This is a genomic window from Pseudomonas sp. Eth.TT006 (assembly GCF_054456575.1).
Genome location: NZ_JBTJEN010000009.1, coordinates 1 through 57,671, shown reverse-complemented (window position 1 = coordinate 57,671; position 57,671 = coordinate 1). Strand labels below are relative to the sequence as shown.

General features: G+C 59.6%; 44 protein-coding genes and 1 pseudogene. 31 read left to right on the top strand and 14 right to left on the bottom strand.

Annotated features, from left to right (window positions below; all coding sequences use genetic code 11):
• Nucleotides 1-953: 953 nt before the first annotated feature.
• Together ACXR0M_RS15905 and ACXR0M_RS15900 are read left to right on the top strand one after the other, a co-directional pair.
• On the top strand, nt 954-1,583 hold the full coding sequence (locus ACXR0M_RS15905; RefSeq protein WP_458832756.1) for a DUF3885 domain-containing protein: 630 nt from the start codon (nt 954-956) through the stop codon (nt 1,581-1,583).
• Between the two features lie 1,424 nt (nt 1,584-3,007).
• Entirely contained in the window at nt 3,008-3,625 is a 618-nt protein-coding gene (locus tag ACXR0M_RS15900; RefSeq protein WP_458832755.1) for a dTMP kinase, read from the top strand.
• Between the two features lie 52 nt (nt 3,626-3,677).
• Here ACXR0M_RS15900 and ACXR0M_RS15895 read toward each other — a convergent pair whose 3' ends face one another.
• A complete protein-coding gene (locus ACXR0M_RS15895; RefSeq protein ID WP_458832754.1) occupies nt 3,678-4,160 on the bottom strand; it encodes an N-acetyltransferase family protein in 483 nt (160 codons plus the stop codon).
• Between the two features lie 340 nt (nt 4,161-4,500).
• Here ACXR0M_RS15895 and ACXR0M_RS15890 point away from each other — a divergent pair, with 340 nt between their 5' ends.
• Nucleotides 4,501-5,622, top strand: a complete 1,122-nt coding sequence (locus ACXR0M_RS15890; RefSeq protein ID WP_458832753.1) for an SMP-30/gluconolactonase/LRE family protein — start codon at nt 4,501-4,503, stop codon at nt 5,620-5,622.
• 77 nt (nt 5,623-5,699) lie between these two features.
• On the opposite strand, the pseudogene ACXR0M_RS15885 reads toward ACXR0M_RS15890, so the two are convergent.
• From ACXR0M_RS15885 to ACXR0M_RS15875, 3 genes and pseudogenes are all read right to left on the bottom strand, one after another.
• A pseudogene (locus ACXR0M_RS15885) lies at nt 5,700-5,897 on the bottom strand (hypothetical protein); the annotation flags it as partial.
• 84 nt (nt 5,898-5,981) lie between these two features.
• A complete protein-coding gene (locus ACXR0M_RS15880) occupies nt 5,982-6,422 on the bottom strand; it encodes a hypothetical protein (protein WP_458832752.1) in 441 nt (146 codons plus the stop codon).
• 103 nt (nt 6,423-6,525) lie between these two features.
• On the bottom strand, nt 6,526-7,956 hold the full coding sequence (locus ACXR0M_RS15875; protein ID WP_458832751.1) for an aldehyde dehydrogenase family protein: 1,431 nt from the start codon (nt 7,954-7,956) through the stop codon (nt 6,526-6,528).
• A 121-nt stretch (nt 7,957-8,077) separates the two neighbouring features.
• Between ACXR0M_RS15875 and ACXR0M_RS15870 the strand changes: the two genes are divergently transcribed.
• Entirely contained in the window at nt 8,078-8,977 is a 900-nt protein-coding gene (locus ACXR0M_RS15870; RefSeq protein WP_458832750.1) for a LysR family transcriptional regulator, read from the top strand.
• A gap of 98 nt (nt 8,978-9,075) precedes the next feature.
• On the opposite strand, the gene ACXR0M_RS15865 is transcribed toward ACXR0M_RS15870, so the two are convergent.
• Entirely contained in the window at nt 9,076-10,242 is a 1,167-nt protein-coding gene (locus ACXR0M_RS15865) for an MFS transporter (protein WP_458832749.1), read from the bottom strand.
• A 94-nt stretch (nt 10,243-10,336) separates the two neighbouring features.
• Between ACXR0M_RS15865 and ACXR0M_RS15860 the strand changes: the two genes are divergently transcribed.
• A complete protein-coding gene (locus ACXR0M_RS15860; protein ID WP_458832748.1) occupies nt 10,337-11,230 on the top strand; it encodes a LysR family transcriptional regulator in 894 nt (297 codons plus the stop codon).
• Between the two features lie 50 nt (nt 11,231-11,280).
• Here the strand turns inward: ACXR0M_RS15860 and ACXR0M_RS15855 are convergent, their stop codons facing one another.
• Entirely contained in the window at nt 11,281-12,216 is a 936-nt protein-coding gene (locus tag ACXR0M_RS15855; protein WP_458832747.1) for a LysR family transcriptional regulator, read from the bottom strand.
• Nucleotides 12,217-12,318: 102 nt separating this feature from the next.
• Between ACXR0M_RS15855 and ACXR0M_RS15850 the strand changes: the two genes are divergently transcribed.
• Both ACXR0M_RS15850 and ACXR0M_RS15845 read left to right on the top strand, forming a co-directional pair.
• A complete protein-coding gene (locus ACXR0M_RS15850) occupies nt 12,319-12,645 on the top strand; it encodes a nuclear transport factor 2 family protein (RefSeq protein ID WP_458832746.1) in 327 nt (108 codons plus the stop codon).
• Complete coding sequence (locus ACXR0M_RS15845) at nt 12,642-13,424, top strand: SDR family oxidoreductase (RefSeq protein ID WP_458832745.1); 783 nt, start codon at nt 12,642-12,644, stop codon at nt 13,422-13,424. Before ACXR0M_RS15850 ends, ACXR0M_RS15845 begins: the two co-directional genes overlap by 4 nt.
• 51 nt (nt 13,425-13,475) lie before the next feature.
• Here ACXR0M_RS15845 and ACXR0M_RS15840 read toward each other — a convergent pair whose 3' ends face one another.
• The 4 genes from ACXR0M_RS15840 to ACXR0M_RS15825 all read right to left on the bottom strand — a co-directional run bounded on the left by ACXR0M_RS15840 (nt 13,476) and on the right by ACXR0M_RS15825 (nt 18,605).
• Nucleotides 13,476-15,335, bottom strand: coding sequence for an ABC transporter ATP-binding protein (locus tag ACXR0M_RS15840; RefSeq protein WP_458832744.1), 1,860 nt, complete (start codon nt 15,333-15,335; stop codon nt 13,476-13,478).
• Nucleotides 15,336-15,417: 82 nt separating this feature from the next.
• The gene (locus ACXR0M_RS15835) at nt 15,418-15,786 is read right to left on the bottom strand and encodes a fe2+ zn2+ uptake regulation protein (protein ID WP_458832743.1); all 369 of its coding nucleotides are present in this window, start codon (nt 15,784-15,786) and stop codon (nt 15,418-15,420) included.
• 66 nt (nt 15,787-15,852) lie between these two features.
• Nucleotides 15,853-18,093 carry a TonB-dependent receptor gene (locus ACXR0M_RS15830; protein WP_458832742.1) on the bottom strand — a complete coding sequence of 747 codons (2,241 nt, stop codon included), beginning with the start codon at nt 18,091-18,093 and terminating at the stop codon, nt 15,853-15,855.
• A 110-nt stretch (nt 18,094-18,203) separates the two neighbouring features.
• On the bottom strand, nt 18,204-18,605 hold the full coding sequence (locus tag ACXR0M_RS15825) for a transcriptional regulator (RefSeq protein ID WP_458832741.1): 402 nt from the start codon (nt 18,603-18,605) through the stop codon (nt 18,204-18,206).
• A 713-nt stretch (nt 18,606-19,318) separates the two neighbouring features.
• Here ACXR0M_RS15825 and ACXR0M_RS15820 point away from each other — a divergent pair.
• The 15 genes from ACXR0M_RS15820 to ACXR0M_RS15750 all read left to right on the top strand — a co-directional run bounded on the left by ACXR0M_RS15820 (nt 19,319) and on the right by ACXR0M_RS15750 (nt 39,167).
• A complete protein-coding gene (locus ACXR0M_RS15820) occupies nt 19,319-20,692 on the top strand; it encodes a Y4yA family PLP-dependent enzyme (RefSeq protein ID WP_458832740.1) in 1,374 nt (457 codons plus the stop codon).
• A gap of 14 nt (nt 20,693-20,706) precedes the next feature.
• Nucleotides 20,707-21,750 carry a PLP-dependent cysteine synthase family protein gene (locus ACXR0M_RS15815; RefSeq protein WP_458832739.1) on the top strand — a complete coding sequence of 348 codons (1,044 nt, stop codon included), beginning with the start codon at nt 20,707-20,709 and terminating at the stop codon, nt 21,748-21,750.
• A 28-nt stretch (nt 21,751-21,778) separates the two neighbouring features.
• On the top strand, nt 21,779-22,939 hold the full coding sequence (locus tag ACXR0M_RS15810) for an NAD/NADP octopine/nopaline dehydrogenase family protein (RefSeq protein WP_458832738.1): 1,161 nt from the start codon (nt 21,779-21,781) through the stop codon (nt 22,937-22,939).
• A gap of 39 nt (nt 22,940-22,978) precedes the next feature.
• Nucleotides 22,979-24,829 (top strand): IucA/IucC family protein, encoded by a 1,851-nt coding sequence (locus ACXR0M_RS15805; RefSeq protein ID WP_458832737.1) that lies wholly within the window; start codon nt 22,979-22,981, stop codon nt 24,827-24,829.
• A 13-nt stretch (nt 24,830-24,842) separates the two neighbouring features.
• Nucleotides 24,843-26,087, top strand: a complete 1,245-nt coding sequence (locus tag ACXR0M_RS15800; protein WP_458832736.1) for an MFS transporter — start codon at nt 24,843-24,845, stop codon at nt 26,085-26,087.
• A gap of 14 nt (nt 26,088-26,101) precedes the next feature.
• Nucleotides 26,102-27,280 carry an aminotransferase class V-fold PLP-dependent enzyme gene (locus tag ACXR0M_RS15795; protein WP_458832735.1) on the top strand — a complete coding sequence of 393 codons (1,179 nt, stop codon included), beginning with the start codon at nt 26,102-26,104 and terminating at the stop codon, nt 27,278-27,280.
• Between the two features lie 91 nt (nt 27,281-27,371).
• On the top strand, nt 27,372-27,887 hold the full coding sequence (locus ACXR0M_RS15790) for a sigma-70 family RNA polymerase sigma factor (protein WP_458832734.1): 516 nt from the start codon (nt 27,372-27,374) through the stop codon (nt 27,885-27,887).
• Entirely contained in the window at nt 27,888-28,865 is a 978-nt protein-coding gene (locus tag ACXR0M_RS15785; protein WP_458832733.1) for a FecR domain-containing protein, read from the top strand.
• A gap of 96 nt (nt 28,866-28,961) precedes the next feature.
• Entirely contained in the window at nt 28,962-31,379 is a 2,418-nt protein-coding gene (locus tag ACXR0M_RS15780; RefSeq protein ID WP_458832732.1) for a TonB-dependent siderophore receptor, read from the top strand.
• 61 nt (nt 31,380-31,440) lie between these two features.
• Nucleotides 31,441-32,622, top strand: coding sequence for an ABC transporter substrate-binding protein (locus ACXR0M_RS15775; protein ID WP_458832731.1), 1,182 nt, complete (start codon nt 31,441-31,443; stop codon nt 32,620-32,622).
• A complete protein-coding gene (locus tag ACXR0M_RS15770) occupies nt 32,619-33,680 on the top strand; it encodes a FecCD family ABC transporter permease (protein ID WP_458832730.1) in 1,062 nt (353 codons plus the stop codon). Before ACXR0M_RS15775 ends, ACXR0M_RS15770 begins: the two co-directional genes overlap by 4 nt.
• Nucleotides 33,674-34,429: an ABC transporter ATP-binding protein gene (locus ACXR0M_RS15765; protein WP_458832729.1), complete on the top strand. Its 756-nt coding sequence runs from the start codon at nt 33,674-33,676 to the stop codon at nt 34,427-34,429. The genes ACXR0M_RS15770 and ACXR0M_RS15765 overlap by 7 nt, the downstream gene beginning before the upstream one ends.
• A gap of 145 nt (nt 34,430-34,574) precedes the next feature.
• Nucleotides 34,575-35,408, top strand: coding sequence for an oxidoreductase (locus ACXR0M_RS15760; RefSeq protein WP_458832728.1), 834 nt, complete (start codon nt 34,575-34,577; stop codon nt 35,406-35,408).
• 25 nt (nt 35,409-35,433) lie between these two features.
• The gene (locus ACXR0M_RS15755) at nt 35,434-36,372 is read left to right on the top strand and encodes an AraC family transcriptional regulator (protein ID WP_458832727.1); all 939 of its coding nucleotides are present in this window, start codon (nt 35,434-35,436) and stop codon (nt 36,370-36,372) included.
• 155 nt (nt 36,373-36,527) lie between these two features.
• Nucleotides 36,528-39,167 carry a bifunctional diguanylate cyclase/phosphodiesterase gene (locus ACXR0M_RS15750; RefSeq protein ID WP_458832726.1) on the top strand — a complete coding sequence of 880 codons (2,640 nt, stop codon included), beginning with the start codon at nt 36,528-36,530 and terminating at the stop codon, nt 39,165-39,167.
• A 12-nt stretch (nt 39,168-39,179) separates the two neighbouring features.
• Here the strand turns inward: ACXR0M_RS15750 and ACXR0M_RS15745 are convergent, their stop codons facing one another.
• The 3 genes from ACXR0M_RS15745 to ACXR0M_RS15735 all read right to left on the bottom strand — a co-directional run bounded on the left by ACXR0M_RS15745 (nt 39,180) and on the right by ACXR0M_RS15735 (nt 42,435).
• On the bottom strand, nt 39,180-40,526 hold the full coding sequence (locus ACXR0M_RS15745; protein WP_458832725.1) for a glutamine synthetase family protein: 1,347 nt from the start codon (nt 40,524-40,526) through the stop codon (nt 39,180-39,182).
• A 23-nt stretch (nt 40,527-40,549) separates the two neighbouring features.
• Nucleotides 40,550-41,107 (bottom strand): helix-turn-helix domain-containing protein, encoded by a 558-nt coding sequence (locus ACXR0M_RS15740; protein WP_458832724.1) that lies wholly within the window; start codon nt 41,105-41,107, stop codon nt 40,550-40,552.
• A gap of 143 nt (nt 41,108-41,250) precedes the next feature.
• Nucleotides 41,251-42,435: a DUF2252 family protein gene (locus ACXR0M_RS15735; protein ID WP_458832723.1), complete on the bottom strand. Its 1,185-nt coding sequence runs from the start codon at nt 42,433-42,435 to the stop codon at nt 41,251-41,253.
• Nucleotides 42,436-42,625: 190 nt separating this feature from the next.
• On the opposite strand from ACXR0M_RS15735, the gene ACXR0M_RS15730 reads away from it, so the two are divergent.
• From ACXR0M_RS15730 to ACXR0M_RS15690, 9 genes are all read left to right on the top strand, one after another.
• A complete protein-coding gene (locus ACXR0M_RS15730) occupies nt 42,626-43,651 on the top strand; it encodes a fimbrial protein (protein ID WP_458832722.1) in 1,026 nt (341 codons plus the stop codon).
• A 62-nt stretch (nt 43,652-43,713) separates the two neighbouring features.
• Nucleotides 43,714-46,536: an ATP-binding protein gene (locus ACXR0M_RS15725; protein WP_458832721.1), complete on the top strand. Its 2,823-nt coding sequence runs from the start codon at nt 43,714-43,716 to the stop codon at nt 46,534-46,536.
• Entirely contained in the window at nt 46,523-47,710 is a 1,188-nt protein-coding gene (pvrR, locus tag ACXR0M_RS15720) for a response regulator cyclic di-GMP phosphodiesterase PvrR (RefSeq protein ID WP_458832720.1), read from the top strand. Before ACXR0M_RS15725 ends, pvrR begins: the two co-directional genes overlap by 14 nt.
• A gap of 66 nt (nt 47,711-47,776) precedes the next feature.
• Nucleotides 47,777-50,995: a hybrid sensor histidine kinase/response regulator gene (locus tag ACXR0M_RS15715; RefSeq protein ID WP_458832719.1), complete on the top strand. Its 3,219-nt coding sequence runs from the start codon at nt 47,777-47,779 to the stop codon at nt 50,993-50,995.
• Between the two features lie 39 nt (nt 50,996-51,034).
• On the top strand, nt 51,035-51,682 hold the full coding sequence (locus ACXR0M_RS15710) for a response regulator (RefSeq protein ID WP_458832718.1): 648 nt from the start codon (nt 51,035-51,037) through the stop codon (nt 51,680-51,682).
• 137 nt (nt 51,683-51,819) lie between these two features.
• Nucleotides 51,820-52,410 (top strand): fimbrial protein, encoded by a 591-nt coding sequence (locus ACXR0M_RS15705; protein WP_458832973.1) that lies wholly within the window; start codon nt 51,820-51,822, stop codon nt 52,408-52,410.
• 70 nt (nt 52,411-52,480) lie between these two features.
• Nucleotides 52,481-53,221 carry a fimbrial biogenesis chaperone gene (locus ACXR0M_RS15700; protein ID WP_458832717.1) on the top strand — a complete coding sequence of 247 codons (741 nt, stop codon included), beginning with the start codon at nt 52,481-52,483 and terminating at the stop codon, nt 53,219-53,221.
• A gap of 169 nt (nt 53,222-53,390) precedes the next feature.
• Nucleotides 53,391-55,859 (top strand): fimbria/pilus outer membrane usher protein, encoded by a 2,469-nt coding sequence (locus ACXR0M_RS15695; protein ID WP_458832972.1) that lies wholly within the window; start codon nt 53,391-53,393, stop codon nt 55,857-55,859.
• Nucleotides 55,860-56,143: 284 nt separating this feature from the next.
• Nucleotides 56,144-57,436, top strand: coding sequence for an OprD family porin (locus ACXR0M_RS15690; RefSeq protein WP_458832716.1), 1,293 nt, complete (start codon nt 56,144-56,146; stop codon nt 57,434-57,436).
• A gap of 55 nt (nt 57,437-57,491) precedes the next feature.
• On the opposite strand, the gene ACXR0M_RS15685 is transcribed toward ACXR0M_RS15690, so the two are convergent.
• Nucleotides 57,492-57,671, bottom strand: a 180-nt coding sequence (locus ACXR0M_RS15685; RefSeq protein WP_458832715.1) for a hypothetical protein, incomplete at its 5' end; no start/stop codon positions are given.

The following is a 57,671-nucleotide window of genomic DNA, read 5'->3' as shown; positions in this document are numbered from 1 at the left end:
TTGCGATGAGCACATCATGTTCGTCGATGCTTCGTACGAGGAAATGCGTAGAGCGTGACCTGCCGACGCAGCGGGCGAGTCCGAGTTGCTGCCGCATAGGGGGCAGCCGGTCTGATCATGCAAAGCTTGATGCCCGAACGTATGACTTCAGGTCGCACTGTTCCATTGCTCCCCCGATTAAGCACCAGTGTCGCGTCGCGGTAATTCGCCAAGGGCTTCTCTGGCCACGAATATCTCCTTACCGGTGACAAAGACTCGGTACCGAGGATCGTGTTTACCACCGTAGGGAATTTGATCAGACCAACTAATTACCCCTAGCTCTCTGAGCTCGTGCTCCAGGGCCACGGCGTTGTCTTGGGACTTAAAGAAGCCAACACAGTGGTCATGACGCATAGCCATGATGTACTTAAAGAAGAACTCGCATGCTTGGGACTCACTGCCTGAGGCATAGATTGGCGGTGAATCCAGCCCCCTCTCCGTATAATAGACCTGCCACTGCGCGTCCCTGTAGCTTAGACAAAAAGTGTCTGACGCCCCGCCACGGGAGCCGATGGCATACATGGACGGGTTGCATCCTTCTTCTAACAGGCGCTCTGCGAGCTCGCGTGTATTCATTGCATCCAAGAGATCGTCCTCGGTGCCGGTCAATGGAGGAACAAAGGTGCAGGGTTTAATTGCACCTTCGTCGGGTAACAGCAGCGCATCACTGCGCCGCAGTCCCCTAAGTGTAAGGACGCGCAATAGAAAAGTATCCGGCCAACAGACTCACCTATCCGACTCCCGCGATAAGGGCGAGATTCTGAAGGTGTGTTCCTAGACGCTTACGCGTTGATGGCGAGTAATCCCCTTTGGTCAGGCGTCTTCTCTCGGCTTAGCTCAGATCTTACGTATACAGTAAAATCCGTCTGTACCGCCCTACTATGGAGTCGGGCTATTAGCCATGAAGGGATCAAGTGAATCTACAACTTGAAATTGATAGGATCTTTCGGGGTAAAGCATTTGCCAGGCCACTTTTCTATTCCTATCCAGGAGGCCTGCGTTTTGAACTCTCTGAAACTGGTGGAGTGATTGAGCAATTTCTAACAGCACTACGAAAATCAACAGAGATCTGCAGCGATATCTTCCTTGATGACGCGACGCTTGTTGCTTGTCTGCGCATTCATTCTGGCAGCAACCGATTTGCTCATCGGCCCCTGATTCATGCCCTTCGATCTGCTGGCGTTAACATACCCAAGGAACGCTCAGTCTGGAGTGAGGAGATAGATCCGGAGGAATGGTTTTGCGCAAGGGAGCCGGAGTATTGGATCAACATCGCATTTGAAGCGCCTGCAACTCTGCTTCAAGCACTTCTTTGGTGTGCTTTGGCTAGGGACTTTGCCGCAATTCAGCCTAAACCCAATTGCGTTTTATACCTCTTGAATTTGAAGAAGCACGTAATGGTTTTTCCCTACGACGACAGAGGCATGGATGTAGTTGGTCCCAACAAAGGTCTGCTTTCACAGCTGTATCGTCTGCATCATACATACCTGCTGGATTACGACCGGCATACGATGGACACCACATTTGCAGAGCCTGCGCGCTAGCCTTATTGCTTATATTGGAGCTGAAACCGAGCCCACAGCTCACACGGCTACCGTCTCCTTCGGGCCGGTTTGAGTCATTCCCGATGGCTGCAAGGGTCGAAAGCGGAACGAATCTGAGGTTCGCTTTTGGCCGATTGCAGACCTTCGTGACAGGCAGCAATCGGCCAATAGCTGCCTGTCGGAATCGGCTGAAATCGCCCCAAAACGGTCATCTCCGCGTTCCAGTATTATTATGGCGATCTTCGGATTGTTTATAGATAGGTTGATCTATGGCCAGAAGCGTTAGGCTTCAAAAAAAACTGCATACACGGCATCTGATGGAGACAGCTGAACAGGTGGTACTCGATGATAGCCTCGTTCTAAAGCTATGGGCGCTCAATCAAGGTGACAGATTTGAGTTGAATTCAGCTTCTCTCAATTCTGCAGCTGTTCAAAAGTACCGCTTGGAATACGTGATAACGAGAGGCCCTGTTCCTGGGCACTGGCTGTACACAAAATTTGACCCAGAGGAACTTGTGTTAATTTTTACGGCAAAAGACTTTGAATGCATTTGTCATGGCTGGACTCTGTTTGACGAGTGACAACCTCAGCTTTAGCTCTCTGAGAGGCAGTTCTAGGTCGAAAGTAACCGTTGCCCAGCGACCTTTTTGGGTCGATTACGACATTTCGTGACGGGCAGAAATCGACCATAAACGGTCAGCCTTGGCCGTCAGCTTTCGGCCAGAAGCAGACGTTGTCACTGCACCCAGCGTCAAGTAAAAGGTCATCTCCAGTTCCAGCCACTGAAACGAATTTATGACTACTGACTATGGTCAACGTGTTTGTAATCGATGCGGCGAATCAATTACTGCTTACTGTCCATCAATTGAAACGCTAGCGATCATCGGGGTTTTCCACGAGAAGGGTGATCAGCCAGTAGTAGATGAGATAGTTCGCCGAGAAAATATTGATCCGAATGTTGTCTGGGAATATTTCCGCCATCGGATGAGGCCTCTATGCGAGCAAAAAATTGCCCGCTGCTCATTCTGCGGAGGGCAGTTGAGGACTTGGCGTGCGCGTCAATGCATGCACTGCTTTAGGGAGTGGCACTGACGCACAGTGATTATCGAGCTGAATTTTCAGATTCTGAACTGCATTCTTACGACTTCTGACTGACTGCTATTGGCCGAAATCAGTCGCTCGTGTACGGCAGCTTTCGGCCATTTCCGGTCAGTCGTGACGAGGAAAATTGTGGCCGCGCATCTCGCTGCGGCTCAAGACATTTGCCCTGAGCGGGGGCCGTGAATGTCGGATTATCCAGAAACCAGGTTAGAGTGTTGATCAATGTCAGTTCACAAAACATCGCAACTCGATTCGCATAGCCGCCAAGCAATTCCAGCGAGCGAGCCAGGCAATAAAACCGTCTATCAAGCGTTATTTGAACAATGAATCGTCCGCTGTTTGTTTCTCTGGATGGGCCCAAGGGAGCCGGTAAAACCACACTGTTGGAGGCCATTACGAAAGTATTGAGGGCCGACAACAAAAAGGTGATTCGACTAAGCGAGCAAAAAAGCGATCCCTACAGGAGCGCAACCATGGCCCTCGTTAACCAGCTCGTCAGAAATCCCACCTGGGATCTAGAGTTGAGGGTTTGCGAACTCTTTGCTGATAGCCGTAGCTGGATTTCCCGGCACGTGCTGGATAAACAGCCACCAGGCTGCATCATCTTGATCGATCGCTGGTATCCGTCTGATGCCGCATTTCGCCGGATAATCCCGTTTGCGGAGATTCTCCAGCTGAACATTGAGCGAAACGTACGAGTGCCAGACCTGCATGTCGGGGTTGTCACCGCCCCGGATATTTCATGGGCAAGAGCAGTGGCACGACGGCGCGGGCTAAGCAGTACGGTGATCCATAAACTCGAAGAACATGTCGCTTGTACCCAGGCGTTCGAGCGAGCGATTGCAGATCACGGCTGGGTTTTGTGCCGTAATGAAGGCACGATCGAAGATGCAACGATGCAGGTGACTTCCGAGATCTATAGAGTCCTTGATGCCCTGTAGATGAGGTTCGCTGCACTGGCCTTGACTTGGATCGGCTTACAGACACATCCAGCTAGCTAGCCGGGCCAGCCGCCGGAGCGCTCTGACGAACATAATAATTGTCGAATTCACTGCTTTCGACGAATTGGAAGCCATGGCGGATATAAAAGCGATTCGAAGCGCTTTCTTTAAGAGCTCCAACTTTAACAGCGAGCTCAGCCGCATCCGCCACTTTGAAAATCTCAGTGAGAACCACAGAGCCTATACCTGATCCTTGCGCGTGCGGTCTCACATACAAATGGTCGAGCAAGAGTTCATTGTGGTGACGCTTGACCACCACAAAACCAACCCTCTCTCCAGATACCTCGATGTAGTGCGTGTTGCGAGCTTCAAAACCGCTGATAAACCGCTCACGCGCACGCACCGGATCAAATCGTCCAACGCGCTCCAGACTCTCGCGCATGGCCTCAATTCGAATGGCTACGAGATTGTCCAAGTCGCTTTGTTGCGCCGGGACCAAAATGACCGGGGAATTTTTATTGGGTGTGACGGGCATGTTTTGCGCTCTGTTTACCATCCTGGAAAGTCAGTATAGAAAGCCCGGTCTGGCTTGACTGACCTGACTTTCGGGAAGCGCGGTGGGTCACGATCGCAGCCCGTTAGAAATCTGCACCAGTCATTCCAATATTGCGGAAGGCGTAGAGCCGCCCAAAGCCGTCCAGGCAGGAGGTGAACGATGAAACAGGCGCGATCACTGCTGTTCGACTCGGCGGGAATCATCTGAGTGAGGTCGCACGTGGGCTTAGTAACAGAGGCCACGAACAACTTGTACGATGTCCTATCACAAGGTATTACTACGTCTCCCCCAAAAACAATAAAACCACGGAGATCGCAACATGGACTCATCCCTGTCCGCCAAGCCTGAAAGCCTAGACCGCGCGGTAGGCAACACCCGCCGCAGCTTCCTGAAAAAGTCCCTCGCCGTTTCCGCCACGCTCGCCACCGTCGGCAGCACCGCCTTCACCCGAATCGCCGAGGCAGCCGAGTCTTTGAGTCAGCGCTACCCTGATCCCATGATTCACATCCTCGACGACAGCTTCCTTGATTTGCGTATTTTTAACGCCAGTGTTGAAAAACTTGCTACCGGTATGCGCTGGGCCGAAGGGCCGGTGTGGGTCGGTGATGGCCGCTATCTGTTGGTCAGCGACATCCCCAACAATCGCATCATGCGCTGGGACGAAATCACTGACACCTTCTCCGTGTACCGCGAACACTCCAACTTTTCCAACGGCATGTGCCGGGATCGCCAAGGGCGTCTGATCGTCTGCGAAGGCTCCACCACCACCAGCGAAGGCCGGCGCATCACGCGCACCGAAGCCAATGGCACGATCACCGTGCTGGCCGACAGCTTCGACGGCAAACCCTTCAACTCGCCCAACGACATCGTCTGCAAAAGTGACGGATCGATCTGGTTCAGTGATCCGCCCTTCCAGACCAGCAACAATTACGAAGGCCACAAAATCACCCCGACCCAACCCCACGCCGTGTACCGCATCGACGGCGAGAGCAAAAAAGTCACGCGGGTCATCGACGACCTCAACGGCCCCAATGGCCTGTGCTTTTCTCCGGATGAAAAAACCCTGTACGTCGTCGAAGGACGCGCCAAGCCCAATCGCTTGATTTGGGCTATTACAGTGAAGGATGACGGCACCCTCGGTGAGCGCCGCAAGCACATCGAAGGGCTTGAATACGCTGCGATCGATGGCATCAAATGCGATGAAGCGGGCAACCTGTGGTGCGGCTGGGGCGGCAATGGCGATCCCAAGGCCGACCTGGAAAAACTCGACGGCGTGCGCGTTTTCAATCCGCAGGGCAAAGCCATCGGGCACATCTCGCTGCCAGAGCGCTGCCCTAACCTGTGCTTCGGAGGACGCGAAGGGAATCGGCTGTTCATGGCCAGCAGTCACTCGCTCTATTCGCTGTTTGTGAACACTCGCGGGACTACGTTTGCGTTGTAAAATCGAGGTTCGTTTCGCCATGGATCGGTGAGCATCGGGCTGCCGCGCATTCGAGGATGCGCGGCATTCCCATATCTGATTTTGAACAGGCGGGAGATCGCGGTCATCGCCTTATCTCCATCAGTTTCATAGAGACCGAACAGGCGCGTTTGGTCGCCCAGACGATGAAGCCGAAAATGGTTATAGAACGCTTGGCCCAAGCGCTGATTATCGAACACTCCGCGCTCCCAAAGCGTTAAAAACTCTTTATACGCAACGCGCTCAAGACATTCGATGTAGACAAGGTGGGGACGACCTCTCCCTCGACGTCAGGAAGCAACAACACAGCATGCATTCCCGCGAGCAAATTAACGGATCGCTTACTCGGGAATTCCGGTCACCGTATGCACTACGCGCATTGCACAAGGCGGTCGCGCGCCTTCCGGTTCGAGCTGTTCGCATTTCTTCAGCAACGGATAGGCATCGGCAAACTTGATAGCCGCCACCTGTTCGGCATGCTGCTGCGAAACAAAGCAGTGCTCGAACCGAAAGGCGGCATATACCTCGGGCAGCAATGCCGGATAATCGTAAACCTCGTCGACGATACTCTTTAGCATCCGGGACATCTGCCCGTTCGCCACAGGGGAAATCCTGGCGAGCAGATCATCTTTGGCAACGCCCGCTTGCCTGGCTTCGATAGCTTGCTTCGACGCGCCGATGGATGCCTGCATTCCCTGCGGAAACGGACAATCAGACGCTGCCAATACAGAGGCTGACGCCATGCAACTGAGTAACGTGAAAACAGCGGCCATCCTTGTCATGGAATTTCCTAATTAGGTGCAAGTACTGTCGCAGTAAGCTGCGGATTCTAACCGATGCCCGTTGAAGATGCGCTTGATTAGCCTGGCCCGCTCAAGTTCGCTTTCATTCCAATGGTTCGTATCCAACCACCGCCTTCGGCTCCAGATACGCATTCATCCCCCACCTGCCCATTTCACGCCCAAGGCCTGATTGCTTGAATCCACCAAACGGCGCACGGGGTTCGTGGGCCAGAGTGTTGATGAGCACGCGTCCCGCATCGATCTGACGGGCGACGTTCATACACCGTTCAGCGCTTTCCCCCAGCACCATCGCGCTCAGCCCATAGTCCGTATCGTTGGCGATGCGGATCGCATCAACTTCATCCTCGTAAGGAATGATCGTCAGCACCGGCCCGAAGATTTCCTCGCGTGCGATGCGCATCCGGTTGTTGGCATCAGTAAAGATTGTCGGCTTCACGAACCATCCAACATTCAAGCCTTGCGGGCGACCTTCGCCACCTGCCAGCAACGTCGCGCCTTCTTCCTGGCCAAGGCGGATGTAGCGCTGCACTCGCTCCCATTGTTTCTGGCTGACCATCGGCCCGATGTCGGTGGCGGTGTTGCGCGGATCGCCCGATCGGATCCGGGCGACGCCCTCCTTCGCTATCTGCTCGAACTCTGCCAGCCGGCTGCGCGGTACGAGGATGCGAGTACCGGCGATGCAGGCCTGGCCGCTGTTGAGAAATCCGGCTTGCAGCACCAGCGGCATGATGGCCGGAAAATCCGCATCGTCCAGCACCACGGTGGGCGACTTGCCGCCGAGTTCAAGGGTCACGCGTTTCATGGTCTCAGCGCCGGTTTTGACCAGGTGCTGGCCGACAGCGGACGACCCGGTGAACGATATCTTGGCAACGTCGGGATGACGGGCGATTTCCTCACCGACTATTTCGCCGCGCCCGTTGACGACATTGAATACGCCCGGTGGCAGCCCTGCTTCGTGCAATGCCCTGACCACGACCTGCGTCTGTAACGCGCTCATCTCGCTTGGTTTGATCACGGCAGTGCAGCCCGCTGCCAGCGCGGTGGCCAGCTTGTTACAGATGAACCCCGCGTTACTGTTCCAGGGGGTGATCAGACCGGCAACGCCCACGGGCGTCAGAATGACCCGGGCCATGCCGGCCTGTTCCTCGAAGTCGAACGCTTGCAGTGCCTCGATGGCGTGCGCGATCACGTCGGCCGGATACGTCGCCATCGAGCGACCGCGTGCCAGCGGCGCGCCGTACTCGATGAGGATCGCTTCCAGCAGCTCTTCCTCCCTCGCCGACACGGCCCGGTGCATGCGCTGTAGAGCCGCAATGCGCTCCTCGCGGCGGGTTCGAGACCACGCGGGAAACGCAACCTTGGCGGCGGCGATCGCACTTTGTGCATCCAGGGCATCGCCCAAACGAACCTGACCGATGACTTGCTCGGTGCTCGGGTTATGCAGGTCGAACCATTCCTGACCGTGTGGAACGACGAATTCGCCGTTGATGTAGATGTGTTCAATGCGTTGCATGGCGACTCCTCGCTCAAATGGCTCGCCTGAATCGAGCCTTTGTGCTGAAGTCTAGGAACGGTTGATTAATCCGATAAGCCAGGCCTTGGTTTATGAATCATCCCTGGATTCAGGACAATTCATGCACAGAACAGGAATGACCGAGCTGGAAGTGGTACTGGCCGTGGCGCGCCGCAGCAGTTTTCGCGGTGCGGCGCAGGAGCTGGGCATGTCCACCACCGCCGTGAGCAACGCGGTGGCCGGGCTGGAAGCGCGCTTGAAGGTGCGCCTGTTCAACCGCTCCACGCGCAGTGTCGCCCTGACCGACATCGGCCAGCGCTATGTGGAGCGCATCGCACCTGCGTTGGAACAAATCAAAAATGCAGGCGAAGAGGCCAGCGTCGGCCCCGATGCACCCAGCGGCACGTTGCGCATCAATGCCCCGCATGGCGCGGCCTACTTGTTGCTGGAGCCGTTATTGAAGCACTACGCCCAGCGCTATCCCGAAGTCCTTATCGACATCGTCAGCGAATCCGGCATGGTCGACATCATCGCCGGTGGCTTCGACGCCGGGATTCGCCTGGCAGAGTATGTGCCGCAAGACATGATTGCCGTGGCCCTGACAGGTGACATCCGCATGCTGGTGGTGGCAACCCCCGATTACTTCGCACAACACGGCGTGCCCGAGCATCCGCGAGATCTGCTCAAGCATCGGAGTATCGGCATGCGCATGGCCCATGGCGGGATCTACCAATGGGAACTGGAACGCGACGGCCAGAAGCTGCAGATGGACCTGCCGGTGCGCTTCGCCTCCAACGAAATGCTGGCCATCAAGCAGGCCGTGTTGTCAGGCCTGGGCATTGGTTTCATTTCCGAGTGGTTCATCCAGAAGGAACTGGCCAGCGGCGCGCTGCTGCCGGTGTTGATACCGTGGTGCCCGTCGTTTGGCGGCCTACGGCTTTACTACTCGGGCCATCGCTTCGTACCGGCGCGATTGCGCGCGCTGATTGAACTGGCGCAGGCGTTGCGGCCTACGGCTTAACTCCCGAGTATTTTGAGCCCAGAACGCAGGCCTGAAACGGCAGGCTTCTACAAGCTGCCGCCACGCCTCGCGGGTAACGAAGCCCCCCGCTTTCCTCGTCAAACTGCTACCGCTTCAACCCTTCTGGAACGCCAGGCAAGCGCCAACACCATCAACAGTCCCAAACCTGCCATCGCTGCTCCAGCCAGGGAAATCGCCGGATACCCCAGGCCTGCATTGATCACCGCCCCGCCCAGCGCCGCACCAATTGCGTTGCCAAAATTGAACGCGCCGATGTTCACCGCCGAGGCCAGATTGGGCGCGTCCTTCGCCGCTTCCATGACGCGCATCTGCAGTGGCGGCACCAGGGCAAAACTGGCGATCCCCCAAATCAGGATGGACACGGCGGCCGGCAGTGGCCAGCGCATCAGTACGGTGAACGCCAACAACACCACAATCAGCACGCTCAGCGAGACGATCAGGGTACGATCGATCGAGCGGTCAGCAGCCTTGCCGCCCCACATGTTGCCGAGCGTCAACCCGACGCCGAAAAGCATCAGCATGGCCGTGATGTAGGCGCTGGACGCATGGGTCTCGCTGCTGAGGATCGGTGCGATATAGGTGAAGACGGTGAACATCGCGCTCGAACCGACCACGGTCAGGGCCAGCGCAGCCAGCACCGGGCCACGTCCCAACACGCGAATTTCCGCCATGGCTCCAACGCCTTGCGGCGCCCGCACGTCAGGCAGCGCGAACCACAATGCAGCCATGGTCATCAGGCCGAGACCGGTAATCCCCCAGAACGCGGTCCGCCAACCGAACAGTTCACCAAACCACGCGGCCATCGGCACACCGCCGATGGTCGCCAGGGTCAGGCCCATGAACATTGCCGCCACCGCTCCTGCACGTTTTTCGGGGGCGACCACGCTGGCGGCGACAATGGAGCCGACGCCAAAAAATGCACCATGGTTCAGTGAGGTCACCACCCTGGCGATCATCAGGCTGTAGTAATCCGTGGCCAGGGCGGACATCAGATTACCCAGGGTGAAAATCGCCATCAGCCCGATCAGCAGATAGCGCCGGGGAATCCGGCCGGTGGTCAGGGTCATCAGCGGTGCGCCGAGCAATACGCCCAGTGCATAAGCACTGACCAGCAGACCGGCTGCGGGAATGGAAACGCCCAGGTCCGCAGCGATACCCGGCAACATGCCCATGGGGGCGAATTCTGTGACGCCGATGCCGAAGGCACCGATGGCGAGTGCGACAAGTGGTGGATTGATACGCATGGAAGGCTCCTTATCTATGCTGCAGATGCTACGATCCTGCCTTTTCCAGCGGTAGATAGCGTTTTTGGTAATCACCTTTGCGCAGGAGGCACAAGTGGATTTCAACGGCAGGTCGGGTGAAATGAGCGTGTTCACCACGGTGGCGCAGGAAGGCAGCCTGTCGGCCGCGGCACGGGCGCTGGGCCTGACGCCCTCGGCGGTCAGTCGGATCATCGCGCGCACCGAGCAACGTCTTGGCACCCGCTTGTTGTTGCGCACCACACGGGCGATCACCTTCACGGCCGAGGGCGAAGCGTTCCTGCGTGGCGCCCGGCGTATCCTCGCCGACATGGACGAAGTCGAAGAAGCCATCGCCGATCAGGGCGTACCCAAGGGCCGATTGCGCGTCAGTGCCGCCCTTGGCCATGGCCGACTGGCCATCGTTCCCCTGGTCGCAGCCTTCAGCACCCGTTACCCGAACATCGTCGTCGACCTCACCCTCGGCGACGAAGTGGTGGACATTCTCGGTGGACAGGCCGACGTCGCGATCCGCTTTGGCCATCTGCCCGACAGCCCGCTGACCGCGCGCCGGATTGGCGTCACCGGCCAGGTCGTGGTGGCCTCGCCCGAATATCTGCAGCGCCACGGCACGCCCCAGCAACCGGAAGACTTGCTGAACCACAATTGCCTGCGCTTCAACTTCCGGCGTGCCGAACCCAACTGGCCGTTCTTGCGCGATGGCAAAGAGTTTTCCCTGAAAGTCAGCGGCAACATCGAGTGCAACAGCGGTGAAGCACTAGCCCAACTCGCACGGGTCGGCGCCGGGATTGCCCGTATCGGCGAGTTCACCGTGAGCGAAGACCTGCAGCGCGGCGCCCTGGTGGCGTTATTGGAAACCTGTAATCCCGGCGATCAGGAACCGATTCATGCGGTGTTCGCAGGTGGGGTGGCGATGCCGGCGCGAGTGCGGTTGTTTGTGGACTTTCTGGTGGAACATCACCGGATGTGAGCGGAGGCGAAAGCAGATATCTGCGATGGCAAGCAAACAGCACACCCGTCTTATGCATCACCGACAGCTTGCGGCGCAACACCGAACAAAGGCCCTCGATCCAGCAGGCAATCCATAAACGCGCCCAACGCGGCGGGTCGGTGTTGTCGGTTGGGATAATAGAGAAACAGCCCTGGACGCGAAATCGACCAGTCGGCAAGAATCTGCACCAGCCGCCCTTGGGCCACAAGATCGCCCACGCCTTCTGCCTCGAAATGGTAGGCAATCCCCAGCCCCTCCAGCGCGGCAGCGATGCCGATGTCCGGGTGATTGGTGATCACCGGGCCGTCCACCGCCACTTCCAGTGGTTGCCCGCGATCCTGAAACTCCCAGCGGTAGGGCCGGCCTTCCATCTGCAGACGCCAGTTGATACACGCATGATCTTGTAACTCGGCAGGTGAATGCGGCGTGCCGCGTCGCGCGAGGTAGTCAGGAGACGCCACGGCGACCATCTTCAGGTCCGGGGTGAGACGAACGGCCACCATGTCTTTTTCAAGGCGGCCACCGACACGGATGCCGGCGTCGAAACGGCCAAGCACGATGTCGGCCAGCGCGTCGTCGACCACGATATCCAGCAGCACATCCGGGTACGCCTGGTGGAAACGTGCCAGGCGCGGGGCAATCAGGGTTCGGGCGGCGATTCCCGGGGTGTTGATGCGCAGAGTGCCGCTTATTTGTCCTGTCGCCTCACTGGCTTCGGCGACGGCAACCGCCATCTCTTGAAACAACGGGGCGATACGCCGGTAAAGGCGCTCACCACTGGCCGAGGGCGCGACGCTGCGGGTCGTGCGATTGAGCAGGCGTGCGCCCAGTCGGGCTTCGAGCTGGCGAATGGTCTGGCTCAGTGCCGAGGGCGAGAGACCCAGATGCTCTGCGGCGCGGGCGAAGCTCTGGCGCTCCACGATGGCCACAAAGGCTTTCAGCTCAGCAAAATCGGATCCACGCATTATGTATTTTTCCCTACATAGCCAATGCGGATTCTATGGGATTAATTTAATACTGTCTGGCACACATCCTAGGGCCTTCACTGATTCCCTGGAGACAAACTCATGCCTGCCCTGCCCCTTCCCGAGCCGATTGCCGCCTACTTCGCGGCCGAACACAATCCAGAAGCGCTGGCGCATTGCTTCACGGCGCAAGCCGTGATGAATGACGTCGGTCACACCTATACCGGCATCAACGCCATCAAGGCCTTCATGGCTGAGGCTTCGGCCAAGTACAACGCGACCACTGTGCCAATTTCCATTGAGCGAGAGGACGAGCGCCATCTGGTGCGAGCCAATGTCACCGGCAATTTCCCTGGTAGCCCGATCGTTCTCACCTACCGCTTTCGTCTTGAACGCGGCCTGATCACGTCGCTGGAGATCACGCTATGAGCTTCGATCTTCAACTCAATGGCCTGCGTGCAGTCGTCACCGGTGGCACGATGGGTCTTGGTGCTGCGGTCGTTCAGACCCTCACGGAGGCTGGCGCGCAAGTGGTGACATCGGCGCGCGACGTGTCATCGCAACCCGTGGCAGGCGTGACCTATATCGGTGCCGATCTGACCACGGCACACGGCGTGGCTCACCTCGCTCAGGCTGTGCTTGAGAAGTGGCGCGGTGTCGATATCGTGATCAATGTGCTTGGCGGCTCGACTACTCCGGTCGGCGGATTTGCAGCCATCAGCGACGAGCAATGGCTGGCAGAACTGAATTTGAATCTGCTGCCTGCCGTTCGCCTGGACCGCGCCTTGCTGCCATCAATGTTGGCGCAAGGCTCGGGCGTGATCGTCCACGTCAGCTCGATCCAGCGTCTGATGCCGCTGCCCGAATCCACTACCGCCTACGCCGCTGCCAAGGCCGCGCTCACCACTTACAGCAAATCCCTGGCAAAAGAAGTCATGCCCAAAGGGGTGCGTGTACTCAGCGTCGCGCCGGGATGGATCGAGACCGAAGCGTCCACAAGATTCGCCGATCGGATGGCGGCCCAGGCCGGTACAGACTACGAAGGCGGCAAACGAATCATCATGGACGCGATAGGCGGCATCCCCCTGGGCAGGCCGGCCAAGCCTCAGGAAGTCGCGGACTTGATCGCCTTCCTGGCGTCGCCACGCGCTGCTTCGATCGTAGGGTCCGAGCATCGTATTGATGGCGGTACCCTGTCGACGCTTTGAGCGGCGGGCGCAGGCCGGCTACAGTTCAAGCCGGCTCTGCGCCCTCCCCACTCACGCCGGATCCACCGCCTCGATCACCCCTCGATCCTCACCCAGAAACCCACCGCTCTGATGCGCCCAAAGCCGCGCATACACGCCGTTCTTTTCCAGCAATTCAGCGTGGGTGCCCTGCTCAATAATTCGGCCATCGTCCATGACGATCAGGCGGTCCATGGCGGCAATCGTCGACAAGCGATGGGCGATGGCGATTACGGTTTTGCCCTGCATCATGTCGTCGAGGCTTTCCTGAATCGCCACTTCAACTTCCGAGTCCAGTGCGCTGGTAGCTTCGTCGAGCAGCAGGATCGGCGCGTTCTTCAGCATCACTCGGGCGATCGCCACGCGTTGGCGCTGGCCGCCGGAGAGTTTGATGCCACGCTCGCCGACCAGGGTGTCGTAGCCGGTGTGACCCTGGCGGTCGCTAAGTTGGCTGATGAACTCGTCGGCCTGGGCGCTGGCGGCGGCGCGGCGGATCTGTTCGTCGGTTGCATCGGGGCGACCATAAGCGATGTTGTCGCGAATCGAGCGGTGCAGCAGCGAGGTGTCCTGGGTGACCATGCCGATGCAACTGCGCAGGCTGTCCTGGGTCACGTGCGCGATGTTCTGCCCGTCGATGCGAATCTCGCCGCTGTCGACATCATAGAAGCGCAACAGCAGGTTGATCAGCGTCGATTTGCCGGCGCCGGAGCGGCCGACCAGGCCGATTTTCTCGCCGGGACGGATGCTCAGGCTCAGGCCATCGAGCACCTGACGTTCGCCGCCGTAGTTGAAGCTGACCTTGTCGAAAGTCACCGCGCCGCCGTGGGTGACCAGCACGCCGGCATTCGGCGCGTCCTGCACTTTGGTGCCCTGGGTCAGCGTCGCCATGCCGTCCTGAACGGTGCCGATGCTTTCGAACAGCGAGGTCATTTGCCACATGATCCAGTTCGACATGCCATTGATCCGCAACGCCATGGCGGTGATCGCTGCCACCGCACCGGCACCGACATCGCCCTGGTGCCATAGCCACAACGCATAGCCGCCGGCCGACATGATCAAGGCAACCACCAGCGCCTGATTGACGATCTCGAACAGGCTGACCAGACGCATCTGGCGGAAGCCGGTGAGCTTGAAGTCTTCCATCGCGGCGCGGGCGAAATGCGCCTCGCGGTTGGAATGCGAGAACAGTTTGACCGTGGTGATGTTGGTGTACGCATCGGCGATGCGTCCGGTCATCATCGAACGCGCGTTGGCCTGCTCCTGCCCGACTTTGCCCAGACGCGGCACGAAGTACCACATGGCCAGACCGAACAGCACGACCCAGGCCAGAAATGGCAGCATCAGCTTCAACGCAAAGCCGCCGGCCAGGGCGATGATCGCGATGAAATACACGCCGATCCCCGGCAGGATCTCGATCATGGTGAACAACACATCGCGCACCGCCAGCGCGGTCTGCATCACTTTGGTGGTGACGCGGCCAGAGAATTCGTCGGAGAAAAACGACAGGCTCTGTCGCAGCATCAAGCGGTGGAAATCCCAGCGCAGACGTAACGGCAGGTTAATCGCCAGGATCTGATGCTGGACCATGGTGCGCAATGCCACCAGCCCGACACTGAACACCATGACGATGCCCATGCCCCACAGCACGCGGCTTTCCTGGGCTGTCGCTTCGCCACCGGCCTGCCACGTGGAGAGCAGATCCACCACTTGGCCAAGGAAGGAAAACAGCCACGCCTCATAAATCGACACGCCGGCACTGAGCAGCGCCAATGCCAGAATGTAGCCGCGGGCACCTCGGGTACAGGCCCAGAGGAATCTGGCCAGACCATTCGGTGGCGGCGGTACTTCGTCAGGCGGGAAAGGGTCGAGTCTTCGTTCGAACACACGAAGCATGGTGATCTCCAAAACAGTCAAGTCAGGGAGATTCTGCCACCGATTGGATTCGGGGAGGTCATTGTGAAAAAGTGTGCGCGGCTCAGGACGACTTGAGCATGGCCCACGCTTGCGGCGTAAAGCGATAGCTGCGGTCCGGCTGCAGGGCCACCACGCCCACTTCGGCAAGACGTTTGAGCACTTCGCGAACACCGACCTGGGTCATCTGCGCAAAAGACGCTTCTATATAGCTGTGCACGCCCTGCACGCCGATCGCCCGCTGCTCTTGGGTGGCGAGCAGCAATGCATTGATCACCTTCAGACGAAACAGACTGGTGCGCAAACCGTGGGCGTGCAGCATCTCGCGGATGTGACGGTTGGCGCTGCATGCGGACTCGAGCGCGAACGGATGGGTCGAGGCCGGATACCGACGAGCGGTGTCAGATGACGTGAATGACCGGTGGTTCAACATGCGAAAACTCCTGTTGATCTACAAACCGGGCAGGCAACGGCATTCGGCCGCGCCTGTCCTGCCGCATCAGAAATCGACCGTTGCGGAAAGCTGCAAGGTGCGTGGATAGCCCGGCGAGAACGCCCCATACGAAGCGACGCCCGACCAGTATTCGCGATCAAACACGTTCTGCACCGTGGCACGGAATGTGGTTGGCCGGCCTTCGATTTTGGTCGCATAGCGCGCGCCGGCATCGATTCGCGTCCACGAATCCAGCTCCTGGGTGTTGGCCTGATTGACGTACTGACTGTCGGTGTAAATTGCGCCACCAGTAAGGGTGAAACCCTCCAGCCACGGCGTGTCCCATTCGGCCCACAGATTGGCCTGCACGTCCGGCACACCGACCGGTTTGTTGCCGCGATTGGCTGCGGTGGCGGAATCGGTCAACTCGCCGTCTAGCAGCGTGACGCCGCCCATCAACCGCGTGCCCGGCGCCACTTCGCCATACATGCTCAACTCGACTCCGCGATTGCGCTGCTCGGCTTGCACCGAGAACACATTGCCGGCGCCGATTTCACCGCTGGGTTTCTCGATCTGGAACAACGCCAGGGTGGTCATGAAGGTGCCGTGTTCGTATTTCACCCCGAGTTCATGCTGCTTCGATTCGTAAGGGGCGAACGTCTCGCCGGCGTTGGCCGCCGTGCCCGGAGCAATATCACCTTTGCTCAAGCCTTCTACATAGTTGTAATAGAGGGAAACGTCTTCCCACGGCTTGACCACCACGCCGACCAGCGGGGTCGTGGCGCTGTCGTTGTACTTCGAACTGACCGAGCCGGCGGCATTGTAGTTACGGGACTCGATGTCCTGACGACGCACGCCGAGGGTCAGCTGGAAGCGGTCATCGAGCATCGACAGGGTGTCGGTGAGCGCCACGCCGGACAGGTCCGACTCGGACACCCGCAGCACTTTCGGCGAGTTGAGGTATTGCCGGGGTACATCAATCGGGTGGTAGATGTTGGAACGAACCTCGCTGCCGTTGTTGATCCCGCGCGACAGCTCATCCTGATACTGGGTCGCCATCAACGTGGTGGTATGGGTGATCGGCCCGGTGGCGAACACCCCACGCAGGCCGACATCAGCGGTCGAGCGATCGACGTTGAATTTGTAGTAACCGGGAATGTTGCTGGTATCCCCCGCTTGATTGAGGATGCGCGGCACCTGGTCGGACAGGCGCTTGACGTCGGACTTGCCGCCACCGGCGTGGGCGAACACGGTCAGGCTGTCGCTCAGGTCATACTCACCGCCGAGCAATGCCGATTGCTCCTTGGTGTCAGACCAGCCCCAGTCCTGCGACACGTTGGTGCGGCCATTCGGCGCGGACGGCACATCGACGCCCGGTGCCACGGTGAGCGGACGCGAGGCGCCCTCCCAGCTTTCTTTCTGGCTGATGTAATCGAGGTTCAGGCGTAGCCGCTCACCGCGATAATCCAGGGCGATGGCTCCCACACCGAGGTCACGGTGCTGATCATCGATGGCGGTATCGCCGCCTTGCAGATTGCCGTTGAAGCGTACGCCAAACTGATTCTCCGAGCCGAAGCGGCGGCTGAGATCAAGGTGACCGCCCACCTGCGAATCCGAGGCGTAGCTGGTGGTGACCCGTGTCAGGTCCTCGTCCAGCGGACGCTTGGGCACGATGTTGATTACCCCGCCGACGCCGCTGTTGGGCGAGATGCCGTACATCAGCGCGCCCGGCCCCTTGAGCACTTCGACCCGCTCGGCATAGTCGGTGAATACCCGGTAATTGGGCGCGACGCCGTACACGCCGTCAAACGCCAGCTCACCGAGGTTGCCCTCGCCGACCGGAAAACCACGAATGAAAAACGAATCGACGATGCCGCCGGTCTGCCCGGTCGAACGCACCGAAGGATCGCGTTCCAGTGCATCGGCAACGGTGACGGTCTGCAGATCGGCGAGGGTCTTGGCGGTGTAACTGGTGACGCTGAACGGCGTGTCCATCACATCTTTGTTGCCCAGCATGCCGAGCCGCGCACCGCGTGCGATCTGGCCACCGGCGAGCACTTCGGGCAATGCGGTCGGGCCGTTGTAGCGAGCGTTGATGTTGGTGGTGTCGAGGGTCAGCGCGTCCGTGCTGGTGTCGCCCAAAGTGACTGGCGCGGCGTTCGAGGTCGAATCGGCGGCGAGGTCTTTCTGCTCGGGGCTGGCCGCCCAGGCATTGGCGCTTCCTGCGACCAGAACGAAGTTCAACAAGGCGGTACGCACGGCGAGTGTTAATACCCGCTCACCGCAAGGACGACTGACAACAGGCATGACGTGAGGATCCTTTTCAACAAGAGAAAATGCTAATCACTCCTATTGCCAGTCGGTCGGCGAAAAAGTATCACCTGCTGCAAAGTTTTTTTGTTTTGCCTCGTCTGCGCTCAGTCGTACAACTGCTCCAGCGGTATCGCAACCCGCGGCAAGGCCGGGTCGAACGCATGCCGAGTGGTCTTGTACGGGAAGATCTCGCCACGGGCGATGGTGCTGAAAATCCGCGCGACTTCGAACGCCTGCCCCGTCTGCCAATGCCGCACGCAGACTCGCGGATCGGCGTAATCGAGCTGGATGCACGGCACGCGTTTCAAGCCCAGTTGCAACGCCGCGTTGAAGCGGTGATTGCCATCCATGACGATGCCGCGCGAGCGCTCGACGATGATCGGTTCCAGCCAATGCCCGGCCCGGACAATTGACTCGCGCAGCAGCGTCACATTGGCTGGATCGACGTGCTCCGATTGCAGAACCTCGCACAGCGGTCGCAGCGCAATCTGATATCCGTGATGCATGGTGACCTCCTGGCTCGACATGGTTCCGCGGGGATCGGGACCGGACGGAAAGCTGATCGCGAGTGGGGGTTTTCTGCTGAGTCGATCGGATTGCATGGCGTAGCTCCTGAGCGTGAACCAGTCGTGGTTTTCTGCGACTTTTTTCGGCGTCTCCGGCCACCAATTTGCGGGCCTTTGCCAGCCGTCTCGAAACAACCGCCAATGCCTTGTTGATCAAGGTATTAAGCGGTTTTTTTAAACTTTGGGCGAACGCTTCCTTGAGCGTGTAAATACACGTTCATTGATGCGTCCAGCGCAGGTCTTTATTCAAAAATATTTGAAAACCTTACTTGATAATCGTTCCTGTTCGCAATATTGTTCACGCCGCCAAGAGGAACTATCCTCGTTTCACAGCACGTAATCAGCCCGTGGGGAAGTACAGGCCAGTGATGTCATTTAAATACCAGTCACTGCCCATTTACCGAGCGCTGGCCATTAACTAATGGCCAATTGGAACAGTCGTACAAACCTTATGGAATGGGGTTCCCATGCACTTGTTTTGTGAACAAATCATTACGCCCGGCGATACGCAATCCTGTTTACATATCGTCTGGCCACCGCCTTGAATTTGTTTAAGACCTCGTATTCTGACGAGCGAAAAGACTGCATCCGTCGATAACTGCCAGTTATCGAAATGACAATGGCGAAAGCATTTTCGGCGCTAGGGGTTAACTATGCCTGCGACAAACTTACGGACGGCAAAAATATATCAACCGCACATGTTAAAGCCGTTGATCGATCCAGTTATTTCAACGTTTATCAATAATTTCCCGGATAAACTTGTCGATCTGGTCAAACACTACGGATCGCCGCTGAATCTGGTTTGGCCGCACGCCTTTGCCTTGAATACACAAGCTTTAACGGCTGTGTTGAAACAGCACAATGTAGCGTGGGAAATCTTCTACGGCGCCAAGGCCAACAAGTCACAAAGCCTGCTCGGTGCCGCGGCCGATTCGGCAATCGGCGTCGATGTATCGAGTGTCCACGAATTGCAGGCGGCACTGCGAGCGGGTACGCCCGGCGCCCGAATCTGCGCCACCGGACCGGCGAAAACCGCCGTATTTCATCAGGCACTGGTAGAGGTTGGCGCGCTGATTTGCCTCGATTCACTGGAAGAGTTCGAGCACCTGCAAAGCGTGATCGAAGTACCCGCCAAAGCCAGGGTTTTACTGCGTTACAGGCCAACAAGCGCCGTCAAAAGCCGCTTTGGCATGGGCCCTGAAGACCTGCTCGAAGGTCTGCAAAGGCTGGCCCGACGCGCTGATATTTTTCATTTCGAGGGCTTTCATTTTCACTTGGGCGGCTATGGATTCGAATCCCGCGCGCAAGCGTTACGTGAGGTCAGCGGATTCGTTGAAGCGGCACGGGAAATGGGCTTGCAACCGCGCATGATCGATATCGGTGGCGGCTTGCCGATCCGCTATGTCGAGCCGCAGGCGTATGCCAACTTCCTGCAAAATGACAATAAGCCAAGCCATTACTCCAACCAGAAAGTGCCCGAGGCTTATTACCCATACGGCGCCGAATTGACGGCAGCACAATGGCTGGATTTATTACTCGACGCCGAACACTCGCCGGGGCTGAGCATTGCCAACTATTTGCAACGAGAGCATATAACCCTGGCGCTTGAGCCCGGCCGAAGTCTGGTCGACCAAGCGGCGATTTCCGTATTTCGCGTTACGCGCAGCAAACAGCTTGCCGATAACAAAACAGTCATTTTTGTCGAAGGCAGCAGTTTTAGCGCCTGTGAGACCTGGTTCACCTCGGAATATCTGGTGGATCCGATACTGATCAGCGCGCAAGACCCACCGCTTATTCCAACTCAAACCTTTATCGCCGGCCACAGTTGTCTGGACGATGATGTCATCACCCATCGCCTGATCAACTTTGCCACTGCACCACAGCCCGGCGACTTATTGATTTATATCAATACCGCCGGCTATCAAATGGACTTGCTGGAGAACGAGTTTCATCGCCACCCCCTGCCCCGGCGGCTGACGGCGACCTGCTGTACGGAAGGTAACTATATGTTTTCACCTGACTACTAAAGGGAACACTTGCAATGATATTGAACAAAGTCTCCGACCTTATTGGCAATACACCGATGTTGGGCATTGATATTCCCGACACTGATGCGCGTTTATTACTGAAGATTGAAAAGAACAATCCCGGCGGCAGTATCAAGGACCGCATGGCGCGCAACATGGTGCTGGCCGCGCTCAAGTCCGGTCGGCTGAAACCGGGTGGCGTGGTGGTCGAATCGTCCTCCGGCAATACCGGCATCGGGCTGGCCATGGCCGCCGTCGAATTCGGTCTGCATTTCATCGCCGTGGTCGATCATCACGCCGCCCAGGACAAAATCGCCGTGATGAAAGCGCTGGGCGCCGACATTCGTTTTGTCAAAGGCACTTATCGCGAAGATGAGGTCGCGGTGGTCGAGCGTCAGCAGATGGCCGCCGAACTGGCCGCGCAGATTCCTGGCGCGGTGTTCATGAACCAGTCCGACAACGCAGCGAATGCCGGCGGCTACAGCGACTTCGTGCGCGAAACCATTGCTCAGGCCGAGGGCGGAATCGGTGCCTATGTCGGTTGTGTCGGTACCGGCGGTTCGATGACCGGCATCGCGCGCGGCCTGAAAGTGCACAACCCGGACACCGTTACCGTGGGCGTGGAACCCGCTGGCTCGATCGTCTTCGGTCATCCCGGTTACCCCTATTACCAGTCAGGCACCGGCACACCGGCAGGCGACACCGTGGGTCTGGTGCTCGATTACAGCTGCATCGACCTCGGCGTGCAGGTCACCGACTCCCAGGCGTTCGAAACCGCCCGCTACTTCGCGCGCAACTTTGCCTTGCTGGTCGGCGGTTCGACCGGTGGCGCGATTTTCAAGGCGCTGGAGCTGATCCATAAAGGCGTGCTGAGCGGCAACGTGGTCGTGCCGATTGCCGACGGCGGCGAGAAGTACCTGCACACCGTGTTCGATGAGCAATGGCTGCAGGACCGCGACCTGGTTGATCCGACTATCGCCCCGCAACTGGACGCCTGGCTGGGCAAGACCCAATGGCTGGATTCCGTTTCCGCGCCGCTGCAACTGAGCGTCGCATGACCCACCTCTCACACAGGAACGCCTCTCGATGAATCTGTTGAAAGTCGCTATTTGCGGGGGTGGCAGGACCGGCCATCTCAACGCCATCCTGTTCAAGCAACTGCCCAATGTTCAGGTGTCGATGCTCACCAGCAATCTGGAGATCATCGAACAGCACGCCCGGCAAACGCCGATGCAGGCGCTGTTGCCCGACGGTTCCACGCTGCAGGCCCGGCTGGATCGGGTAACCACCGATGCCCGCGCCGCGGTCGAGGACGCCGACATCGTCATCATCACCGTGCCCGCCCACGTCCGGCCGCAATTGCTCAAGGACATCGCGCCGCATCTGAACGCCAGCAAACCGGTGTACATCGGCGCAATCCCGGGTTTCTGCGGCTTCGACTGGCTGGCCGAAGCCACCCTGCCCGACCGCCCGAACCTGGTGATCTGGGGCATGAAGGATGTGCCCCATACCGCTTTTGAATTGACGCCGGGACGCTCGATCAAAATGGGCGGCGGCAAAAGCCAACTGTATGTGGCGACCCATGCCCGAGAGCCACAGACCGCGCGCCGTCAGCTGGAGAAAATCCTCACTCGGCTGTACGGCCCGTGCGTGACGATGCTCGAAGACTATCTGGAAATCACCCTGACCCCGGGCAACCCGATCATGCACAGCTCGGTGATCTACGGGCTGATCGGCCCTTACGGTCAATGGCACCGCAAGATCTTCCCGCAGCGCATGTGCTGGTGGACCGAGTGCCCGGAGCTGGGCGCGTATTTCCTCGAACGCATGGACCAGGAGAGCCAGGAGCTGTGCGCGGTGATCAGCCAGCGCCTGGGCATCGACCTGTCCTCGGTCAAGTCGTTGAAACAGGAAATCAGCGAAGCCTACGGCGAGCAGATCCGCGACCCGAGCAGCATGCTCTCGATCCTGCGCACCAATCAGGCCTACAACGACATCCTCGCGCCCATGGTGCCGGCCGCCGACAACCGCGCCGGCTATGTGATCGAACGCGAGAGCCGCGCCTTCAACGAAGACGTGGCCTACGGCCTGGTGCTGCTGGTGGAAATGGCCCGGCGCTTCGACCTCAAGCTGCCCTACATCGAAGAAGTCCTGCAATGGAGCGTGGACTACATGAATGGCCTGCGCGACTCGGCGCTCGACTACTTCCCGCGCCAGTGGCCACGCACCACGAGTGCCGCCGCTTGAACCCTTTCAATCACTTTTTTCGACGAGCAGACCGCTGATATGGATGACTTCAAGACACTGATCGCCTACTCCCGCAAAAACGCCATGCGCCGCATGATTCGCTGCCTTTTCGCGGAAAACATCCTCGACCGGTCGGCGCTGGTTTTTTCCGCCGGGGGCAACCAGGCCACCTACCCGCTCAAGGGCGGCCGCGCGCATCTGGCCTTTAGCGATATCGTCAAAGCCCCGGCCGACACCGTACTCAATGACGGCGAGGTGGTGCTGGTCACCGACGAAGGCGTCCGCCAGACCATCACCAGCCACCAGGACATGCTCGATGTGCTGCGCGACAGCTTGGACTTCGCCCCCACCGACGAAGGCATGGCCGGGCTCAAGTCCGACATGGAAAACAGCCTGAGCAACGATGCGCATGCCCGCCAGCATCGCCAGCAATGGAATGCCCGGTTGCATCAGGCAGTCCGGGCGCAGGGTCTCGACAGCTTCACCGACTACCTGCGCCAGCACGCCAACACCAAGGACGCGGCGATCCTGCTGGATCAGTGGGGTTCGCTGGAAGGTCATCCGTTTTACCCGACGTGGAAAGCCCGGCCGGGCCTGACGGATGACGAAGTCGAGCAACTGTCGCCGGAGTTCAACGCGCAGGTGCCGTTACGCATTGCCTCGCTACGCGCCGAACACGCCAAAAGCGAAAGCATGCCGCATGTCACCAGCTACCACGACTGGTTCGCCAGCCATTTCCCGGCGCAATGGGAACAATGGAAAGCCGCGCTGCAGAGCAAGGGGCTGGACGAGCGCGAATGGCTGCCGCTGCCGATTCACGCCTGGCACCTGCAGGCCTATGTGCTGAAGACCTTCGCCGCGGAAATCGAACAAGGCATTCTGCTCACCGACGGCCCGGACATCAGCACTCTGCCAACCATGTCCTACCGCACCATGATGCCGGTGCTCGACGATTGCGCGCCGCTGATCAAGCTGCCGATTGCCGTGTGGATGACCAGCGAGTTGCGCAGCCTGCAAGCCAAATCGATTCACATGGGGCCGCGCATCAGCACGCTGATCACGCAGATTCTGCAGAAGGAAAACGGCTTCGACGGGCGCCTGGAAATCTTCCCGGAAGAGATCGGCGTGCGCTACCGCAACGCGGTCACCCAGGACGATCATCCCGGGCGTCACCTGTCCGTGGTCTACCGCGCCAGCCAGCCGGCGTTTGAACGCGACGACGGTTGCCTGCCGATTACCGTGGCATCATTGTTCACCCGCTTGCCCGGCAGCGGTCGTCCGTTGTTCACCGATCTGATCGAACGCAACGGCGTGCGGGCCACGGCGGCGCAGGTGGAAAACTGGTACCGCGAATACGCGAAAGTGGTCACGCATCCGGTGGTGGCGATCTATTTGATGTATGGCATCGGTCTGGAAGCGCATCAACAGAACACCATGGTGCTGTTCGCACCTGACGGCAAGCCGCGCGGTCTGCTGATCCGTGATTTCGGTGACGGCCGCACTTACGCGCCGTTGCTCGAAGGCCGTGGCTACAGCCTGCAACCGCACGTTCAGCCGGGTATCCTGCCCACCGTGTTCTCTGGCGATATCGAGCCGGTGCGCATGTTTGTCCTCGATGCCGCGTACCTCACGCACCTGCACGAGATGGCGATCTGGCTGAGCAAGGAGTACGGCTTGAACGACACGCGGCTGTGGCAGGTATTGCGCGAGGAAACCGATCTGGCCTTCGAGGCCGTGCGTGATCGCGTTTCGCCGCAGCTGTGGGAAGTCGAGCACAAGGCGTTCGTCGAAGATCCATGGCCGACCCGCTCGTTGCTGCGCATGCACTTGATGCAATACAGCAACTACCGTTTGCAACACACGTTGACCAACCCGCTCGCCAGCGTTTAACCGAGGCTGACTCATGTCCCATGCAGGTGTCATCCAGGGTTCGAGAGTACGAATCCTGATTTATCTTCTGTTTGCCATCCAGTTGGTGTCGATGGGGGCGATGGAAATGAGCGGGCCGTTCTGGCCTGTCCACCTGCGTGGGCTGACGACGTCCGAGTCGGTTTTCAGCTTCGCCAGCATCGCCGTGTACGTCGGGCCGATGCTCGGCATTATTCTGACCAGCGCATTCTGGGGCCGTATCGGCGACCGTTACGGCCACAAGTTGATGATGATCCGCGCCCTCGCCGGTTTGTCGTTGACCCAGCTTGGGCTGGCCCTGTTCAGTGACGTCTGGGTGATTCTGCTGCTGCGCTTTCTGCAGGGTGCTTTCGCCGGCTATATCGCTCCGGCGCAGGCGTATGGCGTGAGCATCGAGGCGCCTTCGCGGCGAGCGCGACTGTTTGCCATCCTGCAGATCTCGACCAACGTCGGCTCGTTGCTCGGCGCGGTGGTCGGCGGCTTGATCCTCGATTACGCGACATTCTTCTGGATCAACATCATCGCCTCGGCACTTTGTGCACTGTGCACGGTAATTGCCGCCGTGACCTTGCCCGACGTACCGCCGGTGAAGAAAGCCGCTGCGACTGAAAAAACCTCTCCCGCCAGCCGCGCGGGCAGCCTCTGGCAAGGCTCGCCGCTGCTGTCGCTGCTCGGGGTGATGGGTATTCTGTTGCTGGCGCGGATGCTGCCGCAGACCTCGTTTTCGCTGTATGTGAGTTCGGTATTCGAGGTCAGCAATTCGGTGGTCGGCCTGTGCTACGGTTTGCTCGCGCTGGGCTTCATTCTGTCGGCCACGGCGTGGTCGCGTTACTTCGAACACCGCAGCCAACAGGACACCCTGCAGCGCATGACCTACGTGGTGCTCGGCTGTATCGCCCTGACTGGGGTGGCGGGTGTCACGCGCAATCCGCTGGTGTTCGTCATGGCCTACTTTATCTGGGGCGTGTTGCTCGGTGCGACCACGCCGGTGCTGATGGCGCTGATCTCGAAAACCGCTGACAGCTCGCAACAGGGGCATGTGCTGGGCATCGCCCAGGGCACCGCGCAATTCGCCTCGATTGCGGGGATTTCCGCCGGCGGCCTGCTCAGTCAGGTCTACGGTTTGCAATACACCTATCTGTTCGTGTGCCTGGCCTACGCGGTGGCGCTGATTCCGATTGTCGCCCTGCGCTACTGGCCGGCGGCCCTGCAACCGAGCCCGGCCCCGCCCGCGGACTGATCAAGGAGGAGCTTGTGAACATTGACCAACTGCGCGCCGACACCCCGGCCGTGGCGCAACTGATCCACTTCAACAACGCCGGCGCGGCGCTGATGCCAACGCCGGTGATCAAGGCCATGACCCGCCATATTCAGCTCGAAGCGACGCTTGGCGGCTATGAAGCCGCCGCCCGGCAAGCCGCCGACGTGGAATACGTCTACGGCGCCATCGCGCGCTTGATCAACGCGCAACCCGACGAAATCGCCGTGATCGAAAACGCCACGCGAGCTTGGGACATGGCGTTCTATTCGCTGCCGTTGCGCTCAGGCGATGTGGTGCTGACCTCGACCACCGAGTACGCCGGTAACTACATTCCCTACTTGCAACTCAAGCAACAGCGCGGCATCGAGATTCGCGTCATTCCCAACGATGAACACGGTCAGGTCTCGTTGGCGGCGCTCAAGCACATGCTCGAGGATGATCGGGTGGCGCTGATCTCCCTGCCCGTGATCGCCACCAACGGCGGCCCGGTGCAGCCCATCGAACAGATCGGCGCCCTCGCCCGCGCCGCCGGCGTGCTGTTTCTGCTGGACGCCTGCCAGGGCGTCGGGCAAATGCCGCTCGATGTGCAAAAGATCGGTTGTCACCTGCTCGCTGCCACCAGTCGCAAATACCTGCGCGGGCCACGCGGCATGGGCTTTCTGTATGTCGAACGATCGCTGTGTCAAAACCTGGAGCCGGCGTTTCTCGACCTGCATGCGGCGACGTTGCAAACGCCGGACAGCTTCACTATTCGCCCCGACGCGCGGCGTTTCGAAAACTGGGAATGCAATGTCGCCGCCAAACTGGGCCTCGGTGCAGCGGCGGAATACGCGCTGGCGCAAGGCATCGAGCCGATGTGGCAGCGGATTCAGGCGCTGGCGGATTATCTGCGCCAACGTCTGGCAGAGATTCCGGACGTAATTCCCCAAGACCTGGGCGCAGTGAAATCCGGAATTGTGAGCTTCACCCATCGCCAGCGCAGTGCGGCGCATATCCAGCATTGGCTGGCGGCGCAGGACAAACGCATCAACGTGACGACTTCGCGGTTCAGTTCAACGCTGCTCGACATGCAACAGCGCAACCTGCAGGAAGTCAGTCGAGCGTCACTGCACGCGTACAACACCGAGGCGGAAATCGACACGATGATCGCTGCGCTGCACCAAATGGGCTGAGTCTGCAGCGGACACCAATCGTCGCTTGCGTCGCAGCCGCTTTGTAAACTAGCATTGGGAATACTTCTCAATTGCATGAAAATCTGCAGCCATGAGCGAATCCCTGCCCGCGAATCATCACCAACACCTGCGCGCGATCGAAGCGTTGTACAGCGGCCATCACGGCTGGCTTTACGCAACGCTGCGGAAAAAACTGGGAAACGCCATGGATGCGGCGGATCTGGCGCAGGACACCTTCACCCGCATTCTCGCTTCACCCGTCACCGTCATCGAACAACCGCGCGCCTACCTCAGCTGCGTGGCCAAGGGCATTCTGGTCAACTGGTACCAGCGCAAGGCACTGGAACGCGCGTATCTGGACGCCCTGGCACATGTGCCGGCACCGGAAGTGCCGTCGCCGGAATTGCGTTTGATGGTGCTCGAGACCCTGCACGAAATCGATGCCATGCTCGACGCCCTGCCGCCGCTGGTCAAACGCGCGTTCCTGCTGTCGCAGATCAGTGGCCTGAAATACGACGACATCGCCGCGCAACTGGGCGTGTCGCTGATCACCGTCAAGCGCTACATGAAGCAAGCCTTCGTCCAGTGCCTGTTGCTGGTGGAGTGAATGCTCACCCGCCGCAATACCCCGCCCCCGGCTCAGCAGGCACTTGAAGAAGCCGCCGACTGGCTGATTCGCTTCAGCGAAGGCGAGCTCAGTGACACCGAACGCGCCGAATGGGAATACTGGCAATCCAGCACACCCGAGCGCAGTCGGGCCTGGGCGCGGGCGCAGCTGTTGCAGAGCAAGCTCGGCGGTTTGCCGCCGTCGCTGGCGATGTCGGCACTGGACCGGCCAAACAGCCCGGAACGCCGCGCGGCGCTGGGCAAACTGGCAATGATCCTGGCGATCCTGCCTGCCGGCTGGGGCAGCTGGAAACTCGCCGAGTCGCAGCAATGGTCGGCGGACTATCGCACCGCCGTCGGCCAACGCCGCGAACTGACCCTCGCCGACGGTTCGCAGATCACCCTCAACACCGCCAGCGCCATCGACGTGCTGTTCGACGCCAACCAGCGCCTGATTCATTTGCGCGAAGGCGAAATTCTCGTGCAGACCGCGCCGGACAACAGCGCCTCGCCACGGCCTTTTCTGGTCAGCACCCGCCAGGGCCGAATGCAGGCACTGGGCACGCGGTTCACCGTGCGTGAACTGCAGCCGCGCACGCAGCTGGCGGTCCTCGAAGGCGCGGTGAAAGTGCAACTGGCAGACCAACGCCAGGGCACACCGCTGATCGTCAACGCCGGCCAACGCACCGACTTTTCAGCCAACAGCTTCGGCCAGCTCAGCGCGGTCGACCGCAACGCCGGCGCGTGGACGCAAGGTATGTTGATGGCCGACAAGATGCGTCTGGCGGATTTCGTCGCCGAACTGACGCGCTATCGCCGCGGTTTTGTGCGCCTCGATCCGGCGCTGGCCGATCTGCGCATTTCCGGGGCCTACCCGATCAGTGACACCCAACGCACCTTGAACATGCTCACGCAAACCTACCCGATTCTGGTCAGCGGCCACCTGAATGGCCTGTGGGTCATGCTGTCGCCAGCTTGAGCAAAAAAATATTGCCGAACCGGTGATACTTTTTCCGCGCTCGACTGGCTATTGGGGAGAAGAACTTTACCGTCCTGTTGATAGGTCCACCCATTCATGCCTGCTGCACGCCTTCTGCGTCCGGATCGCCGGTTCAAACCCGTTATGCGCAGTGCGTTGCTCAGCCTGGTTCTGTCCGCAGCCGTCAGCCCGTTGGTGCTGGCCGAAGCGCCGGTGCAGCTGGATGCGCAGGCGCTGCGAGCCTACAACATCGCCGCCGGACCGCTGGGCGCGACGCTGTCGAGCTTTGCCGTGGATGCCGGGATCGCCCTGTCGTTCCAGCCATCGTTGACCGACGGCCTGAGCAGCCCGGCGCTGATCGGCCGATTCTCGACCCGGCAGGCCGTCGAACGTCTGCTGGAAGGCAGTGGCCTGGACATGATTGCCCGCGGCGACGGCAGCTACACCCTGGTCCAGCGCCGGCTGACCCTGGAAGAAACCGCAATCATCGGCAGCGACCAACGCCACGCCGACGCCTTGCCTGCGGTGTATCCGGGTGGTCAGGTGGCGAGCGGCGGGCGTCTGGGGATCCTCGGCAATACCGACGTGATGGACGCGCCCTTCAGCATCAGCAGCTACACCTCGACGCTGATCAAGGATCAGCAAGCGGTTACCGTCGGCGATGTGCTTGAGCGCGACTCGTCGGTGCGCTCCACCGGACAGACCGGGGGCATCGTCGATTCGTTTTTCATCCGCGGGTTTCCGGTCGGCGAAGGCAATCTGGGTGAGCTGGCGTTCGATGGCGTCTACGGTGTGGCGCCCAACTACCGGGTGTTCACCGAGTACGCCGAACGCATCGAACTGGTCAAAGGCCCCGGCGCCCTGCTTTACGGCATGTCGCCGAACAACGCGGTCGGCGGCGTGATCAACGTGGTGCCCAAGCGTTCGCTCGACGAAGACCTGACCCGCGTCACCACTAGCTACGCAACGAATGCACAGCTCGGCGGCCACCTCGATGTCAGCCGGCGCTTTGGCGAGGAGCGCCGCTTTGGCGTGCGTATCAATGGCAGCACGCAACTGGGCGACACCGCCATCGACAATCAATCGCGGCATGTCGATATCGGCGCACTGTCCCTCGATTACCAAGGCGAGCGCCTGCGCAGCAGTTTCGACTGGCTCAATCAGGAAGAACGCTTCGACGCCGCCTCACGGCCGTTTTTGATCGCCCCGGGCGTGGACATCCCCTCGGCGGCCAATGGCCGGATCAATGTCAGCCAGGACTGGGGCTGGTCACGAACCCGCGACCAGTCGGCGCTGTTCAGCGGCGAATATGATTTGAGTGACGCGCTGACCGTGTTCGCCCATGCCGGCGGGGGTAAATCTGATGTGGCGCGGATGTCCGACCAGACCCCGAGCATCATCAATGCCGCTGGCGATACTTCTTCGACGCCCGGCTATTACAAGTTCGCAGTCGAGCGCTACACCGTCGATGCCGGTGCGCGCCTGCGCTTCGACACCGGGCCGATCAGTCACCGCACATCGCTGCAGATCAGCCGTTATCGGGATGAACTGTCGCGCGGGATCATTTCCGGCGCGCCGATCCTGTCGAATATCTATCACCCGGTGGACCGTCCGCAGCCGTATATCCCCAAGCCGGACACGCCGAAAGTCTCCGAAAGCGAACTGACTGGCGTGGCGCTGGCCGACACCCTGTCGGTGCTCGACGAGCGCGTGCAACTGACCCTCGGCGTGCGCCAGCAGAACATCAAGTCGGACAATTACAACGCCGCCGGAATCGTCACCACGTCCTACGACGACGGTCGCGCCACGCCGCTGTATGGCGTGGTGTTCAAGCCCTGGGACCATGTGTCGTTCTATTACAACTACATCGAAGGCCTGAGCAAAGGCGACATCGCGCCGTCCACCGCGAGCAACGCCGGCGAGATCTTCGCTCCCTACGTTTCCCGTCAACATGAGCTCGGGGTCAAGGCCGATTACGGCACGTTCACCTCCACGTTGTCGCTGTTCCAGATCACCAAGCCCAGCGGCGAACTGGCCGCCGGAGTGTTCTCGGTGCAGGGCGAACAGCGCAATCGCGGCCTCGAACTCAACGTATTCGGCGAAGTCGCCCCCGGTACGCGGTTGCTCGGTGGCGTGACCCTGCTCGATGCGCAACTGACCAAGACTTCGGTGGCGGCCAACCGTGGCAACAAACCGGTGGGTGTCCCGGAAGTGCAGGCCAACCTGTGGGCCGAATGGGATGCCTCATGGCTGGAAGGCCTGACCCTCACCGGTGGTGCGATCCACACCGGCAGCCAGTACGTGAACCAGGCCAACACGCAGAAGCTCGATGACTGGACGCGCTTCGACGTCGGCGCTCGCTACACCACGCGCATCGACGAGCGGCCGACGACGTTTCGCGCCACCGTGCAGAACGTTTTCGATCACGCCTACTGGTCGGGCGTCGCCTCCTACGGCGCGTTCTCCCAGGGTTCACCGCGCACGTTATTACTCTCGGCAACTGTCGATTTCTGAAACCTTCAGCCGGCCGGTGCTTTGAACCGTTGGCCGGTCTGACTTTGCAAAGGCTTTGAGCATGGTGATTTTCGATCGACGCAGCTCCACGCTGGCGATGCTGCTGATGGCAGGCGTGCTGGCGCTGCTTTCTCTGCTGCCGCGCATGGCGCACACCACCGAGGCAGATCCGGCGCGCACCGAGGTCACCGATCTGCTCGGGCGCAAGGTCAAGGTGCACCTGCCGGTGCGCCGGGTGATTCTCGGTGAAGGACGCCAGTTGTATCTGGTCGCCGCGCTGGACACGCAAAATCCACTGGAACGCATCGTCGGTTGGCGCAAGGACCTGATCCAGTCCGACCCGGACACCTACAACGCGTATCTGCGCACATTCCCCGCCATCGCCAAAATCCCTACCTTCGGCGGCTTTGAAGACGGCACCTTCGACATTGAGCAGGCGATCTCGCAACGCCCGGACGTGATCATCCTCAACGTCGAAGCGCAGCACGCCACCGAAGACGCGCGCTACATCGAAAAGCTCGACGCGCTGGGGATTCCGGTGGTCTACGTCGACTTTCGCAACAACCCGATGCAGAACACCGAGCCGACCATGCGCCTGTTCGGCCAGCTGTTCGGCAAGGAGCAGCGTGCGCAAGCGTTTATCGATTTCCGCAATCAGCAGATCCACCGCGTCACCGATGTCATCGCCAAACAACAGCCGACTCGCCCCAACGTGTTCATCGAGCGCATCGGCGGCTACACCGATGATTGCTGCCTGAGTTTCGGCAACGAGAACTTCGGCCTGTTCGTCGAGATGGCCGGCGGCAAAAACATTGCCAAGGGCATCATTCCGAGCACCTTCGGCCAGTTGAACCCGGAGCAAGTGATCGTCGCCAACCCGGACCAGGTGGTGGTTACCAGCGCCAACTGGGAAGCCTTTGCCCCCGGTGGCCACTGGGTCGGCGTCGGTCCCGGCGCGGACATGGCGCAGGCGCGGAAAAAGCTCGCCTGGTACACCCAACGCCCGGCCTACGCCGGGATCAAGGCGCAAGATACCCAGGCGTTTCACGCCATCTGGCATCAGTTCTACAACAGCCCCTATCAATTCGTCGCGATCCAGCAACTGGCGAAATGGTTTCACCCCGACCTGTTTGCCGATCTCGATCCGGACGCCTCATTCCGCGAACTGCATGAACGTTTTCTGCCGGTGCCGTATGAGTCCGGCTACTTTGTCAGCCTGCCTGCGCCGGAGGTCAAACCATGAGTTCGTTGACGGATGCGGTGGTTATCCAGCGCGAAGCCTATCGGCGTCTGGTGCTGCGCAAGCGCCTGATCCTCGCCGGACTGGTGTTGCTGTTGTTGTGCAGTGTGCTGCTCGATCTGGCCTTGGGGCCGGCGAGTTACAGCCTCAGCGAAGTGCTTGGTGCGCTGATTTCACCGGACAGCGCCTCGCCGCAGGTGCGCGTAGTGATGTGGGATATCCGTCTGCCGGTGGCGCTGATGGCGGTGGCCGTGGGCGCGGCGTTGTCGCTGGCCGGGGCGCAGATGCAGACCATCCTCAACAACCCGCTGGCCAGTCCGTTCACCCTGGGTATTTCCGCTGCCGCCGGGTTCGGCGCCGCGCTGGGGCTGGCCTTTGGCGTCGCCCTGTTCCCGCTGGCCGCGCAGTTCATGGTGCCGCTGAATGCGTTCATCATGGCCATGCTCTCGGCGCTGTTGATCCACTTCCTGAGCATGCGTCGCGGCGTCACTGCCGAGACCATCGTGCTGCTCGGTATCGCCTTGGTGTTCACCTTCAACGCGTTGTTGGCGCTGGTGCAATTCTTCGCCACCGAGCAAGCCGTGGCCGCTGTGGTGTTCTGGACCATGGGCAGCCTGACCAAAGCCACCTGGCCGAAACTCGGCGTGATCTGCGTGGTGATCCTGATCACCCTGCCGATTTTCGCCAAACGCGCATGGGCCTTGACCGCCCTGCGCCTGGGCGACGACAAGGCCGCCAGTTTCGGCATCAACGTGCGCCGCCTGCGCTTTCAGACGCTGATCATGGTCAGCCTGCTCGCCTCATTTCCCGTGGCGTTCGTCGGCACCATCGGTTTCATCGGACTGGTCGGCCCGCACATCGCGCGCATGCTGATCGGTGAAGACCAGCGCTTCTTCCTGCCCGCCTCGCTGCTGACCGGTGCGCTGATTCTGTCGGCGAGCTCGGTGGTCAGCAAAACCCTGATCCCCGGCGCGATCTTTCCGATCGGCGTGGTCACCTCGCTGATCGGCGTGCCGTTCTTTATTTCTCTGATTCTGGGCGGGAAGAAAAACTCATGGTGAAGCTGCAACTGGACAACCTCGGCGCGGGTTACGGCCAGCGCGAGATCATTCGCGAAGTCTCCACCGCGATGTTTTTCGGCGGCCAGGTGGTGGCCGTGGTCGGGCCGAACGCTGCGGGCAAGTCGACCCTGTTCAAACGCATGGCCGGGCTGATCGACGGCCCCGGGCAAGTGATCCTGCAGGATTCGCAGAAAGGTCATGCCGGCATCAGCTACATGCCGCAAGGACTCAACTCCAGCGCACGCCTGACCGTCTACGAGTCGGTGTTGCTGGCCCGCAAGCAGCTGTCGCCGGGCTGGGCGGTCAACGATGACGAGCTGAAGCTGGTCGACGAGATTCTCGCCGCGCTGGGCATCAGCGACCTGTCCTTCCGCAACCTTGGCGAACTCAGCGGCGGGCAACAACAGTTGGTGTCGATCGCACAGACACTGGTGCGCGAGCCGGAAGTGCTGCTGATGGACGAACCGACCAGCGCCCTCGACATGCATCGGCAGGTGCAGGTGCTGGACTTCATGCGCAGCCTGGCCCGGCGTCGCGAAGTCATCGTGTTCATCGCCATCCACGACCTCAACCAGGCGCTGCGTTTTGCCGATCAGGTGCTGGTGATCGCCGGCGGCACCACCCAGGGCAGCGGCCCGAGCAGCGAAGTGATTACCGAGCGCATGCTGCGTGAGGTATACAAGGTTAAGGCGCGTATCGAGCAGTGCAGCCGCGGGATGCCGCATATCCTCATTGATGATGTGGTGTGAACGCCGAGCCCTTCGCGCCAAGACACAGAACGCAAGCAGCGACTCGCCGCAATAGGATCAGGCAATCCTCCAAGACCAATCGGCATAGGTACGTCGCCCGCCTTTGCCTACTCTGTGCTCCCACCCCCAAGCGTCGGAGCATGCCATGCACAGCAACAAAACCCTGTTCATCACCGGAGTCAGCAGTGGCTTCGGCAACGCCCTCGCGCAGGAAGCGCTGAATGCCGGGCATCGGGTGATCGGCAGCGTGCGCAACGACGCCGATCTTAAAGCTTTCGAAGCGCTGTCTACGGATCGGGCGCACGGCGTGTTGCTCGATGTCACCGACTTCGAGCGCATCGACAGCGTGATCGCCGATGTCGAGACCAGGTTCGGGCCGGTGGACGTTCTGGTCAATAACGCCGGTTACGGTCATGAAGGGATTTTCGAGGAGTCGCCGCTGGCGCAGATGCGCCGTCAGTTCGACGTCAACCTGTTCGGCGCCGCAGCGATGATCAAGGCCTTCGTGCCGTTCTTCCGTCAGCGGCGGGCCGGGCACATTCTCAATATCACCTCGATGGGCGGCAGCATCACCATGCCCGGCATCGCTTATTACTGTTCGAGCAAATTTGCTCTGGAAGGCCTTTCCGACACCTTGAGCAAGGAACTGCAGCCGTTCAACGTGTTTGTCACCGCCGTCGCGCCGGGCTCGTTTCGCACCGACTGGGCCGGGCGTTCGATGCAGCGCACGGCACGCAGCATCGCCGATTACGACGCCAGCTTCGACCCGGTGCGCCAGGCCCGCGAGGAGAAAAACGGCAAGCAGCTCGGCGATCCGCGCAAGGCCGCGCGGGCCATGTTGCAACTGATCGCCAGCCCGGCGCCGCCGGCGCACTTGCTATTGGGCAGCGATGCGCTGAATCTGGTGCGCGACACGCTGCAGCGACGCCTCGACGAGATCGAGCAATGGCAGGCGCTGACCCGTTCCACCGATGGCTGAGTCGCAGGCCAAGAGATCGACTTTGATGAATCCACCCGACCCGTACAGCGCGCGCATGGTGCAATTGCTCGGCCAGCTCGCGCCGGTCGAGGGCTATAACCTCAGTGCGCTCGAGGATGTGCGCTTCCTGCGCTCGAATCGGCCACTGAGCAACACGCCGGTGCTGTATGACCCGGGCATCGTGATTCTGTGTCAGGGGCGCAAGCGCGGTTATCTCGGCGAGGACGTCTACGTCTACGACGCGCAGCATTATCTGGTGGTGTCGGTGCCCGTGCCGTTCACCATGGAAACCGAGGCCAGCGCCGATGAACCGATGCTGGCGGTGTACATGCGTCTCGATTTGCCGCTGGCCAGTGAAGTGATGCTGCAAGTCGACGAGGTGTTCGGCCCCAGCCACGCTGCGCCCAGGGGCATGTATGCCTCGCCCATGGATGATCCGCTGCGCGCCTCGACCCTGCGTTTTCTCGAAGCCATGAGCGATCCCGGCGAAGCACGGATCCTCGGCCCGGCGCTGGTGCGGGAGATCTACTACCGGATCCTCACCGGCGCCCAGGGCGGTTCGATGCGCGCGGCGCTGCAACAACAAGGGCATTTCGGCAAGGTCAGCCGGGCGATCCGGCGGATTCACAGCAGTTATGCGCAGCGCCTCGACGTCGAATCCCTTGCCGAGGAAGCCGGAATGAGCGTGCCGAATTTCCACGTGCACTTTCGCAACGTCACCGATTCCTCGCCGATGCAGTACCTCAAGGCTACGCGCCTGCATCAGGCGCGATTGCTGATGCTGCGCGGCAGCCTGCCGGCGGCGACCGCAGCGTTCAACGTCGGTTATGAAAGCGCTTCGCAATTCAGTCGCGAGTTCAAGCGCTTCTTCGGCCGCACGCCGCTGGCCGAAGTGGCCTGGATGAAAGCCACCTACGCCCTGCCCGAGCCCGCCACGCCCTCGCCCTACGTGTCCTCGCACTGAGCCGAGCCAATCAGCCCGCCACGCTCGCAAGGCAAAATCCTCCGGGATTCACTACGCTTGGGAAATCCGCCGCGGCGCAATTGCGAGCAACAGATTGAACATTGCGCACAGACCAGTGTTCCAGATGATTCAGGTAGAGAATCAAGGACGAACTTATGGATGTCTTCGCTCCCGCAGCCCCTGTGCCACCCCGGCAAAGCACGATCACCCGCCGCCTGGTGTTCGCCGTCGCCACGTTATTCATCGTGGGTGTGCTTGCCGCTACCGGCACCTTGCTCAGCATTGCCGCGCGGCTGGACCGCGAGGATGTCGACGAAACCCTGTTCTTTACCGCGCGTGCCCTGGAAAACCGCATCGCCGCCTCGAAAAGCTATATCACCAGCTACGCCGACTGGACCACCGCCTACGAGCACCTGCACCTCGATGTCGATACCGACTGGGCCTACGAGCAGCAGAACATGGGCAAAACCCTGTTCACCACCGACGGCTACAACGGAGTTTTTGTACTTGACCGCCAGCGCACCAAGTACGCGGTGGTGCAAGGGCAGCAGGTGGACGGCGACATTTCGCGCCTGCTCACGCTTTCTGCGTCAGCGCTGATCGATAAAGTGCAAAACCAGGCCGACCTGACCATGGCGATCAGCACTTATTCGCTGTTCGATGGCTGGCCGGCACTGATCACCGCCGCCGCCATTCTGCCCAACGATCAACGCGAGGTCGGCGATCCGCAACAGACTTCGGTGCTGGTGTTCGTCGACAAGCTGACGCCCACCAAACTGCGGGCGCTGGGCGTGGCCTACGGTTTGCAGAACTTGACGCTGGTCCCGGATGAGCAACTGTCCAAGGAACAACCGCGGGTGCCGTTGGACAGCACCGGTTACAGCCTGACGGCCGACCTCGAGCGCCCGGGACAGCAACTGTTGTGGTCATTGCTGCCGATTCTTGGTGTGGTGTTGGTGGTGCTGGCCCTGTTGACCGCGTACTTCCTGCGTTACGCATTGCGTTCCTCGCGTTATGTCGACCAGAGCTTCAGCACGCTGCAGGCCTCGAACCAGGCACTGGAGGCGGCTAACCATGCGCTGGAAGCGAGTGAAGAACGTTTCCGCGCCGTGGCCGAAGCGGCGTCGGACTGGATCTGGGAAATCGACCGGCAACTGAATCTCACCTATCTCTCGGCGCGCTTCAGCGAAGTCACCGGTTACCCGCAAGCACAGTGGCTCGGCCAGGACATCGGGCAACTGCTGTCGTGCGATACCACGCCGCTGGATCTGTGGCTGAAAAAACTCAGCGAAGGCAGCAATGCCAGCGACCTGCGTTGCACTTACCGCGATCACGCCGGGCGGCAACGGCATTGCCGGTTATCCGCGCGGCCGATCTTCGACCGGCAGGTGGTCAGCGGCTATCGCGGCACGGCCAGCGACATCACCGACGAAGTCGCCGCCCACGCGCAGATCCAGCACCTGTCGATGCACGATGCCCTCACCGGCCTGCCCAATCGCAATCAGTTGGCGCGCTATCTGGATGACGCGCTGCAGCTCAAGGAACAGGCGCCACCGCTGTCGCTGCTGATGATCGACCTGGACAACTTCAAACCGATCAACGACTCCCTCGGCCATCCGGCTGGCGATGCGGTGCTGCAGGAAGTCGCCACTCGCCTGCGCGAATGCACCCGCGAGCACGACATCGTCGCGCGGCTGGGCGGCGACGAGTTCGTGGTGGTGCTCAATGGCATGGACAGCCGGCACGAGGTCGACCGCTTCTGCACGCGGCTGGTCGAGAGCCTGCATCAGCCGCTGACCTTCGAACAGCATCCGCTGCACGTCGGCGCGAGCATCGGCATCGCCGTCAGCCGCCGCCACGGCTTCGTGCCCAGCGAGCTCATCCGCTGCGCCGACATTGCGCTGTACCAGGCCAAGTCCGAGGGCAAGAACACCTGGTGCTATTTCGAAGTGCACATGAGCGATCAAATCCAGACGCGGCGGCAGATGGAGAGCGATTTGCACGCGGCGCTGCAGAACGACGAATTCATCCTGCACTACCAACCACGCTACACGGTCGACGGCAAGCAGATCGTCTCGGTCGAAGCCCTGGTGCGCTGGCAGCATCCAACCAAGGGCCTGCTCGGGCCGGATCTGTTCATCGGTCTGGCGGAACAGACCGACCTGATCGTGCCACTGGGGCGCTGGGTATTGCACGAAGCCTGTGAAACCGCGCTGAGCTGGCCGGCGGACATCCTGCTGTCGGTCAATCTGTCGCCGGCGCAGTTCGCCCTCAGCGATGTCGTTGAGGATGTGCGCGAAGCCTTGGTGCAGAGCCGTTTGCCAGCCAGTCGCCTGGAACTGGAAATCACCGAAAACGTGATGCTGGTGGATACCGACGGCGCACTCGCCACGATGAACGCCCTCAAGCAACTCGGGGTGCGCCTGAACATGGACGACTTCGGCACCGGTTATTCGTCCCTCGGTTACCTGCGCGCCTATCCGTTCGACGGCATCAAGATCGACAAGCGTTTCATCGCCTCGATCAGCCATGTCGCCAATGATCGCGCGGTGGTCCAGGCGATCATCGGACTGGGCAAGGCCATGGGCCTGACGGTGACGGCGGAAGGCGTGGAAACCGAGGAGCAACTGGAGATTCTCGGCAAGGATCAATGCAACGAGGTGCAGGGCTATTTCATGAGCCGGCCGATCGACAAGGCCGCGTTCGCGCAGTTGTTGCAGGATTCGCGGGGTGTGCAAGTTGAACCCACCCGTCAGGGCTCAGCCCGCGTTCACCCGCTGCGCACCCAGCGTTAAAGATACCAGCGCTTAAAGATACCAACGGTACTCCCGCGCACTGATCTCCTGCATGAACGCCAGATGATCCTGGCGTTTGTTCTCGCAATACACGTCGACAAACTCGGCCCCCAGCCCTGCGCGCAATTGCGGCTGATGTTGCAGGGCGCGCACCGCGTCGAGGATTTCCGTGGGGAAGGCAATGCCGCTGTTGCGGTCGTCATTCAGTGGAGGGATCGGCTCTTTAGCGGTTTCCAGGCCGTGCTCCAGACCCACCAGAATCGCCGCCAGCACCAGATACGGGTTGGCATCGGCGCCGGCCAGGCGATATTCGATGCGCAGGTTTTTTGTGTCCGATTCAGGGATGCGCAGGCAGGCATCGCGGTCCTCGTAACCCCAACTGGCCTTGGTCGCGGTGTTGACCGTGCCGCTCAAGCGGCGCATGGCGTTCTGGTTCGGGGCGAAGATCGCCATGCTGTGCGGCAGCAACTCCAGGCAGCCGGCCACCGCGTGACGCAACGGCTGGTGATGATTCGGCGCCAGCAGATTGTTGCCGGCGGCGTCATACAGGCTGACGTGCACATGCATGCCGCTGCCCGGATACGCGACGTAGGGCTTGGCCATGAAACTGGCGCGGTAACCGTGCTTGAGCGCCACACCGCGCGTGCTGCGGCAGAACAGCGCCGCCCAGTCGGCGGCACGCAAGCCGTCGTCGAGATGGCCGAAGTTGATCTCGAACTGCCCCGGTCCCAGCTCGGCGGTGATCACCGTGGCGTCGATGCCTTGGCTGCGCGCAGTTTCGACCATGTCATCCAGCACCGGGGCGAACCGCGACAGACGCTCGATGTGCATGTTCGGCTGATCGTCAGCGTCGTCGCTCAACTCATCGCGAGGAAATTGCGGCAGACCGTCGCGCAGCTTTTTGTCGAACAGGTAGAACTCCAGCTCGAACGCCACCACCGGATGCATGCCTTTGCCGGCCAGGCGCTTGAGCACCTTTGCCAACACTTCGCGGGGTTCGAATTCGATGGGTTTGGCGGTGCCGTCGGAGGTGATCAGCATCTGCCCCAGCGGCTGCGCCTCCCAGCTCACCGGCTTGAGTGTGCCCGGGACGAGGCGGCGCACGGCGTCCGGGTCGCCATCGTTGAAACAGTAATCGCCAATCTTGAACAGACCGCCCTGCACGCCCAGCAGCACACAGTTCTGCGGCAGTTTCAGCGCACTGCCCGCCGCGACTTTTTCCAGCATCTCCACCGGATAGCGCTTGCCGTAGAAATGCCCGGGAATGTCCAGCGAAATCAGATCGACATAACGCACCTCGGGGTAGCGTTGGCGAAACGCCCGCACTTCGGCGAGCAGGTCAGAGCAGACAGCGTCCATCGTCGGTGATCCTTTTGTTGTTATCAGGTGTAGACCCAGAGCACGCGGGTGAGCTGCCGGGTGAGGTTGCCGTAGCGGCAACGGGTGTGACTGTCGAATTGAAAACTGTCGCCGGCCTTCAAGGTCACGGGCTCGTCGTCGGTGCCCAGCCACAAGGTCAGTTCGCCTTCGAGCACGTAACCGCCCTGCTCCGAGCTGTCGCTGATCTGCCGCTCGCCACTGCTTGCGCCCGGTTCCAGCAGACTTTCGAGCATGGAAAACCCCGCGCGCATCTGCGGCGACACCAGAATGTCGGTAATGCCGTTGGCGAAATGCAGGGTGCGGCGCTCGTCCGGGCGGGTGACCCACGGCACCTGTCGGGGTTTGGGCAGGCTATAGAAATAGGTGGTCGGCACGCCGAGGGTTTCGCTGATGGCGGTGAGATCCGCCACGGTTGGGCGTGACAGGCCGCGTTCGACCTGCGAAAGAAAACCCACAGAACGGCCGATCCGGTCGGCCAGTTCCTTGAGGGTGACTTTCTTGTGCTTGCGCAGGTCCTGAATGAGGATCGCCAGCGCCGCGATTTCTTCCTGCTTGTTCATGGCTGGCGGCCCGGACATTTTTCGCCGTGGCGCTGAAATTGCTGAAACATTGGCCGTCTCGTGAAATTCTGTTCGTGTAATTTCATGAAAATCTACAGAACAAATTTCATATCGGCAACGGCGAGTGCTGCATTCACACCAATTCAATGCTCCAGCGCATAGCGCCGGCAATGCTCCAGATAGCCTTTTTCATGGCTGCCGACCAACTGCACCACGCTCGACCACAGCCACGACGGCGCATCCAGGGTCTTCGAACGACACGCCTGCAAGTCGCGCATCCACGCCGCCCGCGTGCTCAGGTCCATCTGCCGCGCATGCGCCAGCCCGACGATGCGGGCCAGATAGCCGGCGGCCAGCATCGCGTCGGTCTGGCTCAACTGGTCCAGCTCCAGTTTCATGTCCTGCGGGAGCAGTTCGCGGATAAAGAAACCATGGTCCAACAGCCGCGTCGCAATCATCCGGTTACCCAGGCCCGGCGAGAGCGCGCGGGCACCGGCGACCACGCGTTTGCCGTTGTCTCTGGGCATCTTCGCTCGCGCCACCCGAGGCGCGGCGGCGGCGACCGCTTCCTTGATATCGAGCAGGCAATATTCCTCGTCATCGCCCTCGCCCACTCCGAGCAACACCGCATAACGCATGAGCCCCAGCGAACTGCAGCCTTTGACCCAATAGGCCGAATCGAGCATTTTCACCCGGTCATCTTTCGAGCGGCCCTTGAGCGACGTCACCAACGTATGCAGATCAGGCGTGGCGCACAGGTCTTTCAGCGCGCTGCGCTCTTCCCGGGACAGTGACCAGAAATGCTTGCCCAGCGGAATGGTCGGTTTGGTGCTCTCGATGCGCTCCTGGGCCAGATGCTTCCAGGTGCGGCGCACCGCGCTGCGCATCCCGGCTTTGACTTGCGCGGGACGTGGCGGCTCTTTATCGACGTCGCCTTCGAAAGCCTGCTCGTACCCCTGCATCATCTCTTCCAGCATGCGCGCAGTGGCCACGCCGGGCAGATCCGAACCGCGCGCGGCGGTGGCCAGCGACAAGGCCAGGCGCACCAGATCATGCGCCGGGTTGCCGATCACGGTTTGGTCGAGGTCGCGGATATGAATGTCGGTCTGCCCTTTCAAATCCCCGGTCGGCCCCAGATTGCCGGCATGACAATCACCACAGATCCACACCGCCGGCCCCTGCGGCAAGTGGCGCCCCGGTTGACTGTGCAGCCACTCGTAAAACTGCACCGTGCTGCCGCGCACATAAGCGTGCGCGGAACGGGCCATTTTCAGATTGCGCAGTTGCGAGAGGGGTTCCAGACGTGCGGAGGGGCGTGGGGTTTTCATGGACGCTTCTTGCGAGGGAGGTGTGCTGTTGACCGCTGGTCGCGGGTGAATGTTTCAAAGTATTACGAGATCAATCACGAGGACGGAATGCTGACAGTGAACAGCGATTCACTCTAGGAATCATCTGATGGTCTGCCGTCGCTGTAGCCAGCACTCTCCTGGCTACTTTTTGTTGCCATTCAGAATGCCCATGAAGCTAGATGAACGACTTTCGACCGTCATGTTTGCCTTGACGGTCTTTTATTCAGCCACTGCCGTTGGCGCCGATCCGAGCTGTACCACCGTCACCACGGAAACAGTGCTCAACATTCCAGACATGACCGTGCGGCACGACACGCCCATTGGCGCCCAAATCGGCACTTCCGTCATGAGCGCGCCAATTGACGCGTTCAATTGCACCAAAGGCTTCACGCACCAAGGTTTCTACGTGAAGGGCTTCGGCCTCGCCTCTTCGCAAATCGATGGCATGAACATCTATAAGCTTGGCGGCGCTGACAGCGGGATTGGTTATGCGGTGTACGGCGAATCGGTCGGCACCTGCAAGGGTTTAAAGCCAGTCACCGGCACCAGTGATATCGGAGGGGTGAACGTGCAGCGATTGTGTCAGGCAACCAACGGCATCTTTCCAAAGCAACCCATACAAGGCGCCGTGCAACTGGTGTTCTACAAGATCGGCACGATCACTCCGGGCAAGCAGACGACCCACCAGCAGGTGGCCAGTTTTGCCCTGAAAAACGACAACACCGCGTGGGTGTTTCCAGAGGCGCGAGTGCGCGCCTCTACATACACGGTCAGCACATTGGGCTGCTTCGTCGACAACGCGGAAATCAAGGTGGCGCTCGGTGAAATCGGCATGAAGCAACTGGCGAGCGCGGGCATGACCGCCGCTGAGCAGGCATTTTCCATACCGCTGAGCTGCGACGTGGGCACCAAAGTCAAACTGACTCTTAGCGCAGGCAGCGCCGGCATTTACGATAACGTCAAAGGTTTGCTCAACCTCGCGAACGCCACCTCCACCGATACTGCACAAGGGGTAAAAATCCAGCTCCTTTCGAACGACGCGCCGGTCATCTACGACAAGGCACTGGACGTGGGCACGCAAAGCGCGACCGGCACCTTCACCATCCCGCTCAAGGCACGTTTCTACCGCAGCACCGAAACCTTAAAGTCGGGTACGGCCGACAGTAGCGCCACCTATACGATCACTTACGAATAGCCGGGTCGTACTTTAAGAATCGTCTGATGTGAGCTCTGCCAGGGTGCCGTTACGGTGGCGGGATGAAACTGAAGAACTACCTTCACCAGATCAATCCCCTGCTCTCCACGCCCAATGCGGCGCGCCGTCTGCTGAGAATTTTTGGCATGGTCTTGCTCGTAGGCATCCTGAGTGGCGTCTACAGTTTTCTGCTGCTGACCTTCAACGCAGAAGTTTCGCGCCGACGCAGCCACATGAGCAGTGCCATTGCCGAAGCACACACCTTTTTCACCACCCGCCAGGCCTTGCTTGAAAGCCTGAGCCTGTCGGCCATCCGCATGGCGCAGGGGGTCAAACCGCAGGTTTCGCCCGAGGAGGTGCACTTGCTGCTGGGCACGACGCCCGGTAAGCAATGGAGCATCTGGCTGACGGAACGCAACAAACAATATCTGGCCAGCAAGCAGGTCAATGTGCTCTACGTCAGCAGTGGCAATGACATTCAAGTCAAAAGACTTTACACGGCCACTCCTGTAATCACGGATTTCCCCCTGTCGATGCTTGATCGTCTACAAGCACTCAAACGCGACAACAATGCCACGCTGGGGGAGCTGTGGCTTACCAATCAATCGGCCAGTCATTCGCAGCTCTACATATTCCTGCGCCTTGATGCGCGGGACGTGGACTCAGGCTGGCTAGGCCTGGAAATGGACGGCCGCGAAGTCTCGCACGCACTGGACGATCAAAGTGCGGGGCAATTCATGATGTTCAACTCCGAGGGCATGCTGATCTTCAGCAATAGCCAGCCTGCGCAACTCAGTCAAAACCTGCTGCAGATCCAGCGGCAGAACTTCTTCGGCTTCGTCGGTGAAGGCTGGTTGCCTGATCATCTGGTCATGCGCAAACAACTGAAGTCCTCGGACTGGCAGTTGGTTTACTCCATCGACCTGCGTGAAGTCCTCATTGCCCTGTGGCCGCGCCTGGCTGGCGCCTTGCTGTTTTGCCTGTTCAGCATCAGCCTGGTGTGGATATTGATCCGCCGCCTGGAACACCGCTTTATCGCGCCCACCATCAGCCGCATCCAGGCATTGGTGGAAAGCGAGTTGTTCAGCAGTGACGTGATTCAGACAGCCCCGGTCGCCCTGTGCGTGTTGCGTCGTACCAACGGCCAGGTGGTGTTGGAAAACACCCTGTCGCAACAGTGGCTTGGCCAGAGTGGCGAGCGGGAGAAGTTGAGTCCGCGCTGGATCTACCAGGCGTTCGATGCGCAGGATCCGCAAATAACCGATTACTTTGAAACCGCAGACGGACGCCATCTTTACCTGAGCTGTGCACCCACCCGTTACAAGGGCGAAGACGTCTTGCTCTGTGCCTTCAGCGACATCAGTGCGCGCACGCAAATCGAAGAAGCGCTGGAGCAGGCGCGGCAACTGGCCGATGCCGCCAACGAGGCAAAAACACTGTTTCTCGCGACCATGAGTCACGAAATCCGCACACCGTTATACGGGGTGCTGGGCACGCTGGAGCTACTGGCGCGAACCCAGTTGGACGCGCAGCAAACCGACTACCTGCGAAACATCGAAGGCTCATCGGCGACTCTGCTGCAATTGATCTGCGATGTGCTAGACGTGTCCAAGATCGAAGCCGGGCAACTGGCGCTCGAACTCAGTGAGTTCTGCATACATGAACTGATCCATGAAGTGATTCAAGGCTACGCCGCTGCCGCTCATGGCAAGAATCTGGACTTGTACGCGGTGATTGATCCGAAATTGCCGGAGCGAGTGATCGGTGATATCTCGAGAATCCGCCAGATTCTCTACAACCTGCTGAACAATGCCGTCAAATTCACCGACACCGGACGTATTGTTCTGCGGGTAAAACTGCTGGGACGCGACGCTGAGCGGGTGAGCCTGTTCTGGCAAGTGTCGGACACTGGGCAAGGCATCACTGAAGAGGACCAGACTCGGATCTTCGAGCCGTTCTATCAGAGCCGCGGGCACACCAACGTGACTGCGGGCACCGGATTAGGGCTGCCGATCTGCCAGCGCCTGACACATTTGATGAATGGCAACATCCGCGTGGTCAGTGAGCCCGGACTCGGCAGCAGTTTTTCCCTGACGCTGTCACTCGAGCAACCGTCAATGCAAGGCTTGCAGCCCGACTGCGCGCCCCTTTTGCCGACGGTAGTCTTCGTGGTGTCGCCCATTCGTGAACTGGCCGAAGCCTTGAACGGCTGGCTGCGTCGCTGGGGCGCCCGACCTCAGCTCGGTCGGCCCTCACGGGCTGCCTCAACCCCGGACAATGTGCTTCTGGAGTTGCACCCCGGCTCGTTCGAGCAATTTATGGACGACGAGTGGAAAGGCCAGCGGGTGATCGCCACAGGCGACGGTTACAACGAACCCCAATGGAGCGCTGACGGTTGGGTGGTCAACGTCAATCATCTGCGCGCCATTCATCAAGCCGTCAGTCGCGCCCAAGGGTTATCGGCGAGCAAACCCGAAATCCCGGCTCCCTCGCGACAACTGAAAACCCTGCATTTGCATGTACTGGTCGCTGAGGACAACGTCATCAATCAGTTGATCCTGCATGACCAGTTGCTGGAGCTGGGTTGTACCGCCGAGTTGGCCAGCGACGGTGAGGAAGCCCTGCTGCTGTGGCGCAAGGGACACTTCGACGTGATCCTCAGTGACGTCAACATGCCGCAGAAAAACGGTTACGAACTGGCCCGCGAGCTACGTCGCCTCGGTTGCACCGTGCCGATCATCGGCGCGACCGCCAACGCCATGCGCGGAGAAGAAGCGCTGTGCCTGGCTGCCGGGATGAACGACTGTCTGGTCAAACCGTTCACGCTACAGGCCCTGCATAATCAGTTGGCGCCCTATGAAAGAACACTCCATGAAACCGATTAGTATCCTGGTCGTTGAAGACCATCCGTTCCAGCAGCTGTACCTGCAAAACCTGTTCAATGAGCTCGGCCAGTTTCATCTGCAATTTGCTGAAGAAGGCAGCGCGGCGCTGGACTGCCTGAAACGGCAGGACTTCGATCTGGTATTGACCGATCTGCTGATGCCCGGCATGGACGGCGTACAGTTCATTCAGGGTCTGGCCGCATCAGGTTCGCGTCCGGCACTGGCGATCATGAGTGCCGCTTCGCGACGCATGCTGACCAGCGCCAGCCTGGCTGCGCGTAATCTGGGCGTCAAAGTCATCGGGTTGATTTCCAAACCGGTGAAAACCGCGGCGTTGCGTAACCTGACCGATCAATTGGGCAGTTTGCGTCAGGCCACCCTGCCCCTGCACGACCCGCAGATTGATCATCTGGCTCTGCTTGAAGCGCTGGACAATGGAGAACTGCAGGCGTGGTTCCAGCCGAAGAAGTCGCTGGCCAACGGGCGTATCGTCGCCGCCGAGGCTCTGGTGCGCTGGTTGCACCCCGAGCACGGTGTCTTGTTACCGGGGCTGTTTCTGCCGGCGTTCAAGGCGTTCAATCTCGAAGAGCGCTTGTTGTGGCTGATTCTCGAGCAGGCGCTCAAGGCTCAGGCGCAATGGCACGATCAGGGTTACGCGATCCCGGTGTCGATCAATCTGCCCACCCATTTGCTCAACAGCCTCGACCTCGCCGACCGGATTCTGGCCTTTGTCCTTGAACGCCATGGTACGCCGGCGATGATCTGCTTCGAATTGATGGAGTGTTCGATGCCCGAGGACATCAGCAATTTTTACGCCGGTGCGTGCCGATTACGCATGAAAGGTTTCGGCCTTTCACAAGATGATTTTGGGCAAGGTTACAGCTCCTACATGAACCTGGTTTCGACACCCTTTACCGAATTGAAAATTGATCGGGCGCTGGTGCAAGGCTGCAATGACAATGAAGAACTGGCCCAGGCATTGACCAGCATTGTCGCCCTCGGGCGGCAACTGGGCCTGACCGTCGTGGCCGAGGGCGTCGAGACCGCGCAAGAACTGGCGGTGTTGCGTAAAATCAACTGCACTCAGGTCCAGGGCTTCATCATTTCCCAGGCCGTCTCGTCACAGGATTTTCAGCAGTTGCTGACGCTCGACGGGCCCGCTTTGAAGGATTGATCGCCGTTTTATCTTCCGAAATAGCGGCGTCCCACGCGTTCGCGGCATTTTCTACAGGTTTGCTCAATGACTCATCCGAACGCTCATCTGGAGAAACTGGCCAGCAGTTCAATGCGCATCAACGCCGGTCTGGTGGTTTTATCCGGCCTCGCCTCGCTGCTGATCGGTCTCAGCGGATGGGGCCTCTACCGCATGATCGAGGAGCAGCGTGATACCGTTCAATTTCACTTCGTGCGGCTGATGGAGAATATCGGTGAGCAACATGTATTCCTCAGTGCGATCGCTCAGGAAGCCGACAAGGGCGCGCCGCTGAACGCTACCGTTCGCATAGCCAGGCAAACGCCTCTGCCCGACGAAGGAGCGGAAATCTACAAGGCCCAGGAGCTGTCCTTTTCCCTGCCGTTCAGCGTAAAAATCAATCCGGCGGCCATCGACAATCAAAACCGTGACAGGGTCTTCGCTTTGGGCGCTCACCTGGCCGGTTACTACAGCGCTTTCTGGTCCGCGTCGCACTATCAGTCACCGCAAGTGTTTCTGTTCAACGTCCCCGACAACTTCGATATTGCCGTGCCGGCTGCAGGACAATTGCGCGGCGCCGGACAAATACAGGGCGGAACCTTCGCTCACGTCATGAAGCAAGTGCTGCAAAAGTTGCATGACACCAACCCTCAGCCGCTGGACAGTCAGGTTCACTGGATACCCTACGACAACCGAACCGAAAATGCCGGCCCCGGCACCGTGTTGGCGTACATCAATGTCAACATGCCGTCGAGCCAGCTGAAAATAAAAGGCGCCAGTTCCTGGGTCGTCGTGGCGTCGTTGTTGAATCTGTCCCAGATCAACAATATCGAGCGAATCATGAAGTGGTCGATCTACGACAGCTTTAGCCTGACGGCCCCCAATGGCGCCCGGTTGATTGGCGCCGGCCCACTCGATCAAGGCTTGCGTGAAGGACTCAACGTTCGACTTGACGGCCTCGTGTTCAAGATATCGAGTGCCGGGCCGCACCCATGGACAGCGATCTATGTGGTCGGCTTCATGAGCTTTATCGACTATGCCTGGTGGCCGCTTCTGGGACTTCTGACGCTGATACTCGTCAGCGTCGGTGGCGGCTGGGCATTCAATCGATGGTACAAAACACGGGTAGTCATACCCGCGCATCGGGCACACCAGGACATTGCAGAGAGCGAAGCTTTCAGCCGCGCAATCATCGACACCGCGCCGACAGGTCTGTGCGTAGTGCGCCGTAGTGACCACCAGATCCTTTTGGAAAATCGCTGTATGCAGGACTGGCAGCAAAGTGAGCGCCTGATTGCGGCACTCAATGGCAAGCAATCGCTGACCGACATGGGCCAGACCGAACTCGAGATTGAAGGGCGACATTACCAGGTCGGCTTTGTTGAAGCGCGTTACCACAGCGAGGACGTCTGGATTTGCGCATTCCACGATGTGACCCGGCATATCGACGATGCCGCCGCACTGGAAAACGCCCTGCTCGCCGCCGACTCCGCGAATGAAGCAAAAACCCGCTTTCTGGCGACCATGAGCCACGAAATCCGCACCCCGCTGTACGGTGTCCTCGGTACGCTTGAGTTGCTGGGGCTGACCGAGCTCGGGCCTCGACAGCAGGCCTACTTGCGCACGATCCAGCGCTCATCCACGACGTTATTTCAGTTGATCAGTGACGTGCTGGACGTATCGAAAATCGAATCCGGGCAAATGACTATCGAACCCCAGGATTTCTGTCCGCTGGAGCTGACCGAGGATTCGCTGCGGGCCTATAGTGCTTTTGCTCAGGCCAAAGGCTTGCAGCTTTACGCCTGCATTGACCCGGATCTACCAGACCGGGTGCGCGGCGACCCCCTGCGCATTCGCCAGATACTCAATAATCTGTTGAGCAATGCAATCAAGTTCACCGACAACGGGCGCGTGGTGCTGCGAGCCAGAGTACTGCAGGACGCTACCGAAAGCGTCAGCTTGCAATGGCAAGTCAGCGACTCCGGAATCGGCATTTCACACGCCCAGCAAGCTCAATTGTTCGAGCCCTTTTATCAGGTGCGCGACGCGTCCAGCGAAGCCGGGGCAGGCCTTGGGCTGGCGATTTGCTGGTGGTTGAGTGAACTGATGGATGGCCAGCTGAAAGTGGTCAGCGAACCCGGGCTCGGCAGCAGCTTTTCTTTGCAACTGGAGCTTGATCGGGTGGCTGGCGAACTACGCGATTGCCCTGTATTCGACACTCACACGCCAACGCTTTACGTGCAGGCACCAGCTCCGGAGCTGGCGCAGCATTTCAGCTGCTGGCTCAATCGACTGGGCCAGCACACGCAGATCATCAATCCGGAAAACAGGCATCTGCCCGCCCCTTCGTCGCTGCTGCTGGACATACTGCCGTCAGTCGACGAATCCCCCTGGCAGGGGGCGCGCGTCATTGCCACGGCGGCGGGCCCCAATCCGCCAGAGTTCAGCGCTGCAGGCTGGACGGTAGATGCGTTTGATATTCGTGCGGTGGCGTGGGCTGTCCACTTTGCCCAAAAAGGCGCCGATCCGCAGAGTCGCCCAGTGGCCAAGAACCCCGTGCGACGCCTTGATCTGAATATCCTGATTGCCGAAGACAACCCGATCAATCGGGCAATCATCAAGGAGCAACTGGAAGCGCTGGGCTGTTCAGTGGTCGCCGCCGCCGATGGCGAACAGGCGCTGCATCAATGGCTGCCGGGGGTGTTCGACCTGGTGCTCACCGACGTCAACATGCCTGTCATGAACGGCTATGAACTCACAAAGGCGTTGCGCAGAAGCGATAGCGATTTGCCGGTTATCGGTGTCACGGCCAATGCCCTGCGGGATGAGGGTGAGCGTTGCGCGGCGGCGGGTATGAACGCCTGGCTGGTAAAGCCGCTGAACCTGCCCACGCTGCGAACGCAACTGCTCAAGCATTGTAAAACGGCCGAGCCGTCGGCAACCGAGAATGCGCTGCCGGCCGTTGAAATGCCGGAACCACTGGATCAGCCGCAGCTGTCGCCAAAAATGCGAGCGCTGTTCTTCACCACCCTGCGACAGGATATCGAGAAGATCAGCGCCCTGCTGCACAGCGACGATGCCCGCGCGCTTTCCGAGCACCTGCACAGTCTGGCTGGAGCCCTCGGTGCGGTGCAGGCAACCCGCCTGGCGGGCGCGTGTGTTGACCTGGAGAGCAAGCTTCAAGGTCGCGTTATCACACCTGCTCTGGCATTGGAGACCAGGACCCTGCTGGAGCGACTGGCCGTAATGCTCGATGCTCTGGCGTAACCCGGACAGAATTCAACAACACATTAGGGATAGCCGAACATGGCAACACTCAACGTCGTGATCGCCGATGACCACCCCATCGTTTTATTGGGTGTACGTGAGCTGATAGAACGCGACGAGCGCTTTCGCGTGGTCGGCGAAGCGAATGACTCCGTCGGGTTGATCACATTGTTGCAAAGCCAGCCCGTCGACCTGGTCATCACCGACTTCAATATGCCTGCTGACTCGCCCTACGGTGATGGCCTCAAACTGGTGGAGTACCTGAGCCGGCATTTTGCCCATGTAAAGATTCTCGTGCTGACCATGATCTCCAGCCCATTGATTCTGACCCGCCTGCATGAGCTGGGCGTAGTGGGCGTGATCCAGAAAAGCCAGCTGCAGGACGATATTCAACAGGCGCTCACCGCTATTGCGAAAGGGCGCACGTTCAAGAGTGCCAAACCCGATCCGGTCAGTGTCATGGAACCTAACGTTGCCCTGAACGAACGACTGGCGCTGCTTTCGCCCAAGGAGTTCGAGATCCTGCGCATGTTTGTCGCCGGTCAAAGCGTCACCATGATTGCCCGAAGCCAGTCCAGAAGTGCCAAAACCATCAGCACGCAAAAAATCTCGGCAATGCGTAAACTTGAAGTCGCTAGTGATCAGGACCTGTTGACCTATTGCCTGGAGAATAAAGTCTTTCAATGACCTTTCATTATCCGACTCACCGTCACTCATAACCCCCGCCCTATAGGAATCGTCTGATGGTCTGAACATTATGCTCAGACCTATATTCTGGATCGTGTTCTCCAACACAACTTAATCACGATCTAATGGATAACGACATGAAAAATCTTTCGCTGACACTGCTGACACTTTCAATGCTTTCGGTTGCGGGCCAATCGTTTGCAGCCGATCCAGTCACCCCGACTAAAGCGGGCAGCGGCACCATCAACTTCACCGGCATTATTAATAATGACGCTTGCTCTATCGAAGATGCCGGTCTGAATAAAACCATTTCCGTACCGATGGGTGAAGTGTCCATTAAAGACATGGGGACCGCCGCCGCGCCAAAGGGCAGCGGCAAACTCAGTGCGGAAAACTTCGACATGAAGATCAACTGCAACGCCGGCACCAAAGTGTCGATGCTCTTCGAACCGACCAAAGGCGCGGGCTCGGGCATCGTCACCGGTACCAAAGTACTGAAATTGACTGACGGCGTGGGCGCTGCGAAAAACATCGGTATCGCCCTGCTTGACGCCAACGGCGACCAAATCGACCTGAGCTCGCCGGCCGCTGCCAAAATTGAAAATACCTTGCAGGACGGCAGCACGACCCTGAAGTTCTCCGCTGCTTACGTGACCACTGCCGACCCGAAAACCGCAGTCGCCGGTCGCGGTGACGCCACCCTGCCGTTCACCTTGCAATACGAGTAAACCGCCGTCGCCACTGACATTGTGCGGGACGCCTGCGTCCCGCCATTCTTCAATTTCAGGCACCTTTTCCATGTTTAATCGACACCTCCTTTCCCTGTGTGCAGGCCTGCATTGCGCGCTGATCGCAAGCCAGGCCAGCGCCGGTATTTCGCTGAGTGCGACCCGTCTCGTGTTCGATGGTGAACACAAGGAAGTCAGCATCAAGGTTCGTAACAATGGCGACGACTTGTTGATCCAGTCATGGATCGACACCGACGCGCCTGGCGCCACTTCAGTTCCGTTTGCCGTGACACCGCCGCTGGCGCGGATCCTCGGAAAAGAGCAGCAATTGCTCCGAGTGATTTACGAAGGCACGGGAATGCCTGCTGACAAAGAGTCTGTGGTCTGGCTCAACGTCCAGGAAATCCCGCAGGCGGCGAAAACCCAAAACACCCTGCAACTGGCAGTGCGTCAACGCATCAAGGTGTTTTTTCGCCCTGCCGGACTGCAAGGCAAGGCCTACCTCGCGCCGACGCAATTGTTATGGCAGCTCGGCGAACAAGGCGCACAGGCCACGTTAAAAATAACCAATCCGACGCTTTATCATGTTTCGCTTTCGGATGTGTCTTTAAGTGCAGGCGCTAAAACCGAGAAAGCCATCGATTCGATGATGATTGCACCGGGTCAAAACAAGACAATCACACTTAAAGAGCATCACAGTTCGAGTTACTCCAGCCTGAACTTCTCAAGCATTAACGATTACGGCGCGCAAGATCGTTACAGCGCAACTTTGTCAGGCAACACTGCGATCAATGCCAAAGCGCTGCAATAGCACCTGCACTGAACAACTCGCGCCTTCTCTTGATTCCAATATGAATTAAGCCTTCGTTCTCTGTAGCTGTATAGGGCTGGGTATGTCTTTATTCCCACGCAGCGACTGCGGTTCGCTGATTAAACGATGCTGCCCGAAACACTCGGGATTCAATGCGCTGTATCTGGCCATGCTGGTCAGTCTGCCGAATCTGGCCAATGCCGAAGATACCGGTACTGAATCGGCGCAGGATCAGCTCGCGCAATTCAACACATCGTTCCTTCAAGGTGTCGGGGCTTCAGTGGATCTGAATCTATTGTTATCGGCCAACAGCGTGCTGCCCGGAAATTATCGCGTGGACGTCTACAGCAACGAAGTGTTGGTGGGCCGGCGTGATATCGATTTTCGCCGTTCTGCGCAAACCGGCAGGGTTGAGGCCTGTCTGACCCTGGACATGTTGCAGCAGCTGGGTATCAACATGAGCGCGCTGGAGGCAGCCGGCCAGCTCAAACCTGACGCGCCCGACACTTGCTACGACTTGCCGGCCTTGATTGATCAAGCCACCGTCAGCTACGACCCTGCGCGCCTGCGCCTTTCGATCAGCGTGCCGCAAATCGCCATGCAACGCGGCATGCGCGGCTACGTCGATCCTGCGTTATGGGACCCGGGCGTATCGGCAGCATTCATCAACTACCAGTTGAGCAGCAATCGCAACAGTTCTGACTCCGCCACGACAATCTCGAACAATCTCGGTCTGCGCAACGGCATCAACCTTGGCGCGTGGCGACTGCGTAACGAATCGAACTTCAGCAGCCGTACCGGTCAGCGCAACACGTTCACCAGCAATCGCAGCTATGTGCAACACGACGTCACCGCATTGAAGGGCCAATTCAGCGCCGGCGACATTTTTTCCGACTCGCAGTTGTTCGACAGTGTGCGCTATCGCGGGCTGAAGTTAAGCTCCGACGAAGGCATGCGCACCGACAGTGAGCGCGGCTACGCGCCGGTCATTCGCGGCGTGGCGCAAAGCAATGCCACCGTAGAGATCCGCCAGAACGACTACGTCCTCTATAGCACCAACGTGCCGCCCGGTCCTTTCGAAATCAGCGACATCTACCCGAGCGGCTCCAACGGCGATTTGCAAGTGACGATCATCGAGGCCGATGGTACCCGCCATGAAACACGGCAGGCGTTTTCCAGCCTGCCGATCATGGTGCGCAAGGGACAAGTCAATTACAGCCTCTCGGCGGGACAATACAAAAGCAACACCGAGGGACTGGCTGAACCGAAATTTGTCAGCGGCACCCTGGCTTATGGCATGACCAGCAACATGACCGGCATTCTTGGGGTGCAAGCGACCGAAAATTTCAAGGCGATGTCGTTGGGCATGGGTCGTAATACGGCGTTTGGTGCGGTGTCTTTTGACCTGACCCATTCGTCCAGCGAAGCACAGGGGCAAATCACCAACGGTAACAGCCTGCGGATGCTGTATGCCAAGACGTTCACCGGTACCGACACCAACTTCACCCTCGCCGCCTATCGTTACTCGACCGAAGGTTATCGCACGCTGAGCGAGCACGTCGAGGATCAAAGCGCCGGGCTGCAACGCCGAGGCAACTCCAAGACCCGCACCGATCTGACCGTCAGCCAGAGCCTTGGACGTAATCAGCAATTTGGCAGTTTGTACCTCAACGCAACGGATCAGCGTTACTGGGGGCGTGGTGGTTCGCAAAGTCTCTCTGCCGGGTACAGCAACAACTGGGGCGACGTGTCCTATAACTTCGGCATCAGCCACACCAAGGACGTCGGCCAATCCGGCCCGGCAAACAACGACACGCAGATGAACCTTTCACTGTCATTCCCGCTCGGTTCCAATCCTCGCGCACCGCGAGCATTTCTCTCGACCAATCGACAGAAATCCAGCGACAGCACGCAGTTGGGGGTTAACGGCTATCTATCGGAAAACAGCGACACCTATTATTCCGTGCAGGCCGGTAACAGCAGCACTGGCGGCAACTCGGGCTCGGCGAGCATCAGTTCGCGTACTTCGTTTGTCGACGTCAACGCCGGCTACAGTCAGGGTCGCGGCTACACCTCGCAGAACCTGAGCGTCGCCGGTTCGGTGGTGGCGCACGCCGGCGGCATCAATCTGGGGCAAACCCTCGGTGAAACCTTTGCTCTGGCCGAAGTACCGGGCGTACCCGCCGGAGTCAAGATTGGCAGTTACAGCGGCACCGAAACCGGCAGCAACGGTTTTGCCGTGATTCCCAACACCCAGCCTTACCGGGTCAACTGGATCAGCCTCGACACGCGCGACCTGGGTGCCGATGTAGATATCGAAAACGCCACTCAACAAGTCGTGCCACGACGGGGCGCCGCCGTACTACTGCGCTACTTGTCACAGACCGGTCGACGGGTGCAGTTCGAACTGTTTGATGCACAACACAAACGTTTGCCGTTTGGTGCCGTGCTCGAAGATGCGTCCGGCAAACAAATCGCCATCGCCGACCCTTCCGGCAAAGCCCTGGCGCTGGTTCAGGAGCAGAGCGCTACGCTGACGATCAAATGGGCGGACAAACACTGCCAGGCGAGCTACTCGTTGCCTGAACGCGACAAGGCACGCAACTATGAGCGTGTGTCGCTGAGCTGCGCGCCGTGACGCCGTTCAACACAGGTGTATCCGTTCGGCAACTTGACCCGAGCCAGCAAACCACCGCCTACATGATGTCGGGGGTTACCGATTGACCGAGTCCGCGTAGCTCTGCGCCGTCATCTGCCGTTCAAGTATTCGTTTGGCGCCCTTACCAGGTTGGAGTGCATTCGCTGGCAGGCTAATTCCCAAAATGGAATCAGGTGTGGCTTGAACTCAGCACACCGGCTCAATCGCCCCACCACACACTCAGCCCATCATCAGCCATCCTCCTCGATAGCTGGTCTCTCACGATGGCTCTCTCAACACCCCGTTTTGCCCTGCTGGCCGTGCTTTGCGCAGCGACCGACACGGTTTTCGCCAGCGATTTCTTCGACGATGCCAAGACCGAAGTGCTCAGCCGCAACTTTTACCTGAGCAACGACTACCGCTCGCCCTCTCCCTCCGGCAAAAACTACAAGCAGGAATGGGCGCAGGGTTTTATCGGGACGTTTACTTCCGGCTACACGCCGGGCACCGTTGGCTTCGGCATCGATGCCCACGCCTTTCTCGGCTTGAAACTCGACGGGGGCAAGGGGCATTCCGGCACGGGTCTGTTGCCGGTCGACAGCAGGGGCCGCAGCGAGCCGAATTACTCCAGCGCTGGCGGTGCGTTCAAACTCAAGGTGTCGCGCAGCACCCTGGCGTTTGGCGAGATGACCGTGGAAACGCCAGTGTTCGACACGTCGGACAAACGACTGCAACCGGAATACGCCACAGGCTTTTTGCTCAACAGCCAGGAAATCGATGAGGTCAATCTGGTGGCCGGGCATTTCACCGCGTTCAAGAATCAGGACAGCTCCTCCGGGCGCGGCGACTTTTATGGCTACGGCGCCAACACCGAGGCCGGCGGGATCAGTTTCCTTGGCGCCGACCTGTTCGGTGACAGCCCGGTTGGCGGTTCGCTGTATGCCTCGGAGCTGACCGACACCTGGCATCAGTATTACGGCAATTTGCATTTCAAACAGTCCGGCGTGCTGCTCGACGCCAACCTCTACCACACTCGCGATACCGGTCGCTCGCTGGCCGGGGCGATCGACAACACCGCGGTCAGCCTGTCCGGCAAATACCGTTTCGGCGCGCAGGCGGTGATGCTCGGCTGGCAACGGATCAATGGCGACACACCGTTCGATTTCGTTGGCGGCGATTCGATCTATCTGGCCAACTCGATCAAATACGCCGACTTCAACGGCGCCGGCGAACGCTCCTGGCAAGCCCGTTACGACCTGGATTTCGGCGCCTTCGGCATCCCCGGCCTGACCTTCATGACCCGCTATGTGCGCGGCAGCCACATCGACGGCACCCACGCGCCCAAGGGCGGCGCCTACAACCCGTTCGACGCCGACAGCGGCGACTATCAGCCGCAGCAAGGCGATGGCGGCAAGCATTGGGAACGCGATATTGATTTGAAGTACATCGTGCAATCGGGTGCGGCGAAGGATCTGTCGGTGCAGCTGTCGCACGTTTCGCACCGGGCTAACGAGGCGCAGGCCGGGGATGATATTGACCGGATATACGTGGTGGTTCAGTACCCGTTGGGGTTTTGACCGCAAGTGGTTAAACGGATGATGTTGGAGCGGGCTTGCTCGCGAAAGCGACCGATCAGGCAACAGAAATGCTGGATGACAGACCGTATTCGCGAGCAAGCCCGCTCCCACAGGGATTGAGGTGAATTTGAAATTGTGTCTGGCCTTCGAGGTTGAGTGTTGTCTTGCACCCGCCGGACTCAATCTCCAGGACTCTGTTAACCAAACTGAAAACCCAATCCCCTGTGGGAGCGGG

Excerpts from the sequence above, each read along its gene's own strand:
- ACXR0M_RS15745 (WP_458832725.1), bottom strand. The coding sequence starts at position 40,526 with ATGGACGCTGTCTGCTCTGACCTGCTCGCCGAAGTGCGGGCGTTTCGC.
- ACXR0M_RS15715 (WP_458832719.1), top strand. The coding sequence starts at position 47,777 with ATGACTCATCCGAACGCTCATCTGGAGAAACTGGCCAGCAGTTCAATG.
- ACXR0M_RS15690 (WP_458832716.1), top strand. The coding sequence starts at position 56,144 with ATGGCTCTCTCAACACCCCGTTTTGCCCTGCTGGCCGTGCTTTGCGCA.
- ACXR0M_RS15755 (WP_458832727.1), top strand. The coding sequence starts at position 35,434 with ATGAATCCACCCGACCCGTACAGCGCGCGCATGGTGCAATTGCTCGGC.
- ACXR0M_RS15850 (WP_458832746.1), top strand. The coding sequence starts at position 12,319 with ATGCCTGCCCTGCCCCTTCCCGAGCCGATTGCCGCCTACTTCGCGGCC.
- ACXR0M_RS15800 (WP_458832736.1), top strand. The coding sequence starts at position 24,843 with ATGTCCCATGCAGGTGTCATCCAGGGTTCGAGAGTACGAATCCTGATT.
- ACXR0M_RS15900 (WP_458832755.1), top strand. The coding sequence starts at position 3,008 with ATGAATCGTCCGCTGTTTGTTTCTCTGGATGGGCCCAAGGGAGCCGGT.
- ACXR0M_RS15825 (WP_458832741.1), bottom strand. The coding sequence starts at position 18,605 with ATGCATCACGGATATCAGATTGCGCTGCGACCGCTGTGCGAGGTTCTG.
- ACXR0M_RS15815 (WP_458832739.1), top strand. The coding sequence starts at position 20,707 with ATGATATTGAACAAAGTCTCCGACCTTATTGGCAATACACCGATGTTG.
- ACXR0M_RS15870 (WP_458832750.1), top strand. The coding sequence starts at position 8,078 with ATGCACAGAACAGGAATGACCGAGCTGGAAGTGGTACTGGCCGTGGCG.
- ACXR0M_RS15895 (WP_458832754.1), bottom strand. The coding sequence starts at position 4,160 with ATGCCCGTCACACCCAATAAAAATTCCCCGGTCATTTTGGTCCCGGCG.
- ACXR0M_RS15730 (WP_458832722.1), top strand. The coding sequence starts at position 42,626 with ATGAAGCTAGATGAACGACTTTCGACCGTCATGTTTGCCTTGACGGTC.
- ACXR0M_RS15705 (WP_458832973.1), top strand. The coding sequence starts at position 51,820 with ATGAAAAATCTTTCGCTGACACTGCTGACACTTTCAATGCTTTCGGTT.
- ACXR0M_RS15820 (WP_458832740.1), top strand. The coding sequence starts at position 19,319 with ATGCCTGCGACAAACTTACGGACGGCAAAAATATATCAACCGCACATG.
- ACXR0M_RS15840 (WP_458832744.1), bottom strand. The coding sequence starts at position 15,335 with ATGCTTCGTGTGTTCGAACGAAGACTCGACCCTTTCCCGCCTGACGAA.
- ACXR0M_RS15750 (WP_458832726.1), top strand. The coding sequence starts at position 36,528 with ATGGATGTCTTCGCTCCCGCAGCCCCTGTGCCACCCCGGCAAAGCACG.
- ACXR0M_RS15785 (WP_458832733.1), top strand. The coding sequence starts at position 27,888 with ATGCTCACCCGCCGCAATACCCCGCCCCCGGCTCAGCAGGCACTTGAA.
- ACXR0M_RS15890 (WP_458832753.1), top strand. The coding sequence starts at position 4,501 with ATGGACTCATCCCTGTCCGCCAAGCCTGAAAGCCTAGACCGCGCGGTA.
- ACXR0M_RS15805 (WP_458832737.1), top strand. The coding sequence starts at position 22,979 with ATGGATGACTTCAAGACACTGATCGCCTACTCCCGCAAAAACGCCATG.
- ACXR0M_RS15740 (WP_458832724.1), bottom strand. The coding sequence starts at position 41,107 with ATGAACAAGCAGGAAGAAATCGCGGCGCTGGCGATCCTCATTCAGGAC.
- ACXR0M_RS15835 (WP_458832743.1), bottom strand. The coding sequence starts at position 15,786 with ATGTTGAACCACCGGTCATTCACGTCATCTGACACCGCTCGTCGGTAT.
- ACXR0M_RS15775 (WP_458832731.1), top strand. The coding sequence starts at position 31,441 with ATGGTGATTTTCGATCGACGCAGCTCCACGCTGGCGATGCTGCTGATG.
- ACXR0M_RS15830 (WP_458832742.1), bottom strand. The coding sequence starts at position 18,093 with ATGCCTGTTGTCAGTCGTCCTTGCGGTGAGCGGGTATTAACACTCGCC.
- ACXR0M_RS15845 (WP_458832745.1), top strand. The coding sequence starts at position 12,642 with ATGAGCTTCGATCTTCAACTCAATGGCCTGCGTGCAGTCGTCACCGGT.
- ACXR0M_RS15735 (WP_458832723.1), bottom strand. The coding sequence starts at position 42,435 with ATGAAAACCCCACGCCCCTCCGCACGTCTGGAACCCCTCTCGCAACTG.
- ACXR0M_RS15875 (WP_458832751.1), bottom strand. The coding sequence starts at position 7,956 with ATGCAACGCATTGAACACATCTACATCAACGGCGAATTCGTCGTTCCA.
- ACXR0M_RS15865 (WP_458832749.1), bottom strand. The coding sequence starts at position 10,242 with ATGCGTATCAATCCACCACTTGTCGCACTCGCCATCGGTGCCTTCGGC.
- ACXR0M_RS15770 (WP_458832730.1), top strand. The coding sequence starts at position 32,619 with ATGAGTTCGTTGACGGATGCGGTGGTTATCCAGCGCGAAGCCTATCGG.
- ACXR0M_RS15765 (WP_458832729.1), top strand. The coding sequence starts at position 33,674 with ATGGTGAAGCTGCAACTGGACAACCTCGGCGCGGGTTACGGCCAGCGC.
- ACXR0M_RS15695 (WP_458832972.1), top strand. The coding sequence starts at position 53,391 with ATGCTGGTCAGTCTGCCGAATCTGGCCAATGCCGAAGATACCGGTACT.
- ACXR0M_RS15700 (WP_458832717.1), top strand. The coding sequence starts at position 52,481 with ATGTTTAATCGACACCTCCTTTCCCTGTGTGCAGGCCTGCATTGCGCG.
- ACXR0M_RS15790 (WP_458832734.1), top strand. The coding sequence starts at position 27,372 with ATGAGCGAATCCCTGCCCGCGAATCATCACCAACACCTGCGCGCGATC.
- ACXR0M_RS15725 (WP_458832721.1), top strand. The coding sequence starts at position 43,714 with ATGAAACTGAAGAACTACCTTCACCAGATCAATCCCCTGCTCTCCACG.
- ACXR0M_RS15855 (WP_458832747.1), bottom strand. The coding sequence starts at position 12,216 with ATGCGTGGATCCGATTTTGCTGAGCTGAAAGCCTTTGTGGCCATCGTG.
- ACXR0M_RS15810 (WP_458832738.1), top strand. The coding sequence starts at position 21,779 with ATGAATCTGTTGAAAGTCGCTATTTGCGGGGGTGGCAGGACCGGCCAT.
- ACXR0M_RS15760 (WP_458832728.1), top strand. The coding sequence starts at position 34,575 with ATGCACAGCAACAAAACCCTGTTCATCACCGGAGTCAGCAGTGGCTTC.
- ACXR0M_RS15880 (WP_458832752.1), bottom strand. The coding sequence starts at position 6,422 with ATGACAAGGATGGCCGCTGTTTTCACGTTACTCAGTTGCATGGCGTCA.
- ACXR0M_RS15710 (WP_458832718.1), top strand. The coding sequence starts at position 51,035 with ATGGCAACACTCAACGTCGTGATCGCCGATGACCACCCCATCGTTTTA.
- pvrR (WP_458832720.1), top strand. The coding sequence starts at position 46,523 with ATGAAACCGATTAGTATCCTGGTCGTTGAAGACCATCCGTTCCAGCAG.
- ACXR0M_RS15780 (WP_458832732.1), top strand. The coding sequence starts at position 28,962 with ATGCCTGCTGCACGCCTTCTGCGTCCGGATCGCCGGTTCAAACCCGTT.